This is a genomic window from Arthrobacter sp. N1 (assembly GCF_048288285.1).
Taxonomy (GTDB): domain Bacteria; phylum Actinomycetota; class Actinomycetes; order Actinomycetales; family Micrococcaceae; genus Arthrobacter_D.
On record NZ_CP102608.1, the window covers coordinates 2,277,733 to 2,334,425 of the forward strand.

Consider the following 56,693-nt stretch of genomic DNA (forward strand, 5'->3'; position numbering starts at 1 on the left):
CGAACGCGCCCTCACGGACAGTGCAGACACCTCGGACGCGGTGATCCGCTGCTGGCTCGCCTTCGAGGACCTGTGCGCGGCAGCGGGCGTGGGCCGGACTCCCGCGCAGACCACCTCCGACTTCGCCGCCGCCGCCGCGTCCGCCCTCGATCTACCGCCCCGGCCGCTCACCGCCCTGAACCGTCTCTACCAGCGGGCGAGATTCAGCGCGTCGGGTCCGCACCCCGACGCCACCGACCCCGGGATGACCGCACCCGGCGCGGCGGGTGCGCACCTCGACGCCGCGGACCGCGAGCTGGCGCTGGCCTGCGTCCGGGCACTGTCCGCCGCCGTCGCAGCCCGCACCGGTCCTGCGCGGTGAAGCGCTCGGCCTGGGCGGTCACGGCTGTCCTCGTGGTCCTCGCGGGCGTCTCCGCCTGGTTCTTCGGGCTCGATCCCCGGCACGCCGTGGTGCTGGTCGGCGCGGCCTTCGCGGCAGGCATCGCCAACGGCCTCCTCGACGCGGTCGACGTCCCCCGGGCCCGGCTGACGCCACTGCCCGTCCCCGTCCGTGGCCTCGCGGAGATCCAGGCGCTGGAGTTCTCGCTCTCCTCGGCGGACCCCGGGATGCGTGCCGTCCTCGAGGTCCACGGGCTGGCCGCCGACGCCGCCCGTGCCCGTCCCGACGTGCCGAGGAGCCCGTCCTTCGACGCCTTCGTCGCACAGTCCCAGCCCGCACCCCTCGACCACCGCACCCTGCGCTCCCTCGCCGACGAGCTGGAGCGGATCGTCCTCTCGCCGCGTGCCACGGATGCCGCGCCGTCGCCCTCGAACAACTCCCAGGAGACCCGATGACCGCAGCAGACACCGCCCGCAGTTCCGGCGACCACGGACGCCGCATCGGCGCCGACGAGGCAGCCCGCATCGGCGCGCAGGTCATCGAGCGCACCGCCACCGTCGTCGTCGGCGCCGGGGGCGCCCTGCGCCTGGCCCTCGCGGCCGTCCTCGCGGGGGGACACGTCCTCTTCGAGGACCTGCCCGGACTCGGCAAGACCCTCGCGGCCAAGACGCTCGCGCAGGCGCTCGGCCTCGACTTCCGGCGCCTCCAGTTCACGCCTGACCTGCTGCCCTCGGACGTCACCGGTTCGTCGATCTTCAACCCGGCCACGCGCGAGTTCGAGTTCCGGGCGGGGCCCATCTTCGCCGGGCTGTTCCTCGCCGACGAGATCAACCGGACCTCGCCGAAGACGCAGTCGGCGCTGCTGGAGGCCATGGCGGAGGCACAGGTCTCGGCCGAGGGCACCACCCTCCCGCTGCGGCGCCCGTTCCATGTCTTCGCGACGTCCAACCCCATCGAGTTCGAGGGCACCTACCCGCTGCCCGAGGCACAGCTGGACCGCTTCATGGTCCGGCTGCGCTTCGGCTATCCCGGTGGGGGCGGCGAACAGGACATCATCGCGCGTCGCCTGGCACGCCGGCGCGACGAGACCCTCGTGGAGAGCGTGACCACCGCGGACGGACTGCTGGACCTCCAGGCCGCCGTCGAGTCGGTGCTGGTGGACGACGACGTCATCGACTACGCCGTGCGCCTCACCGCCGCGACGCGCACCCACCCGGCCGTCGAGGTCGGGGCATCGCCCCGCGGCTCACAGGCGCTCGTGCTGCTCGGCAGGGCTCTGGCCGTGCTCGACGGCCGCGCCTTCGTGCTCCCCGAGGACGTGAAGGAAGGCGCCGTGGCCGTGCTCGCGCACCGGCTCACGCTCACGCCGTCGGCCTGGGCGCAGGGTTTGGCGACGGAGAAGGTGGTGCAGGACGTCCTCGCCGAGGTCCCGACACCTCCGACCGTGCACCGTGGGACCGCGGACGAGAGCGTGATCGAGGGCGGGATCGAGGGCGGGCGGGGCGCGCACCGTGGCTGACACTCCGGGCGGCCACTCCCCCGGGTCGGCCCTCGCCGTGATCCTCGCCCTGGTGTGCGTGGTCTCCGGACTGGTATCCGGACGGCCGGACACCGTGGCACTGGGTGCGCCGCTCGCGCTCCTCGCCCTCGCCGGACGCAGGGCCCAGGTGCGCAGGACGGTGCATCCGTCCTTCTCCCTCGATCGACGCGGGCAGCAGCAGGGCGGTCGCCTGCGGCTGCTGCTGGCACCACCCGGCACCGACTCCGGGACGCCGCGCACCAGCCTGGTCGCAGCCGTCCTCGCAGCGCCCGGCTGCGCCCCCGACGTCCTGGTGCTCAGGGAGGGCGAGGAATGCCCGGTGCTCGCGGACGGACCGCTGTCGGGCGAGGTCGAGATCCTGTCCTACGGGACCCTCGGTCTCAGCCCGGATCTCACGCACGCGTCCGCCTTCCACCCGGCGCCACCCGTCCGCGTCAGCATCCTCCCTCCCATCGGGTCCCTGCTCGCGCGGCCCGTCTCGCGTCGACTCGTCGGCCTGGCCGGCACGCACGGCTCGAGGCGTCCCGGGGAGGGAGCGGAGCTGAGGACCATCGCGCCCCTCGAGCCCGGTGACCAGCTCCGGCGGATCGACTGGCGCTCCACCGCGCGCCGCTCGACCGACCAGGACCGCCTGATGGTCCGCCGATCCTTCGCCGACGCCGAGGCCTCGGTCCTGCTCGTGATCGACCAGGGACACGACCTGCCCGCGTCGACCTCCGACTGGTTCGCGGCGGGATCACCCCGGCTGGTGACGGGATCGCTGCACGGTGCCAGGACGGCGGCGGCGACGATCGCGGCCTCGTACCTGGCGGCCGGCGACCGCGTGGGACTGGACGATCTCGGCGGGACGCGCCGCGCGCTGCGCACGGCCTCGGGCGCCCGGCACCTCGAGCAGATCCGCGCCCGCCTGGCGGCCACCGGGGTGGTTCCCCGCCGACGGCGACGGCGCGATCCCGTGCCGCCGCAGGGCGCCGTCGTCGTGGTGCTGTCCGCGTTCCTGGACCCCGAACCGGGACGCCTGCTGAAGCTCTGGCACGCCCGGGGGCACGTGGTGATCGGCGTCGACTGCGTCCCCGTGCTGGAACGGACCGAGGCCACGCCGGCGCAGGAGAGGAGCGTGCGGCTGACCCTGCTGCGACGTCGCCTCCTCCTCGAGGACCTGCGCCGGGACGGCATCGCCGTGGTGGATGGCTCCGTGGTGGAGGGACTCCTGGCCGACCGGGACCGGATGGCAGCACGCCCTGCGGCGTCCGGCACGACAGCTCCGTCCGGTCGGGACCGACCGGCGCGCCAGGCCGATCTTGCGGTCGGTCCCGACCTGTCCCTCCCGACCGGCTTCCGCCTCCTCGCCCGCCGTGGCCGCCCTCCGGGGGTGCGGCCGTGAGGTGGCCCCTGGCCGGGGCACGCCGGGCGACGCACGTCGGCACCCCCGCGGTGCCGGATCGCCGCGGGCTCGTGCCCCTGTGGACCGTGCGCTGCGCCGCAGCTCTCATCGCCGTCCTCCTCGGCGCCCTCGTCTGGAACGGGAGCGGCTGGATCGTCCTGCCCGTCGTGGTGGCCGCGGGCGCAGCGATCCTCCCGTCGATCGGGCTCACGGTGCTCACCCTGCTCCTGCTCATCGTGGCGTACGCCGTGAACATCCCGGCCGGCTCACCGTGGCTCCTGGTCTTCGCCGCCGGCCTGCACGCGGTCTTCGTCCTGGACCTCCTGCTGGTGCACCTGCCGCTGCGCGGCTGGATCAGCCTGTCCGCCCTCCGCCTCCTCGGGGTGTCCTTCCTGCGCGTGCAGGCGGTCGCGCAGCCGCTGGCCGTCCTCGCGCTGCTCGTCGACGACGCCGGGTCCAGCCTCCCGCTCGTCCTCGTCGGCGTCGCCGCGCTGGTCGCCTGGTGCTGCTGGCTCATCGGACGGCGGCCACCGCAGCGGTCCCGTCGGTAGGTCGCGGGCAGCAGGCGGCCCGGGGGCGGCTGCCCGTGGGGCACCGCCGGATAATGCGGACAGGTGCTGACCGCACGTCGCCGTACCCTTGGAGCATGATCGAGACCTCGGCCCGGTTGCTGCAGCTCCTCTCGCTCCTTCAGCTGCGGCGCGAGTGGACCGGACCGGCGCTCGCCCAGCGCATGGACGTCACGGAGCGGACCGTCCGCCGGGACATCGGGAAGCTGCGCACGCTCGGCTATCCGATCAACGCCTCCCCCGGTGTCGCGGGCGGCTACCAGCTGGGTGCCGGCGCGCAGCTGCCTCCCCTCCTGCTCGACGACGACGAGGCGCTCGCCGTCGCGATCGGTCTGACCGCCGTGACGGCGAGCCCTGTCTCCGGGGTCGGGGAGGCGTCCGTCCGTGCGCTCACGAAACTCGAGCAGGTCCTCCCGCCGCGCCTCCGCCCGCGGTTCTCGGGTCTCCGCTCAGCCGTCACGCGCATGGCCGCCGCGAGCACGCCGGTGAATCCCGAGGTGCTGACGTCTCTCTCCGCGGCGATCACGGAGCGGCGCTGCGTGGCCTTCCGCTACGACCGGCACGACGGCGAGTCGTCCCGCCGCGTCGTCGAGCCCTACCGGCTCGTCGACACCGGCCGTCGGTGGTATCTCGTCGCCTACGACCGCTCGCGCGAGGACTGGCGGACGTTCCGCGTGGACCGATGCCAGAGCGTGCCGGTGGCCCGCGATCGCTTCGTCCCGCGCCCGCTGCCGGCCGCCGACCTCGCCGCCTACGTCCAGCAGTCCATCACGCGCTCCCCCTACTCCTACGACGCCGTGATCCGCTTCAGCGCACCCCTCCACGAGCTCGAGGCCCGCGTGCCCTCGAGCACAGGGACCCTCGAGGCCGACGGCGAGGACCACACCCTGCTGAGGGCCGGCTTCGACTCGCTGGATTTCCCGCTGGCCTACCTCGCGAGCTGGGACATCGACTTCGTGGTGCTCGAACCCCCGGAGATGCGCGAGCGCGTGGCCGTTGTCGCGGACCGGCTGCGGCGGTCCGCCGGGGCTGCCACGGAGTCCTGACGCGGAGGGTGGGAGCCGCAGCCCTCGGTGAACGCCCGACACCGGGTGGACGCGAGGAACTAGACTGGCAGGCAACTATGGCACTGACACTCTCCTACCCCGCGGACCTCCCCGTCTCGGACCGCCGGGCAGACATCATGGCCGCCATCGCGGCCAACCAGGTCACCATCATCGCCGGCGAGACCGGTTCCGGGAAGACGACGCAGATCCCGAAGATGTGCCTCGAGCTCGGCCTCGCCGAGAACGGGCTGATCGGCCACACCCAGCCGCGGCGCCTCGCAGCCCGCACCGTCGCCGAACGCATCGCGGAGGAACTGCAGGTGCCGCTCGGCGAGGAGGTCGGGTACCAGGTCCGCTTCACCGGTTCCGTGGGCCGGAAGACGAAGATCAAGCTGATGACGGACGGCATCCTGCTCGCCGAGATCCAGCACGACCGCATGCTGCGCAAGTACAGCACGATCATCATCGACGAGGCCCATGAGCGCAGCCTCAACATCGACTTCATCCTCGGCTACCTCAGGCGCATCCTGCCGGAGCGCCCGGACCTCAAGGTCATCATCACCTCGGCGACCATCGACCCGGAGCGCTTCGCCGCGCACTTCGCCGCCGACGCCGCCGTGGAGAACACCTCGCCCGCCCCGATCATCGAGGTCTCCGGACGCACCTATCCCGTCGAGATCCGGTACAGGCCGCTCGACCAGCCGCCGGGCGGGCTCGACGACGGGGACGGCGGCGCGGACAGCGAGCTCGAGGAGGAGCGCGATCCGCTCGACGCGGTCTGCGACGCCGTCGACGAGCTCTCCCTCGAGGCTCCCGGCGACATCCTCGTGTTCTTCTCCGGCGAGCGCGAGATCCGCGATGCCGCCGATGCTCTCCGCGCCCGGATCCAGGCGACGCAGCGACTCCGCGGGACCGAGGTCCTCCCCCTGTTCGCGCGGCTCTCCCTCGAGGAGCAGCACCGCGTCTTCCGCCCGACGGGCAGCCACCGGAGGATCGTCCTCGCGACGAACGTCGCCGAGACCTCCTTGACGGTGCCCGGCATCAAGTACGTCATCGACACCGGGACCGCGCGCATCTCCCGCTACTCCCACCGCACGAAGGTGCAGAGACTGCCGATCGAGCGCGTCTCGCAGGCGTCGGCGAACCAGCGATCGGGGCGCAGCGGCCGCGTCTCGGACGGTATCGCCATCCGCCTCTACTCGGAGGAGGACTACGCCTCCCGCCGGCCCTTCACCGAGCCGGAGATCCTGCGCACGAGCCTCGCCGCCGTCATCCTGCAGATGGCCGCCATGGGGGTCACGCGGAGTCCGAAGGACATCGCGGAGTTCCCGTTCGTGGAGCCGCCCGAAACGAAGGCGATCAATGACGGCGTCGCGCTCCTGCGTGAGCTCGGCGCGCTGAAGGACGACGGCAGTCTGTCCGCCGTCGGCCGCAAGCTCGCCCAGCTCCCCGTGGACCCGCGACTGGGCCGGATGATCGTGGAGGCCGGTGCCCGCGGCGCCGTCAAGGAGGTCATGGTGCTCGCCGCGGCCCTGACCATCCAGGACCCCCGCGAGCGGCCGTCCGCGGACCAGCCCGCCAAGCAGCAGCAGGCCGCCGAGAAGCACAAGCGCTTCGTGGACGAGAACTCGGACTTCACGGCGTACCTCAACCTCTGGCGGTACCTGCAGGAGAAGCAGGACGAGCTGTCCTCGACGCAGTTCCGCAAGCTGTGCCGCGCCGAGTTCATCAACTACCTCCGCGTCCGGGAGTGGCAGGACCTGTTCCAGCAGCTGCGCCAGCTGGCCAAACCCCTCGGCATCACCCTGCCCGCGGGACCCGTGGACCCGGTGGGCCTGCACGAGCAGATCCACGTCAGCCTGCTGTCGGGACTGCTGAGCAACATCGGTCTCTACGACCAGCGCAAGCGCGAGTACGCGGGCGCCCGCGGGACACGCTTCGCCGTCTTCCCGGGGTCCGCCCTGTTCAAGAAGTCGCCGGACTGGGTGATGGCCGCCGAACTCGTCGAGACCTCCCGGCTCTGGGCGCGGGTCGTCGCCCGGATCGATCCCCTGTGGGCCGAGCAGGTGGCCCCGCACCTCGTGAAGCGCACCTACAGCGAGCCGCACTGGTCCCGGAAGATGGGCTCGGTCATGGCCTACGAGAAGGTGACGCTGTACGGCGTGCCGATCGTGCCGCAGCGGCGCATCAACTACGGGCGGATCGACCGCGAGGTGGCCCGCGAGCTCTTCATCCGGCATGCCCTCGTCGAGGGCGACTGGAAGACGCACCACACGTTCTTCAGCCGCAACCAGGCCCGGCTGGCCGAGATCGAGGAGCTGGAGAACCGCCTGCGGCGGCGGGACCTGCGGGTCGACGACGAGACGCTCTTCGAGTTCTACGACCAGCGCATCGGCGCCGACGTCGTATCGGAGCGCCACTTCGACGCATGGTGGAAGAAGGCACGCCACGAGTCCCCGGACCTGCTCGACTTCGATCCGGAGCAGCTGCTCGCCGACGACGCCACAGAGCTCGACGAGACGGCCTTCCCGACCGTCTGGCACCAGGCGGGGTTCGAGCTTCCGCTCACCTACGAGTTCTCGCCCCTCACCCCGGGCGCGCACGACGGCGTCACCGTGACCATCCCTGTGCTGTTCCTCAACCAGCTCGATCCGAAGCCCTTCCGCTGGCAGATCCCCGGACAGCGCGTCGAGCTCGTCACGGCCCTCATCAAGTCCCTGCCGAAGCAGGTGCGGAAGAACTTCGTGCCGGCCCCGGACGTCGCCCGGTCCACCGTCGCCGCCCTGGCGTCCGACTTCGACCCGGCCGGGGACGATCTCGAGACGTCGCTCGAGCTCGCGCTGCGCCGCCTGCGCGGACACATCATCCCGCCGGGCTCGTGGAACTGGTCGACCATCCCGGCGCACCTGCTGATGATGTTCCGCATCGTCGACGCCGACGGCCGGGTCCTCGACGAGTCCCGCGATCTCGAGGCCCTGAGGGAGTCCCTGGCCCCGGCGGTCAGCCGCGCCATCGCGCAGTCGCTCGGTGCCACACCGGGCAGCACGCGGCGGGAGGGAACCTCCCGCGGCCCCGGACGCGGTGGCAGGGGTGCCGGCGGCACGGCGGACGACGGGCGGGGCACCGGGAGCACCGGTCCGCTGGGGCGCGACGACGCCCGCCACGGACCGGCGCGCACCGACGGCCGGGACGCCCGGACACCCGCATCGCGGGACGTCCCCGACGTCGCCGCGGGAGCCGTGAGGGGCGGGGTCGCCGTCGCGGAGGCCCCGGCGGTGGCGGAGCGCACCGGGGAGAAGGCCTGGGTCTTCGGCAGCATCGAGCGCGAGGTCTCGCGAACGGTTGCCGGCCACCGCATCACGGGCTTCCCGGCGCTCGTGGACGAGGGTGCCACCGTGGGTCTCCGGGTCTTCCCCACGCCGGGCGAGCAGGCCACGGTGATGCGCGCCGGGATCATCCGGCTCCTGTCCCTGCGCATCCCGAGTCCGGCGAAGTACGTGCTGGAGCACCTCAGCAACACGGAGAAGCTCACGTTCAGCCAGAACCCGCACGGGAGTGTCGCGGAACTCATCCGTGACTGCTCGCTGGCCGCGATCGACAAGCTCGTCCCCGAGGACCTGCCCTGGACCGACGAGGCGTTCGACCGACTGTACGAGGAGGTGCGGGCCGAGCTGATCGACACGGTCTTCACCGTCACGGCCACCGTGGAGAAGATCCTCGCCAGTACGCGACGGATCCAGAAGCAGCTCAGGGGCACCACGAGCCTCGCGCTGATCACGGCCCTGAACGACATCCGCAGCCAGCTGGAGCACCTCGTGTATCCGGGGTTCGTCGCGGCGACGGGGTACGCGCAGCTCGCGCACCTGCCGCGCTACCTCCGGGCCATCGAGGTCCGTCTGGAGAAGCTGCCCACGAACGTCCAGCGCGACGGCCTCGGCCTGGCGACGGTGCAGCGGTTGGAGGACGAGTACGACGACGCCGTGGCGTCCCTCGCGGCCGGGCGGCACCGGCCCGAGAGCCTCCGCCGCGTGCGCTGGATGACCGAGGAGCTACGCGTCAGCCTGTTCGCGCAGGACCTCGGTACCGCGTACTCCGTGTCCGAGAAGCGGATCAGGACCGCCCTCAACGAGGCGATGGCTGCCGCGCGGTAGGCCCGTCACACGGGGACCGATTCCCCGTGACCGGCGTCGCGCAGCGCCTGGCGCAGGGTCTCGGCGTGCTGGTCCATCGCCTCCGGCTTCACGGCGAGGTCCACCTTCTTCACGTCGAAGTCCGCCGGTGACTGCGTGGGCCACACGTGGACGTGCAGGTGCGGCACCTCGTAGCCCTCGAGGAGGACGCCGACACGCTGCGCACCGAAGGCCGACTGCTGCGCCTTCCCGATCGTCTGGGCGACCGTCATGACCTTCGCGAGCGTGTCGGTGTCGGCTTCCAGCCAGTGCTCGATCTCCTGGCGGGGCACGACCAGCGTGTGGCCCGGTGTGATGGGCGCGATCGTCAGGAAGGCGACGACGTCGTCGTCCTGCCAGACGAAGCGGCCGGGGATCTCGCCGTCGATGATCTTCGTGAAGAGCGTGGTCATGGGGACTCCTGGTGGTGCGGCGGTCGGAGCACTGCCCTGGCGCTCCGGCAGGCGGACGGGACCGCGCAGTGGCGGTGGAGCGGGGCGTCCCGGGTTCATACGGAGGACGCTACCGCGCGGTGCAGCTGCGATCCACCACGCGGGACGCGGCACGGCCGGGGTCGACCGTGCCGCGGCGACTGTGCAGCGGAGAACGTGCAGCGACGACCGTGCCGCGGCGACTGCGCTGCGGCGTCGTGTGCTGTGCGCCTCCACGACACAGGAGTGGACGGGCGGGACGAGTGTCGCCGTCGGCACCCGCCCCGCCCGGTCCGCCCGCGGTCAGGCGCCCGTGGCGACCGGAAGCCCCTCCGTGGTCGACCACTGCGACCACGAGCCGGGGAACAGTGCGGCGTCGATGCCCGCGATCTCGAGCGCGGCGATCTGGTGGGCGGCGGTGATCCCCGATCCGCAGTAGACGGCGACCCTCCCCCGGTCGGCGCCCAGGGCGTCGAAACGGCGGCGGAGCTCCGCTGCCGGCCGGAAGCGCCGGTCCTCCCCGAGGTTCTCGGTGGTCGGAGCGCTGATGGCACCCGGGATGTGGCCCGCCCGGGGATCGACCGGTTCCAGCTCGCCCCGGAAGCGTTCCGCGGCGCGGGCATCGAGGAGCACGTCGACCAGCGCCGCATCCACGAGGTCCGGCACGTCGACCACCGGCATCCGCCCGGTGGAGAGGTGCACGTTCCCCACGCAGTGGCGCTCCTCCCCGCCCTCGACGTCGAACCCGGCGGCACGCCAGGCGGTCAGACCGCCGTCGAGCAGGCTGACGGAGGTGAAGCCCGCGTCCCGCAGGAGCCACCACAGCCGGGCCGCCGCGAGGTTCCCGGACGCGTCGTAGGCGACCACGGTGTCGCCGTCGTTGAGTCCCCACTGGCGTGCAGCTTCCTGGAGCGCGTCGGCATCCGGGAGCGGATGGCGGCCGAGGCCGGGCCCGCCGGGTGCGCACAGCTGCGTCTCCAGGTCCACGAACACGGCACCGGGTATGTGGGCTGCGCGGTAGTGCTCGTGTCCGTGGGGGTCACCCAGGGACCAGCGCACATCGAGCAGGATCGTCTGCGCACCGGAGGTCATCCGGGCCTGCAGGTCCTGCACACCCATCAGAGTCTTCATCGAGATCTCCTGTCGGGACGGGCGACCGGACCTGCGGTGGTCACCGCGGCCGGTCCTGATGCAGGCCAGTCCACCACACTGCCGTCCCCGCTCCAAGAAGCCCACGCCGGACCTGCAGGACGGCCCTGGCACGGCTTGTAGGCTGGCATCATGCCCAGGTTCAGCGCCGCCGACAGATCGTGGTCCGACGACGCCGTGCGCCGCATCGAGGCGGACGGCAACCGCTCCGCGGACACGCACCTGTTCGCCGTCCCCCTCCCCGAGGAATGGGGCGTCCAGGTCTACCTCAAGGACGAGTCGACGCACCGCACGGGCAGCCTCAAGCACCGCCTCGCCCGGTCCTTGTTCCTGTTCGGCCTGGTCAACGGCTGGATCACGGAGGGGACCACCATCGTGGAGGCTTCCAGCGGCTCCACCGCCGTCTCCGAGGCCTACTTCGCGCAGCTCCTCGGCCTCCCGTTCGTCGCCGTGATGACGGCGACCACGAGCCGCGAGAAGATCGCCCTGATCGAGCAGTACGGCGGCACCTGCCGGTTCGTCGAGCACGCCTCCGACGTCTACGCCGTCGCCGAGACGGTCGCCCGCGAGACGGGCGGACACTACATGGACCAGTTCACCTATGCGGAGCGTGCCACCGACTGGCGGGGGAACAACAACATCGCCGAGTCCATCTTCGACCAGCTCTCCCTCGAACCGCACCCGCTGCCCGCGTGGATCGTGGTGGGAGCGGGCACGGGCGGAACGAGCGCCACGATCGGGCGATACCTGCGCTACCATCGCCACCCCACGCGGCTGGCCGTCGTCGATCCCGAGGGGTCGGCCTTCTACCCGGCGTGGGCGCACCCGGGATCGACGCCCGGCGGCCGTCCGTCACGCATCGAGGGGATCGGCAGGCCCCGTCCGGAACCGAGCTTCGTCCCCTCCGTGATCGACGCGATGATCCAGGTACCGGATGCGGCCTCCGTCGCCGCGGCCCGCCACCTGCGGGCGCTCACCGGCCTGCACGCCGGACCGTCCACCGGGACGAATCTCTGGGGAGTCTGGCAACTCGTGGCCGACCTCGTGGCCGACGGACGGACCGGGAGCATCGTGTCCCTGATGTGCGACTCCGGCGACCGGTACACGGCGACGTACGACGACGACGCCTGGCTCAGGCGCAAGGGCCTGGACCCCGCGGAACCAGCGGCCGTGCTGGAATCGTTCTTCGCCACCGGCCGGTGGCCACACGACGCGTCCTGAGGGACACGCAGCGGCCTGCGTCCGTCAGACCTCGACGCTCTCCCGCACGTCGAGGTGGCGGAACTCGGTGCCGTAGGGCGCCCCCAGCCGGGTGACCTGGCCCTCGACCATGCCGAGGCCGGCCTCGTTGAGGAGCCCGTCATGGATCTGGTAGGCACGCGCCGCCCGCACGGAGGTCACGAAGTCCACCACCTCGGACAGCTTCGACCAGGGCGCATGCACCGGGACCAGGAGCGTCTGCACCCCGATGCCGTCGGGGACGATCAGCGAGTCGCCCGGATGGTAGACGGATCCGCCGATCAGGTAGCCGACATTGGCGATCATCGGGATGACGGGGTGGATCAGCGCGTGCTGCCCCCCGTAGGTCCTGATGGGGACGCCGGCCGCAGTGAACTCCTCGCCACCGCCCACGGCGTGGACGCGCTCCTCCGAGCCCTCCCCCAGTGCCGCGACCACAGCGTCCGCCGCCGACTGCGGCGCCCAGAGCTCGATCCCCTGGTCGGCCTGGAGGACCGCCACCACGCGGTCCAGCGCGATGTGGTCGGGATGCTCGTGGGTGATCAGCACAGCGGTGGCACCCTGCAGGGCCTCCTCGACCTCCGAGAAGGTGCCGGGGTCGACGACGAGGACGGCGCCGTCCTGCTCGAACCGGACGCACGAGTGGGAGTACTTGGTGAGCTTCATGGCCTCAGACTACTCGCGCCCACGCTGATAATCTTGACTCTGGTCCAGGGCACCCGAGTGCCCGCGGGAAAGGGAGGACATGACGCCCGAGGCGACATCCGCGGCAGCGCGGAAGGCTGCTCACGAGCAGGGACCGCGCACGGCGCGGAACACCGGGACGGGCACGGGACCGGATGCCGAAGCTGCTCCGACCGGCCGCAAGGCCCCCGAGCAACGGGTGACGCGCCAGCGGCGCGCCGTGAGCGCTGCACTGGACGAGCTCGACGACTTCCTGAGCACGCAGGAGCTCCACCGGCTCCTGCACGACCGCGGCGAGTCGGTCTCCCTGGCCACCACCTACCGGATCCTCCAGTCCATGGCCGACGACGGCGTGGTGGACGTCCTGCGGAACGGTGACAACGAAGCGGTGTACCGGCGCTGCGCCGTCGAGCACCACCACCACCACCTGCTCTGCAGGAACTGCGGTAGGACCGTCGAGATCGAAGCCCCTGCCGTCGAGCAGTGGGCCACACGGGTCGCGGCCGAGCACGGCTTCACCGATGCCGCCCACACGGTGGAGATCTACGGACTCTGCCCCGAGTGCACTGCTGCGGCAGCCGGCGTCCGATAGGCGTCGGGACGTCGGCGCGACCCGATGAGCCGCCCTGCTGCGTCCATCGCGGCGGAGATCTTCCCGCTGACCGTGTCGGCACCGTCGATTATCCTTGAACGGTGATGTCCTCCGGCAGCTCCGGCCCCAGCGGCGACCGCCCGCAGTCCCCCGCACCCGGCGATCCTGCCGACGCAGGTGCCCTCGCGGACCTGATCGAGGCGGTCCGCCGATACCGCGACGCCGAGGAGTCCATGCGCGGAACGAGCAGGGATTCGATGCATCTCGGGAAGACGGACATGTCGGCCCTCCGCCTGATGCTCCGGGCCGGCCGGACCGGCACACCGCTCAGCGCAGCGGCGCTGGCCCGGCAGCTCGAGATCTCCTCGGCCGCCACCACGGTCCTCGTCGACCGGCTCGAGAAGAGCGGCCACGCCGAACGCCGGCGCAGCGCCACCGATCGGCGGGCCATCGAGATCTGGCCGACACCCACCACCGACGACGAGGTACGGTCCACGATGGGCGTCCTCCACGAACGGATGATGGGTGTCGCCGCTGCTCTCCCTCCCCGGGACTGCGCCACGATCCACCGGTTCCTCCTGCGGCTCGGCGCCGCCATGTCCGGCATGACCGCGGCGGACGGTGCCGCGCAGGCCCTCCCCCGTCAGAACGCCTGACCGTCGAACCGACCGCTGGTGGTCCCGGGACCTCCCTAGAGAGATTGACTACTAGATGGTCTAAACTGTCACCATGAAACCTTCGGACGCACGGCAGGGAGCAGGATACTGGTACCCGCCGTCAGGAGAAGGGAGCACCGCGGAGGCAGCCACGGGCGTCGACGTCCTGAACGCCCTGCGCGCCTACCGGAACGTGGAGAGCGGCCTCCGGCGACGCCTCAGCCAGCGGCTCAGCATCAACGAGACGGACCTCGGGGCCCTGCGCTACCTGCTCTCCGTCTGGCACCGGGACCAGGGTGCGAGCCCCAAGGATCTCGCTCTCGCGCTGGGGATCTCGAGTGCGTCCACCACGCTCGTGATCGACAGGCTCGAGAAGGCCGGTTTCATCCGTCGTCGCCGGCATCCGGTCGATCGACGTGCCGTGATCCTCGAGCCCGGTGAGCGTGCCACCGACGAGTTCCGCTCGGCGTTCGACATCGAGAAGCAGGGCGTGCTGGCAGCAGCGGACGGACTGACCAGCGAGGAGACCGAGACGGTCACCCGCTTCCTCCGCAACATGGAGCAGGCGATCGCGGACGCCGTCAGCCAGCCGGAGCGCTCGCAGGACGCCTGACACTTCGGCCCGGCTCCGGACCCGCCGTGCCCCGACGCGATCCCCGGCGCGACCTCCTCGACGAGATGACACGGCATGCGAGGTAGATGGCGAACGAGATCGTCGTGACGTACGGGCTGATGGGGATGCGTCCGCCCAGGGCGAGGAGGATTCCGCCCACCACCGAGACGCAGGCGAAGGTCACGCTGAGGAGCACCACCAGGCCGGGGGCCGAGGTGACCTTGAGGGCGGCGGCCGCAGGCGTGATGAGCAGGGCCAGCACCAGGAGCGCCCCGACCACCTGGATGGAGAGGGCCACCGAGACCCCGAGCAGCACCATGAAGAGGATCGACAGCCCGCGGACGGGTACACCGCGTGCCTCCGCGAGATCCGCGTCGGCACTGGCGAAGGTCAGGGGACGCCAGATCGCGGCCAGCGCGAGCATCACGACGACGGCGCATCCGACCAGGAGGTTCAGCTGCACGTCGTCGACGGAGACGATCTGCCCGGTCAGCAGTCCGAATTTGTTGGCCGCCCTCCCCTCGTAGAGCGCGAGGAAGAGGATGCCGAGCCCCAGACCGAACGGCATGACGACGCCGATGATCGAATTGCGGTCGCGCGCCCGGATGCCCATCAGTCCCAGGGTGAGGGCGGCGAGGACGGACCCGACGAGGGAACCCGCCACCACGTTCGCCCCGACCAGCAGGGCGAAGGCGGCGCCGGCGAAGGACAGTTCGGCGATCCCGTGCACGGCGAACGCGAGGTCGCGCATCATCACGAAGGTGCCGATGAGTCCGCCGAGCAGTCCCAGCACGGCTCCCGCGATCAGTGAGTTCCTGACGAGTGGGAGGAGCTGGGCGTAGTTGTCGAAGGTGAAGACGGCGCTGATGGCGTCCTGGAGATCCATGGTCTAGGCGCTTTCGTGGTGGTGCGTGGTGGCGTCCGGAAGGCCGACGACGATGATGCGGCCGTTGCTGTGCAGGACCTCCACGGGGCTGTTGTAGAGGTCCGACAGCACCTCGCCCGTCATAACCTCCTCGGGCGTGCCCACCCGGAACTCGCCGTCGGCCAGGTAGAGCACCCGGTCCACGTACTCGATGACGGGGTTGATCTCGTGGGTCACGAAGACCACGGCGCTGTTCTTCTCATGGCTCTGCCGGTTGATGAGCGAGCTGACCGCCTGCTGATGGTGCAGGTCGAGCGAGAGCAACGGCTCGTCGCACAGGAGGACGGCCGGATCCGAGGCCAGCGCCTGCGCTGCGCGGAGTCGCTGCTGCTCGCCGCCGGACAGCAGTCCGACCGGCGCGTCCGCGTACGTCTCGGCCCCGACGTCGCGCAGGAGCCGGTCGACCCGCGCGTTGTAGGCGCTGCTGCGCAGCCGGACACCCCAGCGGTGCCCGTCCACGCCGAGGCCCACGAGGTCCCTGGCCCGCAGCGGCGTGTCCGGCGGGAAGGATTTCTGCTGCGGGATGTACCCGAGGGTCCGGCTGCCGCGGGCGATGGGCCGGCCCTCGATCAGCGCGGTCCCGGTGTCGAGCTGCTGCAGACCGAGAAGCACCTTGAGGAAGCTGGTCTTGCCCGAGCCGTTCGGACCGAGGACGGCGAAGAACTCCCCCGGCATAATGTCGAGGTCCAGTCCCTTCCACAGGGTGCGGCCGCCGAACGAGAGCGCTGCCCCGCGCAGGCTGATGGCCGGCTGATCCCCACCCTGGGAGGAGGGGCTCTGCCGGGGCAACGTCGAGGTCATGCGGGGCGGCTTCCAGTCTGTCGTGGAGGTGGCGGTGGAGGGTTCCGACCGTTCACTCCGGTTTCTCGGTCTGACGGCCTCAGCCCTCGAGGGCGACCTCGACGGTGTCCGTGTTGGCCGTCATCCAGGACACGTAGTCCTCGCCGTCGGGCAGTGTCTCGGTGAAGTCGAGCACCGGGAGGCCGGCGCCGTCAGCGGCCGAGCGGACCGCTTCCGTCTGCGATCCCTCGGTCTGGTCATTGTAGGCAAGGAAGGCCAGCCGGCCACCGCTGACGAGGTCCTTCATCTCGTTCAGGGCAGCCACCGGGACGTCGGACTCCTCCTCGACCGCTTCGCTGAACCCCTCCGGAGTGACGTTCTCGAGGCCCGCCGCCTCCAGCAGGTACACGGGAACGGGTTCCGTGACCGCGACCTCCCTGCCGGCCCCCTCGGCGGCCAGCGCGGCCAGGCGGTCCTGAACGGGCTGCACCTCCGCCGCGAAGGCGTCGGCGCGCTCCTGGTAGGCGTCGGCGTTGACCTCGTCGAGTCGTCCGAGCTCGTCCGCGATCGCACCGGCCAGGGTGACCATGGCCGGCAGGTCGTACCAGACGTGCTCGTTGAACGCGCCGTGGCCGTGGTCCTCCCCGTCGGCGTGGTCGTCCTCCGCCTCGTCGGCGTGCTCCCCGGTCCCGGCGGCCTCGTCGAGTCCCGACAGGTCGACGGCGTTCAGCACCGTCCCCACCCCGGTCTCCTCCGCGAGGCGGCCGAGGAAGGCGTCGTACCCTCCCCCATTCTCGATCACGAGGTCCGCCTCGGAGACGGACAGCTTGTCCTGCACCGTCGCCTCGTACGAGTGCGGATCCTGGCTGAGGCTGTCGACGATCGAGGTGACCTCGACGTCGTCGCCCCCGACCACCGCGGCGATGTCCCCGTAGACGTTCGTCGACGTCACGATCGAGAGACCCCCCTCGGCCCCGGAGGACCCGGCGTCCGGGGTCCCGGCTCCACAGGCGGTGAGGCCGAGGGCCGACACCGCGAGCAGGGCCGTCACGGCGAGAGGACGGGCAGCAGGCATGGAGGACCTCGATCGGGCTATTGAGAATTGTTTACGTTAGCGAATCGAGTCTAGCCGACACGCGAACCGTTCGCATGTCGCACTCAGCCACCCCTCCGTCAGGCGACTGTCGCCTCGGTCCCGTTGACGCCCTCTCCCGATCGCCGCGCGCCATGGTTCTGCGTCGCATCGCGGATCTCGCCGATCAACTGCTCGATCACGTCCTCGAGGAACAGCACGCCACGGGTCGCGCCGTCGGACCCGAGCACGCGCGCCACGTGGGAGCCCGTGCGCTGCATCACGGCCAGCGCATCCTCGATCTCGTCGCTGAGAGCGAGATTGGCGAGGGTGCGGACCTTGTTCTCGGTGATCGGTCTGCGGTACATCGCCTGCGGCATGGACATGATGTCCTTCAGGTGCATGTATCCCGTCAGGTTGCCGTGCTCGTCCACCATCACGAACCGCGAGAAACCGGTGCGGCCCACGGCCCGCTCGAAGTCCTCGGGCGTCGCGTCGGTCCGGATCGTCACCAGCTCGGTGAGGGGAATCATGGTGGTCTCGGCCGTCTGCCCGGAGAACTCGAGCGCGCTGGTGATCAGTCCGGACTCGTCGTCGACCAGGCCGCTCTTCGTCGACTCCTCGACGATCGACTGCACCTCCTCGAGCGTGTAGGTCGAGGACACCTCGTCCTTCGGTTCCACCTTCATGGCTCGCAGGATATGGTTCGCAGCCCAGTTGAGGGAGGAGATCACCGGGTTGACGATCCGGGCGATCATGACGAGCGGTGGCGCCAGCAGCAGCGCCGCCTTGTCGGCGACGGACACCGAGATGTTCTTCGGCACCATCTCCCCGAACGTGACGTGCAGGAACGTGACGAGCAGCAGGGCCAGCGCGAACGCCACACCGTCGGCCAGTCCCTCGGGAACACCGACGGCTTCGAACGGCACCACGAACAGGTGGTGGATGGCCGGCTCCGCGACCTGGAGGATGAGCAGCGAGCACACCGTGATGCCGAGCTGGGAACAGGCCAGCATGAGGGACACGTGCTCCATCGCCCAGATGGTGGTGCGCGCCCGCTTCGAGCCTGCATCGGCCAGAGGCTCGATCTGGCTGCGGCGTGCCGACATCACCGCGAACTCGGCGCCGACGAAGAAGGCGTTGCCCATCAGGAGGACGACGAGCCAGACGATCCCTGCCCAGTCGCTCATCGGTGGTCCTTCCCGTCGGAGGTGCTCCCCGCGAGGGCGGGAGTCCCGGTGCGTGGCGGTCGCGTCTCGTCGGTGACCGGCCGGTGTTCGGGGACGACGGCGCGGTCCGGGGCATCGTCAGCGGCGCTGTCGGATCCGTCCGGCTCGGGCGGTCCCTGGACCGGCGTCGGCCGGAACTGGACGCGGTCGATCCGCCGTCCGTCCATGCGCTCGACCGTGAGCGTCCCGGCCGGGACGCTGACGACGTCGCCCGCCTCGGCGACGCGGCCGAGTTCGGCGAGGATGAACCCGGCGACCGTCTCGTACCCTGCCTCGTCCGGCACCACGAGGTCGGGGATCTGCAGGGTGACCTCGTCAGGTCGCATGAGACCGGGGAAGAACCAGTCGCCGGCCGCGCTCTGGAGCACACCGGGCTTGAGCTTGTCGTGCTCGTCCTTCACCTCGCCCACGATCTCCTCGACGAGATCCTCGAGCGTCGCGACTCCCGCCGTCCCGCCGTATTCGTCCAGCACGACGGCGAGTTGCAGGTTGGCCTCCCGGAGTTCGCTGAGCAACGAGTCCAGGTGGACGGTCTCCGGCACGCGCAGCACGTCGGTCATGATGGTCCCTGCTGGTAGGTCGGCCCGCTTGTGACGGGGGACGGAGACGGCCTTCTTCACGTGGACCACGCCACGGATGTCATCGGCGGACTCACCGATGAGTGGGAACCGCGAGTAGCCCGTGCGCCGGGCGGCCTCGACGACATCGGCGACCGTCTGGTCGGAGTCGATGACCTCCATGCGGATCCGCGGCGTCATGACGTCCGCGGCCGTGCGCTCGGAGAAGCTGAAGGTGCGTGCCAGGAAGGTGGCGGTGGACTGGTCGAGCGTTCCCATCTCGGCGGAACGACGGACCAGGGACGAGAGTTCGGACGGCGTGCGCGCGCCCGAGATCTCCTCCTTCGCCTCGAGTCCGAACACGTTGAGGACCCGGTTCGAGAACCCGTTGAGCACGACGATGGCCGGCTTGAAGACCGCCGTGAACAGCAGCTGCGGCCGCGCGAGGGCCTTGCCCACCCGGAACGGCAGGGCGATGGAGAGGTTCTTGGGGACGAGCTCGCCGATCAGCATCGAGAGCAGGGTGGCGAGCACCATCGCGATGACGATCGAGGAGGACGCCACGAGCGCCTCCGAGAGCCCGAGGGACGTCAGCGGACCCTCGAGGAGCCGCCCGACGGACGGCTCCATCACGTAACCGGTCAGCAGGGTGGTCATCGTGATGCCCAGCTGGCAGCTCGAGAGCTGCGTGGAGAGGGACTTCAGGCAACGGAGCAGCGGTTCGGCCCTGGTGTCGCCGTCGTCGACCGCCCGCTGGACGTAGGTCTGGTCGAGCGCGACGAGTGCGAACTCCACCGCCACGAAGAATCCCGTCCCGAGGACGAGGAGTACGCCGGCGGCGAGATAGATCCATTCCACCGCTGCTACCCCTTCCCGGTCGGGCGGGACAGGGATCGCAGCGGTCCCTGTCTGAGGGGGTCCGCGGCGTCCGTCGGCAGTGGCACCGGGCCGTGGTCCACGTCGGCGGGAGGTCCGACCTGCGGGCCGGACAGCGCATGGGCAAGGAGAGAGGGGATGCCGGCGTCGAGCCGGCCCCTAGAAGGACTGTCCATAAGACGGCCAGTTTACCGGCTCCGCCCTTCTCCGCCACACGCGATTCCGCTGACCGCGATCGCACCGATCCGTGCCGGCCACCGGCCCCGCGCGCCCTACCAGCTCTGCTGGAGCGGACGGCCCTCCTCGTAGCCGGCAGCCGACTGCACGCCGACGACGGCGCGCTCACGGAACTCGGCCAGGGACGCGGCGCCCGCATAGGTCATGGAGCTGCGCACGCCGGCGGTGATCATGTCCAGCAGGTCCTCCACCCCGGGCCGGGCGGGGTCGAGGTACATCTTGGACGTCGAGATGCCTTCCTCGAACAGACCCTTGCGGGCACGGGCGAAGACGTCGTCGCGCCGTGTCCGGTTCTGGACCGCCCGCGCCGAGGCCATGCCGAAACTCTCCTTGTAGCGCCGGCCGTTGCTGTCGGTCTGCAGGTCGCCGGGGCTCTCGTACGTGCCGGCGAACCAGGAACCGATCATCACCTGGCTGGCTCCCGCGGCGAGCGCGAGGGCGACGTCGCGGGGGTGGCGCACCCCGCCGTCGGCCCATACGTGGGCGCCGAGGTCGGCGGCGGCACGGGCGCACTCGTACACCGCGGAGAACTGGGGACGGCCGACGGCCGTCATCATGCGGGTGGTGCACATGGCACCGGGGCCCACGCCGACCTTGACGATCGACGCGCCGGCCGCGACGAGGTCGCGTACTCCCTCGGCGCTGACCACGTTGCCCGCGACGATCGGCACCGTGGGATGCAGTCCCCGCACGACCGCGAGCGCGTCCAGCATCTTCCGCTGGTGGCCGTGGGCGGTGTCGACGACGAGCACGTCGACACCCGCATCCAGCAGGGCGGCCGTCTTCGCCTCGACGTCCCCGTTGATGCCCACCGCCGCGGCCACCCGCAACCTCCCCGCTCCATCGAGCGCGGGATCGTAGATGGTGGAGCGGAGTGCGCCGGTGCGGGTGACGACGCCCTGCAGGACGCCGTCGCGCACCACCGGCGCGAGCGAGCTGCGCGCACCGTCGAGGTCCTCGAACGCCTTCTGCAGCGCGGCCGCGGGGTCGGCGTCGAACAGGGCCGCATCGAACGCCGCCGGGGCGGGTCGCATCACGGACTCGAGGGAGGCGAACCGGTCCACCTCCTCGCAGTCGGCCGCGTTGACCACCCCCACGCAGGTCCCGCCGTCGTCGACGACGAGCACCGCTCCGTGCGCGCGCTTGTACATGAGGTGCAGCGCGTCGATCACGGTGCTGCCCGGACGGAGCTTCAGCGGCGTCTCGAAGACGGGATGCCGTTCCTTGACCCAGGACGTGACCTCCGCGATCACCTCGGCCGGCACGTCCTGCGGAAGTACCCCGAGACCTCCGCGGCGCGCGACCGTCTCGACCATGCGGCGCCCCGTGACCGCGGTCATGTTCGCGACGACGAGGGGGATGGTGGTGCCCGTCCCGTCGTCGGAGGAGAGATCGACGTCGAACCGGGAGACGACCTCGGACGCGGACGGGACGAGGAAGACGTCCGAGTAGGTGAGATCGGTGGTGGGCGGGGTGATGAAGCGCATGGTGTCCCTGTCTCGACGGCGGGGTGAGCGGCGGGCTGAGCGACCGCATGGACGGCCGCAAGGAGTCTAGTGCGTCGACCGCACCGCTCCCACTCCGGCCGCCGCCCACGGGCCGTTCGCGGCACCCGCCCGGGAGGGTACCCGGGCGACGCGCCTGATTGGATTGTTCGTCAGTCCTGTCACTACACTTGGACAGGGTCCGGACACGGCTTCGCGCCGATCCTGCCGACCGCTCCGCGCTCAGGGCAACTTACGGAAGAGGCGTTTACACGTGCCAGAACAGACCAGCCACCGGTTACCTGAAGAATTCGGCGGGAACGAGTGGCTTGTTGACGAACTCTACGAGCAGTTCCAGAAGGACCGCCACTCGGTCGACCGGAAGTGGTGGGAGCTCTTCGATTCGTTCGATGCGGAATCGGCGCCTGCGGAGAACGGACGCCCCTCGGCGTCGAAGCCCGCCGATCCCGCGACCGCACCCGCGTCGACCAGGCCCCAGACCCCTGCTGCCGGAAGCCCCACATCGTCGGTGACGGCCCATCCGCCGACCAAGGAACTCCCCGTCGTCACGGCGGAGGCACCCGCACCCAAGGCGTCGGGCGAGAGCCCGGCCAGTACGCAGGAGAGCGGCAAGCCTCCGGTGGCGAAGGAACCGGCCAGAAAGCCCGAGACCTCCCGCGAGGAGAAGTCCGCCGTCAAGCCCATCCCCGCGCAACTCCCGGCCTCGGACCGGAATGCCGAGATGGACGAGAACAAGGTCAGTGTGCTGCGTGGACCCGCCAAGGCGATCGCCACGAACATGGAGGCCAGCCTCACCGTCCCGACCGCGACCAGCGTCCGCGCCATCCCCGCGAAGCTGCTGATCGACAACCGCGTGGTCATCAACAGCAACCTCGCGCGCGCCCGGGGCGGCAAGGTCTCGTTCACGCACCTCATCGGCTACGCGATCATCCGGGCGCTGGCCCAGTTCCCCTCGCAGAACGTCTACTACGACGTGATCGACGGCAAGCCGTCCGCCGTGCAGCCCGCGCACGTGAACTTCGGTCTCGCCATCGACATGCCGAAGCCGGACGGCACGCGCTCGCTCGTGGTGCCGAACATCAAGAAGGCCGAGACCATGAACTTCTCGGAGTTCTGGCACGCCTACGAGGCCCTCGTGAGGAAGGCCCGCGCGGGCAAGCTCGGTGCCGACGACTACGCCGGCACCACGGTGTCCCTTACCAATCCCGGCGGGATCGGGACGGTGCACTCCGTGCCCCGGCTCTCCAAGGGACAGGCCTGCATCATCGGAGCGGGCGCCCTCGAGTACCCCGCCGAGTTCCAGGGTTCGAGCGAGAAGACCCTGGCCAAGCACGCCATCAGCAAGACGATCACGCTGACCTCGACCTACGACCACCGCGTCATCCAGGGCGCGGGCAGTGGCGAGTTCCTGCGGATCATCCACCAGCTCCTGCTGGGCGAGCAGGGCTTCTACGACGAGATCTTCGAGTCGCTGCGGATCCCCTACGAGCCGGTGCGCTGGAGTGCCGACATCCAGGTGGATCCGATGGACCAGATCAACAAGGTCGCCCGGATCCAGCAGCTCATCCACGCCTACCGCGTGCGTGGCCACCTCATGGCGGACACGAACCCCCTCGAGTACGTGCAGCGCAAGCACGCCGATCTCGACATCCGCACGCACGGCCTGACGTTGTGGGACCTCGACCGCGAGTGGCCGACCGGCGGCTTCGGCGGCCAGCCGATGCTCAAGTTCCGCGACATGCTCGGCGTCCTCCGCGATGCCTACTGCCGCACCACGGGCATCGAGTACATGCACCTGCAGGACCCCACCGAGCGGCAGTGGTTCCAGGACGAGCTGGAGCACCCCTACTCCAAGCCGAGCCGCGAGGAGCAGCTGCGCATCCTGCACAAGCTGAATTCCGCGGAGGCCTTCGAGACCTTCCTGCAGACGAAGTTCGTCGGGCAGAAGCGCTTCTCCCTCGAGGGCGGCGAGTCGCTGATCCCACTGCTCGACGCCGTCATCTCCGGAGCAGCGGACGACGGCCTCGACGAGGTCGCGATCGGCATGGCCCACCGCGGCCGCCTGAACGTGCTGACGAACATCGCCGGCAAGACCTACGCGCAGGTCTTCCGCGAGTTCGAGGGCACCCAGGACCCGCGCTCCGTCCAGGGGTCCGGCGACGTGAAGTACCACCTCGGCACCGAGGGGACCTTCACCTCCGATGCCGGCAACGAGACGAAGGTCTACCTGGCTGCGAACCCCTCGCACCTCGAGGCCGTCGACCCCGTGCTCGAGGGCATCGTCCGCGCCAAGCAGGACCTGCTCGACCAGGGCGAGACCTTCCCCGTGCTGCCGATCCTCATCCACGGCGACGCGGCCTTCGCGGGCCAGGGCGTCGTCGCGGAGACCCTGAACCTCTCGCAGCTGCGCGGCTACCGCACGGGCGGCACCATCCATGTGATCGTCAACAACCAGGTCGGCTTCACCACGAGCCCGACGTCGTCGCGCTCGTCCGTGTACTCGACGGACGTCGCGAAGATGGTGCAGGCGCCGATCTTCCACGTGAACGGGGACGATCCCGAGGCCGTGGTGCGCGTGGCGCAGATGGCCTACCAGTTCCGTCAGCGCTTCAACAAGGACGTCGTCATCGACATGGTGTGCTACCGCCGCCGCGGGCACAACGAGGGTGACGACCCCTCGATGACGCAGCCGATGATGTACAACCTCATCGAGGCGAAGCGCTCGGTCCGCAAGCTCTACACCGAGGCGCTGATCGGCCGCGGGGACATCACGCAGGAGGAGGCGGAGCAGGCGCTCCGTGACTACCAGGAACGCCTCGAGCGCGTGTTCGCGGAGACACACGCGGCACAGACCTCGCCGATCCCCGTGGTCACGAAGGATCCCCAGGCCGTGTCCGACCTCGAGCGTCCCTACGCCCAGCAGGCCGACGGCGCCACGGGCGATGCTCCGCAGACGGCGATCAGCGCGGAGACGCTGGCTCACATCGGCGCCGCGCACACCTCGATCCCCGACGGCTTCACCGTCCACCCCAAGCTGAAGGCCCTCCTGGAGAAGCGTGAGCAGATGTCGCGCGAGGGTGGCATCGACTGGGGCTTCGGCGAGATCGCGGCCTTCGGCTCGCTGCTCATGGAAGGCGTTCCCGTGCGGCTCGCCGGCCAGGACTCCCGACGCGGCACCTTCGTGCAGCGCCACGCGGTCTTCCACGACCGCGCGACGGGCCACGAGTGGCTGCCCCTGGACGACCTCGCCCAGGACCAGGCGAAGTTCTGGGTCTACGATTCGCTGCTCAGCGAGTACGCGGCGATGGGCTTCGAGTACGGCTACTCCGTGGAGCGGCCCGATGCACTCGTGATTTGGGAGGCGCAGTTCGGCGACTTCGTGAACGGTGCGCAGACGATCATCGACGAGTTCATCAGCTCGGCGGAGCAGAAGTGGGGCCAGCGGTCCTCGCTGGTCCTCATGCTCCCGCACGGTTACGAGGGGCAGGGGCCGGACCACTCGTCCGCCCGGATCGAACGGTTCCTCCAGATGTGCGCCGAGCAGAACATGGTGGTCGCCAACCCCAGCAGTGCGGCGTCCCACTTCCACCTGCTGCGCCGCCACGCGTACACCCGGCCGCGGAAGCCCCTGGTGATCTTCACGCCGAAGCAGCTGCTCCGCCTCAAGGGCGCCGCGAGCTCGGTCGACGACTTCACGCAGGGCACGTTCCGCCCGGTCATCCCCGACACGCTCGGAACCGCGGGCAGGGACGTCGAGCGCGTGATCATGGTGTCCGGCAGGCTGTACTACGACCTGCTGGCCTCACGGCAGAAGCTCGACGACGACCGGACGGCCATCGTCCGCGTCGAGCAGCTCTACCCGCTCCCCGTCGAGGAGATCCGGGCCGCCGTCGGCGCGTACCCCGATGCCGAGCTCGTGTGGGCACAGGACGAGCCGGCGAACCAGGGGCCGTGGCCGTTCATCGGCCTGAACCTGCCGCAGGAGCTGGACCGGCCCCTCAGGCTCGCCAGCCGACCGGCCTCGGCCTCGACCGCCACAGGATCGGCCAAGAACCACGCGATCGAGCAGGAGTTGCTCATCAAGAAGGCGTTCGGCCGGCAGAAGTAAGCGATCAGTATGATGTCAGGTGGGGCTCACGGCCCCACCTGATGTCTTTAAGGGATCGAGGCCGGCAGGCAGCGCCGCCGGACCCACCCGTACACCGACGACCAGCACACCGAGGGACCAGTGGAACAACGCAGAATCCGGCTAGCAGCAGTGGGCGACGAACTCCTCGCGGGCATCGGTGATCCCCGCGCCCTCGGCTGGCTCGGTCGCGTCATGGCCCGCACGCGCCCCGACAATGCCGTGGTCGAGGCGTTCAGCCTCCCCGCCCCCGCGGAGGGCACGGAAGCGCTGGCGAACCGCTGGTTGCAGGAGGCCGGCCGCCGCTTCGCGGACGGACACGATAACCGTCTGGTCATCGGTCTGTCGGACCGCGACCTCGATCTCGACCTCTCCACCGCCCGCAGTCGGCTCAACCTCGCGAACATCCTCGACGGCGCGTCCCAGACGAGCGTGAAGGTCCTGGTGGTCGGGCCGCCCCCCGGCCTCGACGCCGAGCGGAACAGACGCCTGGCCGACCTGTCCGCAGCCTTCGGGGATGTCACCACGCGACGCAAGCACGTCTTCGTCGACACGTTCACCCCGCTGCTGGCACACGAGCAGTGGCGGCACGACCTCGCCGCCAACTGCGGCACCCCGGGACAGGCCGGATACGGCCTCATGGCGTGGCTGGTGCTGCACCGGGGCTGGTTCCAATGGCTCGAGGTGCCCGCGCCAGAGTAGACCCGCATCGCGCGGAAAGGCCCCGATGACACGCCGTCGTCGGGGCTTTCGCGTTCCTCAGAGGCCTTATATTTCACAGAGGTAACGAATGGGTTATCAATGGTTCACTGAGTGTCTAGAGGCAACGATCGTTCGCTATGCTGGCCCAGTGTGATTGCCGTCACTGCCGCAATCCGCCTCGGGGGACATGACTGCGTCCCTCGCGCCTAGCACAGTAAGGACTATCGAATGCGTAATAAGCGCACCTTGACGCTCGCCGCACTGTCCATCGGAGCGCTCATGCTGAGTGCCTGTGGATCGGCGGGCGGAACCGCTGAGACCCCGGCATCGGAAGGCGCCTCGGAAGACCTGGCGACCACCATCAACATCGCGATCAGCCAGGCCCCCACGGGCTACAACGGCAACACCGCCAGCACCAACTCGGTCTACAACACCTACGTGGACAACCTGACGTCGGCAGGCTTCGCAGCCTTCACTGCAGCGGGCGAGCTGGAACCGAACACCGAGTTCGGCACGTACGAGAAGACCAGCGACGATCCGCTGACCGTCAAATACACCATCAACGAAGATGCTGTGTGGTCCGACGGCACGCCGATCGACTTCGACGACGTGCTGCTGACCTGGGCGGCCCTGTCCGGCACCCACCCGAGCGGCGAGACCGACCCCGAGACGGGCGAGGAAGCCGACATCTTCCAGGCTGCGTCGACCAACGGCTTCGCGCTCATGGAGAAGATCGAGGGCGAGCCCGGCGCGAAGGAGTTCGAGACCGTCTTCTCCGAGCCCTACGCGGACTGGGAAGCGCTGCTCACCCCGGGCACACTGATGCCCGCGCACGTCGCCGCTGAACAGGGCGGCATGTCCCCAGAGGGCGACGGCGCCGAACTGGTCGAAGCCATCCAGGCGGACGACATCGAGGCCCTCAAGCCGGTCGCCGAGTTCTGGAACGCGGGCTGGAACTACGAGGTGGACCTCCCGACCCTGCCCGACACCGCGCTGCTGCCCTCGTCCGGCCCCTACAAGCTGGACAACGCGGTCAACGGCACCCTGACCCTGGTCAAGAACGACCAGTACTGGGGCGAGGAGCGCGCAGGCAAGACCGACACCATGGTCTTCAAGACCATCGTCGACGAGGAAGCGGTGCAGGCACTGCAGAACGGTGACGTCGACGTCATCGATCCCTCGAGCCCCACGGTCGACACCAAGGCTGCGCTCGAGCAGATCGGCGAGAACGTCACGGTCGACACCGGGACATCGCTCACCTTCTCGCACATCGACCTGGACCAGCGTCCCGGAGCGGTCTTCGAGGACGTCAAGGTGCGCCAGGCCTTCCAGGCCTGCGTGCCCCGCGCGGACATGGTCGACAAGTTCGTCACCCCGATCGACCCCGAGGGTACGGTCATGAACCTCCGCGAGTACCAGCCGGGACAGCCCGACTACGACACGGTCCTCGATGGTGCCCCTGCCGCCCAGAGCGACGGGACCGCCGACATCGAAGGCGCCAAGGCCCTCCTTGCCGAAGCAGGCAAGACCGAGCCCGTCAAGGTGTCCCTCATGTTCGCCTCGACCAGCCAGCTCCGCGCCGACATGGTCGCCCTCGTCAAGGACTCCTGCGACAAGGCCGGCTTCGAGATCATCCCGCAGCCCGAGGCCGAGTGGAGCGCGAAGCTCTCGCAGCCCGGGTCCTGGGACGCCGTCATCTTCGGCTGGTCCGGTTCGGGTCTCGTGGCCTCGGGTGAGTCCATCTACATCTCCGAGGGCGAGCAGAACTTCGGCGGCTACGCCGACGAAGAGGTCGACCGCCTGTGGAGCGAGATCGTCACCAACACCGACGAGGAGCAGGTCGTCCCGCTCAAGACCGAGATGGAACAGCGCCTCGCGGAGACCCAGTACAACGTGGTGCTCTACGCGAACGCAGACATCATCGGGTACTCCTCCAAGCTCCAGGGCGTGGAACTGAACCCGACGCAGACCGGCATCACCTGGAATGCCTACAGCTGGACGAAGCAGAACTGATCGCTCATTCCGGCTGACGCATGAGGACGGGCAGGCTCCCACGGGCCTGCCCGTCCCTGTGCCCGGCCGCCGCGCCAGCCTGCACCGTTCCCTAGGAGCCCCCACGTGTTCTACTTCATCGCCAAGCGGACGATCATCTCGTTCTTCATCATGCTCGCAGCGACCACGCTGATGTACTTCCTCACCATCTCGTCGGGCGATCCGTTCGAGGACCTGGGTGAGACGAGCGGCCCCGAGAAGGCCGCGACGATCGCGGCACGGACTGCAGCCATGAACCTGGACGTCCCGCCCATCCCCCGCTACTTCCTCTGGCTCCAGGACGTCGGCCACTGCCTCGTCCCGGGCGGCATCAGCTGCACGCTCGGCCAGGACCGCACCGGAGCGGCGGTCCTCCCGCAGCTCGAGAACGCCATCGGTTCGACGCTACGACTCGTCGTCGTCGCCACCGTGCTGGCGCTGATCCTCGGCGTCGTCGTCGGGATCGTCACGGCGATCCGCCAGTACAGCACCTTCGACTACTCGGTCACCTTCATCTCCTTCCTGCTGTTCTCCCTGCCCCTGTTCTGGCTCTCCACCCTGCTGAAGCAGTACCTGGCGATCGACCTGAACACCTGGCTGGCGAATCCGCAGTTCTCCTATCTCACGATCGCCCTGATAGGGGTGGTCGCCGGCGTGGTCTGGGCGATCGTCGTCGGCGGTGACCGACGGCGTCGCCTCATGGTGTTCGGCATCGCCGCCGTCGCCACCGCACTGGCGCTCTATCTGCTCCTCGTCACCGGCTGGTTCGTCGCTCCGGGCTTCGGCGTCGTCGGTATGCTCATCTCGGCGGCGGGCATCGCCGTCCTGTGGACCGCCCTGCTCGCCGGATTCCGCCGTCGTCGCGTCCTGAACGCCGCCCTCGCCGCTGCGGGCGTGAGCTACATCGGCTACCTCGTGTCGATCCCGCTCCTGACGGATCCCAGCTGGTTCCTCGTGGTCGCGCTCGTCGTGGCCCTCGCGGTCGTGTCCTACGTCGTCGCAGGAGTGGTCGGCGGTCCGTTCCGTGCCCAGGCAGCGAAGATCGGCGCGGTGATCGCCGTCTCGGTGAGCCTGCTGATCGTGCTCGACCGCCTCCTGCAGGCCTACCCCACCCTGTCCGCCAAGGCGGGCGGACGCCCGATCCCCACCACCGGCTCGCAGTCCGCCAACCTCGAGGGCACGTTCTGGGAGATCAACCTCGACTACGCGCTGCACCTCATCCTGCCCACGATCGCCCTCACGCTGATCTCCTTCGCCACCTACACCCGCTACACCCGTGCGAGCCAGCTCGACGTGATGAACCAGGACTACATCCGCACCGCTCGGGCCAAGGGCCTCAGCGAACGGACCGTCCTGGTGAAGCACGCATTCCGCAACGCGATGATCCCCATCACCACGCTGATGGCGTTCGACTTCGCCGGCGTCCTCGGCGGCGCCGTCATCACCGAGCAGGTCTTCGGCTGGAACGGCATGGGCAAGATGTTCGTCGACGGCATCGCGAACGTGGATCCGGGGCCGGTCATGGCCTTCTTCCTCGTCGTCGGGACAGCCGCCGTGCTGTTCAACATGCTCGCCGACATCGCCTACGCGTTCCTCGACCCGCGCATCACCCTGAGCTAGGACCCACCATGACTCCACACGACAAGAACCGGGACGACTCCCGCGCATCCGTCGAGCTGTCCGAGCTGACCCTGCAGAGCCAGGACACGGACATCTCGACGGCCCGGCCCACCAGGGAGCAGACGGATCGCATCCGCACCACGGAGGCCAAGAGCCAGGGCAAGCTGATCCGCGAGCGGTTCTTCCGGCACAAGGGCGCCCTCGCCGGGATAGCCCTGCTGGTCCTCATCTTCATCCTCGCCTTCAGCTCCATCGGTTTCGCCGGCCTGCCGGGCTGGTGGAACAAGGAATACGACGTCCTCGCTCCCCGGTTCAACGAAGGCCGGCCCACGCTCACGCTGTGGCCCTTCAGCCTCGGGGAACATCCGTTCGGGCAGGACGTCCTCGGACGCGACTATTTCGCGCTCACGATGCGCGGCACCCAGACCTCGCTGATCATCGCCTTCATCGTCGGGCTCGTCGCCATGGTGATCGGCACCACGGTCGGCGCGCTGGCCGGATACTTCCGCGGCTGGACCGAAGCGTTCCTCATGCGGATCACCGACGTGGTCATCACCATCCCCACCGTCGTGATCGCCGCCGCAGTGGCGGGGATCGTCGCGAAGGCCGGCATCATCCCCTTCGCCGTGTTCCTCGGTGTCGTCACCTGGACGGGCCTCGCGCGGCTCGTGCGCGGCGAGTTCCTGTCGTTGCGGGAGAAGGAGTTCGTCGAATCGGCGAAATCCGTGGGCGCCAGTTCGTTCCGCATCATCTTCCGCCACATCCTGCCGAACACGGTCGGGGTGATCATCGTCTCGACGACGCTCGCCATCTCCGGAGCCATCCTCCTCGAGACCGCGCTGAGCTACCTCGGCCTCGGCGTCGTCGCGCCGGACACCTCGCTCGGCAAGGCCATCAACGACAACCGCTCCGCGCTGACGGTCCGGCCGTGGCTGTTCCTCTGGCCGGGCGCCTTCATCATCGGCATCGCCCTCGCCGTCAACTTCATCGGCGACGGCCTGCGCGACGCGTTCGACCCCAAGCAGACAAGGGTGAAGCAGTAATGGCAGCACACAGTTCCGTCGTCATCTCCGACGAGCAGGTCCCCCTCGGGGACGGCCCCATCCTCGCCGTGAAGGGACTCGGCGTCGACTTCAACGTGGACAACGAGTGGGTCATGGCCGCCGAGGACGTCTCCTACGAGATCCACCCCGGTGAGATCCTCGCGATCGTCGGCGAGTCCGGCTCGGGCAAGAGCATGTCCTCCATGGCACTCCTCGGGCTCCTGCCCCGCAACGGGCGCTCGCACGGCAGTGCGAGGATGCTCGGCAAGGAGCTCATCGGCGCCCCGCAGGGGACGCTGCGCCGCGTACGGGGCAACGAGATCGCGATGATCTTCCAGGAGCCCATGACGGCGCTCAACCCGGTCCTCACCGTCGGTGAGCAGATCCGCGAAGCCGTCGAGCAGCACACCGAGCTCTCCCCCGCCCAGGCGAAGAAGCGCGCCATCGAGCTGCTGCGCATGGTGGAGATCCCCGAAGCCGAACGCCGCTACGACTCCTTCCCGCACCAGTTCTCCGGCGGCCAGCGCCAGCGGGCCATGATCGCCATCGCCCTCGCCAACGACCCGATGCTCCTGATCGCGGACGAACCGACGACGGCGCTCGACGTCACGGTGCAGGCCGAGGTGCTGGACCTGCTGCGCAAGCTGAACAAGCGGCTCAACAGCGCCGTCCTGCTCATCACCCATGACATGGGCGTGGTCGCCGATCTCGCGGACCACGTCGTGGTCATGGAGAAGGGCAGGATCGTCGAGGCCGCCCCCACGGCCCGGCTGTTCGCCGCCCCGACGGAGGCGTACACCCAGCAGCTCCTCGGGGCGGTCCCCCACCTGGGCTCGAAGGTCGGCGGGGTGCTCGCCGACGTCGAGGTGGTGGACGGGCAACTCAGCATCCACGAGGAGTACGCCGAGGCTGCCCTCCGGGCCCGGGAGACGCGGACCGCCTCGGGAGTCGTCCCAGCCCTCGAACTCACCGATGTGGACATCGAGTACCCGGGGCGCTTCCGTCAGCCGCCCTTCAAGGCGGTCAGCGGCGTCTCCCTGACCATCAATCCCGGTGAGGTCATGGGTCTGGTGGGCGAGTCGGGCTCCGGCAAGTCGACGATCGCGCGCGCGGTCACGGGCCTCATCAAGACCTCCGGCGGCAGGGTGAGGATCGGCGGCACCGACATCACGGAGCTGACGGCACGGCAGCTCCTGCCGCTGCGCAAGAAGTTCGCGATCGTGTTCCAGGATCCGGCGGCGTCACTGAATCCGAGGCTGTCGATCGGTGACAGCATCGGCGAGCCGCTGCTCCTCCACGAGAAGCTGGGCCGCGGCGAGCTGGACAAGCGCGTCGCCTCCCTGCTGGAGGACGTGCAGCTGCCCGTGGCCTTCCGCAACAGGTACCCGCACGAGCTCTCCGGTGGCCAGCGCCAGCGCGTCGGGATCGCCCGGGCCCTGTCGCTGCAGCCGGACCTCCTGGTGGCCGACGAACCCACCTCGGCCCTCGATGTGTCCGTGCAGGCGAAGGTCCTCGAGCTCCTGCAGGAGCTGCAGCGGGAGCGGGGCTTCGCCTGCCTGTTCGTCAGCCACGACCTCGCCGTCGTCGAGCTCCTGGCCAGCCACATCGCGGTACTGAACAAGGGCAACCTCGTGGAGCAGGGCAGCACGGAGCAGGTGCTGAAGTACCCCCGCGACGCCTATACCCGGCGGCTCCTCGCCGCCGCTCCGGTCCCGGACCCGGCGGTGCAGGCCCTGCGGCGGGAGCAGCGCACCGCCATCCTCGCCGCCGGAGCCACCGACCAGGGCTGACGCAGGACGCGCAAGGGACCCGCCATGCTGGAGGGTCCCTTTCGTGTTCCTGCAGGTCCTTCCGGACAGAGCGGGAGCGGCTAGTGGCGGAAGACGATCTTCCCGAACACCTCGCCGTCCAGCATGCGCCGGAAGCCCTGGACGGCATCCTCGAGCGGCAGCACGCTGTCGATCACGGGCCTGACCCCGGTCGTCACGAGGAAACGCGTCAGCCGGATCAGCTCCTCCCGCGTGCCCATGGTGGAACCGAGCACCCGCAGCTGGAGGAAGAACACCCGGTTGAGGTCTGCCGACGGTGCAGGACCGCTGGTCGCACCGCAGGTCACGATCGTCCCACCCGGCACGAGGGACTTCAGGGAGTGGCCCCAGGTCGCCTCCCCCACCGAGTCGAAGACCACGTCGACGCGCTCGGGAAGGCGCGCGCCGTCGTCGAACACGCGATCCGCGCCCAGGTCGAGGGCACGCCGGCGTTTCTCCTCGCTCCGGCTGGTGGCCCAGACGCGGAACCCGGCGGCAGCGGCCAGCGCGATGACCGCGGACGCGACCCCGCCACCCGCGCCCTGCACCAGGACCGTGGACCCCGGAGCGGCCGGTGACACGGTGAACAGCATCCGGTAGGCGGTGAGCCAGGCCGTCGGCAGGCAGGCCGCCTCCTCGAAGGTGAGCTCGGGAGGCTTGGGCACGAGGTTGCGCTCGGGCACCCAGACCTCGTCGGCCATGGTGCCGGGGTGCTGCTCCGACAGCAGCGACCGCTTCGGGTCCAGCGTCTCGTCGCCCCGCCAGCCCGCGGAGGACACGACGCCGTGCACGATGACCTCGTTGCCGTCGTCGTCGACCCCGGCCGCGTCGCAGCCGAGCACCATCGGGAGCCGCTCCCCGGGCAGGCCCACACCCCGCAGGGACCAGAGGTCATGGTGGTTGAGGCTCGAGGCGACGACCCTGACACGGCGGAAGCCGGAGGGCGGCTCGGGAAGCTCGAGCTCCCCGACGGTCAGGCCGGCGAGGGGATCGCCCGCCGACTGGGTGGCTACATAGGCAGCACGCATGCACACGCTCCTTCGCTCATGGCTGGTCCGTCCATCCTAGGGGTGCCTCCCCGGCGGGCAGGGGACGGTGCGCCGCTGTTTAGGTGACGCCCGTCGCCGTATGGGAGACTGGGGTGCAGTTCTGCACGACTACAGTGCCTGAAGAAGAAGGAGGCAGCCCATGAGCAAGCGAGCACGCAAGCGTCGCGACCGCAAGCGCGGAGGCGCGAACCACGGTAAGCGCCCCAACACCTGAGTCCAGGCGTGAGAAGCACGACGACAGAACCTCCGGCCCCGAAGGGTCCGGAGGTTCTGTCGTTCTACGGCCGGCTGACGTACGCCGTCGGCAGGGTCAGTGGTCCACCGTCTTCAGGTGGCTGATGCGATCGAGGATGCTGGCCTTCAGCGTGGACGGCGCCACCTCGGTGCAGGACCGCTTCACCACGGAGCGGATCACGCACTCGAGATCGTGCTCCTCCGCGCACTGCGGGCACCCGTCCAGGTGGTCCTTGATGTCCACCAGGTCCTGGTGCGACAGCGCACCGTCCAGGTACTCGTACAGCCGTTCGATCCTCGAGTCGGCGCAGTCGCCCATGCTCCCGCAATCGCTCATTTCTCCATCTCCTGTTCTGTGCCCGCTGCCTTCGCGCCGCCGGTCGTTACCCGGACCCTGGCGCCTGTGCCGTCCCCGAGGCCCCGCTCGTAGGCGTATTCCGCGAGAAGCTCGCGCAGCAGCTTGCGGCCGCGGTGCAGCCGGGACATGACCGTCCCGATGGGCGTATTCATGATTTCCGAGATCTCCTTGTACGCGAAGCCCTCGACGTCCGAGAAGTAGACGGCAAGCCTGAACTCCTCGGGAATGGCCTGCAGGGCGCTCTTGACGTCGGAGTCGGGCAGGTGGTCGAGCGCCTCGGCCTCGGCGGACCGCAGCCCCATCGAGGTGTGTTCGGCGGCCTTCGCGAGCTGCCAGTCCTCGATCGTGTCCGAGTGCGACTGCAGGGGCTCGCGCTGCCTCTTGCGGTACAGGTTGATGTAGGTGTTCGTGAGGATGCGGTACAGCCACGCCTTGAGGTTGGTCCCCGGCTTGTACTGGTGGAAGGCCGAGAACGCCTTGGTGTACGCCTCCTGCACCAGGTCCTCTGCATCACTGGGGTTGCGGGCCATGCGCATGGCGGCCGAGTACAGCTGGTCGACGTACTGCATCGCGTCACGCTCGAAGCGCGCCTTGCGATCAGCCTCCGACTCCGTCGAGACGTCCAGCTGTGCGTCTTCGGCCTGGTTACTGCCTGCGGGGGCTGTTGTATTCATCGAGTCGAAGTCTACGCGTCCGCCCCCTCGCGACGCCGGGGCACCGGCACGCCGCACCGTTGTCGACAGCTGGAAATCCGGCCTGCCGATCGTCGCCGTCTGGAGAACCGTCATCGGTGCATCCCCTTCCGTTCGGGTTCCTGTACACCTCCTCCAACCCCGGGCCGGGACCTTCTATTCCTGTACATCCGCCCGCAGCCGGTCGGTTGACGGGCTGCGGGCAACCCCGGCACCCGTCGCGGTCACTGATCGCACGGCCCGGCGCGGCATGTAAAACTAGACTCAGCGTGCTTCGTATCCGTCCAAGCAATGCCCGGCAGCAGCCGCCGGGCCACCAGGAGGCAGTTGTGACCCTTGTCCGCGTTATCGCCCGTCCCATGATCGCCAGCAGCTTCGTGTTCTCCGGCGTCGACCGGCTCCGCACCGCCGGAGCCACCGCACCGCAGCTGAAGCCCGTCCTCGCAGGAGTCACGAAGGTGGTCCCCTCGGCCGCCGCCATCACGGGGAACGAGAAGCTCGTGGGCCAGGTGCTCGGCGCGACGCAGGTCGGTGCCGCACTGCTGCTGGGCATCGGCCGGTTCTCCCGTGTCGCGGCACTGCTGCTCACGGTCACTGCGACGGTCAACGCCCTCGTCGACTACCGCTCCGCCGATTCAGCCACGAAGGAGGGCAAGAAGGCCCGCCGCACCCAGCTGCTGAAGAACCTCTCCCTGATCGGCGCCGTCCTGCTCGCCGCCGTGGACACCAACGGTCGCCCGGGCCTCGCCTGGCGGGCCGAGCACCTCGCCATGGACGCGAAGAAGAACGCGACCGGCCTCGGCAAGGACGCGCGCAAGCAGCTGAAGAAGGCCGACAAGGCCGTGCGCAAGACCGCCGCAGACGTCGTCGGTTCCTAGACTCCGTGACGACCTCCCCAGGCGGGGTGCCCGGCCAGACCATGTGGCGGGCGCCCCGCCTGACGCATGCCGTGGACGCAGCCATCTCGGTTCCGGGCTCCAAGTCCCTCACCAATCGCTACCTGGTGCTCGCGGCCCTGGCCGACGGTCCGTGCGTCCTCCGCCGCCCCCTGCACTCCCGTGACTCCGCCCTGATGATCACCGCGCTGCGCTCGCTCGGTGCCGTGATCGACGACATACCGGGCGACGGCGGCTTCGGGCCCGACCTGCGTGTCACCCCCCTTCCCACGGGTGCGCACGAGCCGTCCGCACGGACCGTCGACTGCGGCCTCGCGGGGACGGTCATGCGCTTCGTCCCGGCACTGGCGGGCCTGGTCACCGGGACCACGGCCTTCGACGGCGATCCCCACGCGCGCCGCCGGCCGATGGGAGCGATCATCGATGCGCTGCGCGGCCTCGGCATCAGCATCGACGACGGCGGTGCGGGTTCGTTGCCCTTCACCATCGAGGGCCGGGGCGGGGTGCGGGGCGGCCGACTCGTCATCGACGCGTCCGCCTCCTCGCAGTTCGTGTCCGCCCTGCTGCTCGTCGGCGCGCGATTCGACGAGGGACTGCACCTCGAACACGTCGGCAAGCCCGTGCCGAGCCTCGACCACGTCCGCATGACCGTCGAGACCCTGCGCTCCCTCGGCGTCGCGGTGGACGACTCCGTCCCGGACCACTGGCACGTGCCCCCCGGCCCCATCCCCGCGTTCGACGTCGCGATCGAGCCGGACCTCTCCAACGCGGGGCCGTTCCTGGCGGCGGCCGTCGTCACGGGCGGCACCGTCCGCATCCGCAACTGGCCGTCCGGCACCACGCAGGTCGGCGACGCGTGGCGCCGCATCCTGCCTTTGATGGGTGCGACGGCGACGCTCGACGACGGCACCCTCACCGTGACCGGCGGGCCGTCGATCACCGGCGGCGTCTTCGCGGACACCTCCGAGCTGGCCCCGACCGTGGCAGCGCTGTGTGCCCTGGCGACGACGCCGTCGACCCTCACCGGGATCGCGCACCTCCGCGGCCACGAGACCGATCGGCTGGCGGCCCTCGCCGCAGAGATCACCGGACTCGGCGGGAGGGTCGAGGAGACGGCCGACGGCCTCGTGATCGAGCCCGCCCCGCTGCACGGCGGCGTCTTCCACACCTACGAGGACCACCGCATGGCGACCGCCGGGGCGATCCTCGGCCTCGCCGTCGACGGCGTGCAGGTCGAGAACATCGGGACGACGGCGAAGACCATGCCGGAGTTCCCCGAGCTCTGGGCGGCCGTCGTGTCCCCCGCCACGCCGTCCACCACGATCGAGTCGGGTGCACGGGCATGAGCGAGGCCGGCAACCGCAGGGGTTCGCGCGCCTGGGACGAGTCGGACGTCCGGATCCGCCCCAACAAGAAGGGCACGCGCCCGCGGACCAAGACACGTCCCGCCTACGACGACGCGGTGATCGGTCGCGTGGTGACCGTGGACCGCGGCCGCTATACCGCGGTGGTCGAGGAGGACACGCCGGGCGAGCGGATCGTCGTGGCCGCCCGGGCCCGGGAGCTGCGGCGCAACGCCGTCGTCGCCGGTGACCTCGTGGCCCTGGTCGGGGACCTGTCCGGCGGGCCGGACTCCCTCGCGCGGCTCGTGCGCATCGAGGAGCGGCGCACCGTGCTGCGGCGCAGCGCCGACGACACCGACCCGGTGGAGCGCGTCGTCGTCGCCAATGCCGACCAGCTGGTCATCGTCGTCGCGGCGGCCAATCCCGAGCCGAGGACCGGCTTCATCGACCGCGCGCTCGTGGCCGCCTACGACGCCGGGATCGAGCCGCTGCTGTGCATCACCAAGGCTGACCTCCGCGATCCCGCGGACCTGCTCGCCAACTACGAGCACCTCGACCTGCGCGTCATCATCAGCCGGACGGACGAGGGCGTGGGCATCGAGGCCACCTCCGACGACGGCGAGTCCGCGCGGCTCTCGCACGGAGCCGTGGACGCCCTGCGGGACGAGCTCGACGGACAGGTCAGCGTGCTGCTGGGACACTCGGGGGTGGGCAAGTCCACCATGGTGAATGCCCTCACCGGGTCCACCCGCGCGACGGGCGGAGTCAACGCCGTCACCGGGCGCGGGCGCCACACGTCGTCGTCCGCCCTCGCCCTGAAGGCCGCGGACGCGTCGCCGGGTACGTGGATCATCGACACCCCCGGCATCCGCTCCTTCGGGCTGGCGCACGTGGATGCGGACCGCATCCTCCAGGCATTCCCCGACCTCGAGCCCGGGACCGAGCGCTGCGAGCGCGGCTGCCGCCATGACGACAACGCGGTGGACTGCGGCCTGGACGGCTTCGTCGCCGAGGGGCTCGCGGGCGAATCGGGTCCGGTCCGGCTCGCCAGCCTCCGCAGGTTGCTGACGGCCGGGATCGCGGATCCCCGGGGCAATGCGCATGATGCGAAGGAGCTGGGCCAGCAGTAGGCGAGGAACTGCTAGACTGGCATCTGTTGTTGTTTGCGCATTAAATTTCAAGCCTTGACCCTCCACCTGGAGTTCGACAGCTTTTGACGTAAAGCGGGTAACGAACACCACGATGAGCCCCGATCGTCGGGACGCTCTCCCAGGTAAGGATGTACAACATGGCTACTGGCACAGTGAAATGGTTCAACGCCGAAAAGGGCTTCGGCTTCATCGCTCCCGAGGACGGCGGCGCTGACGTGTTCGCCCACTTCTCCGCGATCAACTCGAACGGCTACCGTTCCCTCGAGGAGAACCAGAAGGTCAACTTCGAGACCACCCAGGGCCCCAAGGGTCCCCAGGCCGAGAACATCACCGTTCTCTGATCCTGCTCGGCACCGCTGACGCGGCGCCGGATCGAAAGCCACCGCGCGGCGAGAGCCCGCGGTGGCTTTTCGCTGTAGTGACCCGCCCGGCCGCGCCCCGGCATGCGCGGGCCCGCCGGGACGATAGGTTGATCGGTATGAGTTTCATGCAGGGCTACAACGACGACCTCCGGCTCGCGCACATCATGGCCGACTCCGTCGACGACCAGACGATGTCCCGCTTCAAGGCCCTCGACCTCCGGATCGAGACCAAGCCGGACCTCACGCCCGTGACGGACGCCGACAAAGGCGCCGAGGAGGCGATCCGCGGGCAGCTCTCGAGGGCACGGCCCCGCGACGCCGTGCTCGGCGAGGAGTTCGGCAGCACCGGCTCCGGCTCACGCCGCTGGGTGATCGACCCCATCGACGGCACGAAGAACTTCGTCCGCGGCGTCCCCGTGTGGGCAACGCTCATCTCGCTGGTCGACGACGGCAAGCCCGTCGTCGGTGTCGTCAGCGCTCCCGCCCTGGGCAAGCGCTGGTGGGCCGCCGAGGGGACCGGCGCCTACACCGGTAAGTCCCTCGCCGCGGCGCAGCGCCTCAGGGTCTCCAACGTCTCCCGCCTCGAGGATGCCTCCCTCTCCTACTCCAGCCTGTCCGGCTGGCGCGAGCGCGGGGCGCTCGCCGAATTCGTCAACCTGACGGACCGCGTGTGGCGGACGCGCGCCTACGGCGACTTCTGGTCCTACTGCCTGGTGGCCGAGGGCGCCGTCGACATCGCCTGCGAACCCGCCTTGAATCTGTACGACATGGCGGCCCTGGTCCCGATCGTGACCGAGGCCGGTGGCCGCTTCACCTCGCTCGACGGCGAGGACGGACCCCACGGCGGCAATGCGCTCGCCACCAACGGGACGCTCCACAGCGAGGTCCTCCGCACGTTGAATCCCGATGTGGACGATCTCCTCTAGCAGCCGACCGGCACCTGGACACACGGCATGAACATCGGCCCCCGGCTCGACGACGACCGCCGGCGCGAACTGGCGGGCGCCTACCTCTCGGGAGCCGGGCGCTACGACCGCGTACGGCCCGGCTACCCCTCTGCCGTCGCCGACTGGGTCGTCCCGGCGGACGCGCGCCAGGCGGTCGACGTCGGCGCCGGTACGGGACTGTTCACCCGCGACCTCGTGGAGCGCGGGCTCGAGGCCACGGCGATCGATCCCTCCGAGGACATGCTGGCCGTCCTCGCCACGCACCTGCCCGAGGTTCCCGCGGTGGTCGGCACAGCCGAGCAGACGGGTCTCCCCCGGTCCTCCGCCGATCTGCTGGTGCTCGCGCAGACCTGGCACTGGTGCGACCACGCAGCCACCGTCGACGAGGCCGCCCGCGTGCTGCGGCCCGGCGGCAGACTCGCCGTGGTGTGGAACCAGCTCGATGTCTCCCTCCCCTGGGTCCACCGGCTCTCGAGGATCATGCACGCCGGAGACGTGTTCTCCCCCGAGGACCGCCCGTCCTTCGGCCCGGCCTTCGGCGCGTCCGAGGAGCTGCTCGTGCACTGGACCCAGGAACTCGCCGTCGAGGACGTCGTCGACCTGGCCCGGTCGCGGAGCTACTACCGCCGGGCGGGCCCGGCGCTGCGCTCGCGGGTGGAGACCAACCTCTCGTGGTACCTGACGGACTACCTCGCCTTCCGGCCGGAAGCGGTGCTCCGCCTGCCCTACTACACCCATGCGTGGCGCGCGGACCTCCCCCTGCCCTAGATTTCGGCCTGCCTCGACGTTAGATTTAGGCATGCCTCAAAATCGATCCGCACCGGTGACGGCGACGATCGCCCTCGCCGCCTCCCTCCTGCTCGCCGGTTGTGCGGCGTCGGCCGGGGCAGCACCGGGCGAGGGCCGGGAGGACGACCGCGCGCTAGTCCTCACGACCTTCTCCGTCCTGGCGGATCTCGCCGACACGGTGGGCGGGGGCCACGTCCGCGTGGAGTCGATCACGAAGGTCGGCGCGGAGATCCACGGGTACGAACCGACACCCTCGGACCTGGTCCGCGCCCAGGAGGCGGACCTCATCCTCGACAACGGGCTCGGGCTGGAGCGCTGGTTCGAGCGGTTCCTGAACTCGGTCGACGCTCCCCACGTGGTCCTCTCCGACGGCGTTGAACGGGTCGACATCCGGTCCGGCGACTACACGGGCCGGGCGAATCCGCACGCGTGGATGTCGCCGGTCGCCGCACAGACCTATGTGGACAACACCGTCTCGGCCCTCTCGCGCCTCGAACCCGGCCACGCCGCCGACTTCGAGGAGAACGGGCGCGCGCTGAAGGCCGAACTGGAGGACATCCTCGCCGACTTCAGGGCGGACATCGCCGGGATCGACGAGCCGGCGCTGGTCAGCTGCGAAGGTGCGTTCTCCTACCTGGCGCGGGACACGGGACTGCAGGAAGCCTTCCTCTGGCCCGTCAATGCCGACGCGGAGGGCACCCCACGCCAGATCCGCGGCGTCATCGATTTCGTCGAGGAGAACGACGTCCCGACGCTCTTCTGCGAATCCACGGTCAATCCGTCCGCCCAGGAACAGGTGGCTCTCACCACGGGCGCCCGGCTCGGCGGGACCCTCTACGTCGATTCGCTCTCCACCGAGGACGGCCCGGTGCCCACGTTCGTCGACCTCATCCGCTACGACCTGCGGACCATCGCGGAAGGACTCGCCCGATGAGCAGCATGCCCACCGACCACGTGCCGACGGGCGACGCCCCGGAGGACGGTGCCCCGGTCCTCGATGTCCGCGGGGTCGGTGTGACCTACGACGACGTGCAGGCGCTCGACGACGTCTCGGTGTCGCTGCGGGCCGGCAGCATCTGCGGCCTAATCGGCGTCAACGGTTCGGGTAAGTCGACGCTCTTCAAGGCACTGATGGGGCTCGTGGCCCCGCAGCAGGGCACGGTGGAGCTCTTCGGCCGGACGACGGCGGCGGCGCGGAAGGCAGGCCTCGTCGCGTACATGCCGCAGGCCGAGGAGGTGGACTGGACCTTCCCGGTGTCGGTGTCCGACGTCGTCGGGATGGGCGTGTACGGGCGTCTCGGAGCTGCACGCCGGCTCCGTCCGGCGGATCGTGCCGCCGTCGGCGAGGCGCTCGAGCGGGTGGGCCTGACCGACCTCGCGAGGCGCCAGATCGGCCGGCTCTCCGGCGGACAGCGCAAGCGCGTGTTCATCGCCCGCAGCATCGCGCAGGACGCACGCCTGCTGCTGCTCGACGAGCCCTTCGCGGGGGTCGACCAGGCGAGCGAGCGCACCATGACCGCACTCCTGAGGGACCTGCGCGAGGAAGGCCGGACGGTGCTCGTCTCGACGCACGATCTCGCGGGGGTACCGGAGTTCTGCGACGAGGCCGTCCTGCTGCACCGGCGGGTCCTCGCCCACGGGCACCCGGCCGCGGTACTGACACAGGGCAACCTGGCTCGCGCCTTCGGAGCCGCCCCGTCCGACGCCGTTCCCCGGCCCCTCCTTCCCGCCCCGATCGGAGAATCCTGACATGGACGTGCTCGCCTTCCTTGTCGAACCCCTGCAGTACGGTTTCCTCACCCGGGCACTGGCCGTGACCGTCGCCGCCGCCGTCGTCGCCGCGGTACTCTCCTGCTGGCTGATCCTCATGGGCTGGTCGCTCATGGGCGACGCCGTGTCCCACGCGGTCCTCCCCGGAGTGGCGCTGGCCTACATCATCGGCATCCCGTTCTCGATCGGTGCCTTCATCTTCGGCGCGGGTGCGGTGGCGCTCATCGGGATCGTCCGGTCGACGACGAAGCTCAAGGCCGACACGGTGATCGGTGTGGTGTTCACGGCGCTGTTCGCGGCGGGGCTCGCGATCGTCTCCGCCACCCCGTCGCAGATCGACCTGATGCACATCCTCTTCGGCAACGTGCTCGGCGTCTCGGCGGGCGATGTCTGGCAGGTCCTCATCCTGGGGGCCGTCACGCTCGCGATCCTGCTGTTCAAGCGCCGGGACCTCACCCTGCTGGCCTTCGACCGCACGCACGCCCACGTGATCGGCCTCAACACCCGCTTCCTCTCGGCGCTCCTGCTGGGGCTCCTCGCCCTCACGGTGGTCGTCGGCCTGCAGGCCGTCGGGATCATCCTCGTCGTGGCGATGCTGATCACGCCCGGCGCCACGGCTTTCCTGCTCTCGCGCAGCTTCGACCGCATGCTGGTGATCGCCGTCGTCCTCACCGTCGCCGCGTCCGTCACCGGCATCTACGCCAGCTACTACCTCGACATCTCCACGGGGGCCGCCGTGGTGCTGAGCCAGGCGATCGTCTTCGCCGTCGTCTACCTCGTCGGTCGACCGGACGGCGTGCTGTGGCAGGCACGTCGCCGACGCCCGGGGTCGTCCGTCGATGGACGGCGGCAGTCCGCGGATGCCGTCGCTGCTGCGGCCGTCGCCCCGCGACGCAGTGCCGACGACGCCGCGACGAGCGGCGCCTGATGGCCGGCCGGAAGGGTTCGGTGCTCAGCATCGAGTCCTCCAGCGTGCAGGACTACGTCAAGGCGATCTACGCGTCCACCGAATGGCAGGGGGGCGACGTCACGGCGTCGCACCTTGCCGGGCGCCTCTCCGTCGCCAACTCCTCCGTCACAGGGATGGTCACCAAACTGGTGGATCTGGGTCTCGCCGAGCACCGGAAGTACGGGCCCGTGGGCCTCACGCCGTCGGGCCGGGCCCTCGCCCTCGCCATGGTGCGGCGCCACCGCCTGATCGAGACCTTCCTCGTCACGGAGCTCGGTTACGGGTGGGACGAGGTGCACGACGAAGCCGAGCTGCTCGAGCACACGGTCTCGGACGCCTTCATCGAGCGAGTCGACGCGAAGCTCGGACGGCCCCGGCGGGACCCGCACGGGGACCCCATCCCGGCCGCGGACGGGACCGTCGTCTATCCGGTGGCGCACCGCCTCGACGGCCTGGACGACGGGCACACCGGCCGCCTCGTGCGCGTCAGCGACGACGATCCCGAGGTGCTGCGGTATCTGGACAGCGAGGGGATCCCGCTCGACGCGGACCTCCGGCTCGGGCGTCGCGGAGGGCAATCGCTGCTCGACCTGCACGTCGGGGTGGACGGCGCGCGGGCGCTCACCGTCGACGCGGTGCTCGCACGCGCCCTGTGGATCGAGAGCACCACGCCCCATCAGGGGTGCACGCTCGCCGAATCCTCGTCGACGCAGCGGTGACGCCCGTCGGGCAGCGCAGGGGACCACGCAGCAGTGCCGACGCAGCAGTGACGACGCAGCCGTGACGCGCGTGTGACGCGGGGCATGCAGCGATGACGGTCCGGCCGCAGCCCCCTCATAGACTGGGCAGGAAACCGGCTCGTGCACGGCCCCGATGCTCCTGGAGGGAGACCACCGATGACCACTCTCGGACTCGAGGAGGAATACCTCCTGCTCGAACCGCAGTCGGGTCTGCCGGCGGACCGCGCGCCCGAGGTGCAGGATCTGCTCGAGGCCAGTCCGGAGGTCGGTCGTGACGAGATCCAGCGCGAGCTGCTGTCCTGCCAGATCGAGACGGCGACGCCCGTGTGCGACACACTCACGCAGGCGGAGGAGTCGCTGCTGAACTTCCGCCGGAAGTTCGCCGAGGCCGCACGCCGCACCGGCAGCATCGGCGCCGCGACCGGTACGGCCCCGTGGATCCGGCAGGCGTACCCGGAGCTGACGGACAAGCAACGCTACGAGGACCTGAAGGCCACCGCCCCCGGAATCGTCGGCGACCAGTTCGTCAACGGCCTGCACGTCCACGTCGGGATCCCCGACCAGGAACGCGGGGTCCAGGCCCTCAATCGCATCCGGCCGTGGATCCCCCTCCTGACTGCCGTCAGCGTCAACTCACCGTACTGGCTCGGACGCGACAGCGGCTTCGGCAGCTGGCGCGTCATCCACTACCGCCGCTGGGCAGTTCAGGGAGTGGCCCCCTACTTCGCCGACGCCGAGGACTACGAGCGACGCATCAGCAGGCTCGGCGCGTCGGGGGCGATCCTCGACCGCGGTGTCCTGACCTGGGTGGCCCGCCTCTCCGACCACTACCCCACGCTCGAGCTGCGTGCCTGCGACGTCCAGCTCGAGGCCCAGGACTCGGTCCTCCTCGGGGCGCTCACGCGGGCGCTCGTCGTGACGGCCCTCGGGGACGCCGAGGCCGACACCCCTCCGCTCATCCCCGATCCCGAGCTGCTCGACGCAGCACTCTGGCAGGGTGCCCGCGACGGCCTGGCACACCATCTGGTCGACCTGGCGACGGCCGAGCCGGTGCCGGCCGGTCAGCATCTCGCCAGCTTCCTGGAATACGTGGGCCCGGCCCTCGAGGCGGAGGGCGACACCGACTGGGTCCGCGCCGGGCTCGCGCGACTGGCCGCCCGCGGGACGGGAGCCCAGCGTCAGCGGGAGGCCATGGGCGACGGCGGCATGCAGGCCCTCCTCGCGCTGTACGACGACACCCTGACGGCCGAACCCTAGGTCGCACGCGGCCGCTCCACCTCGTCCCTTCTCGTCCACGCGCACTCGGTCCTCTGCCGGGCGCAGTGGTGCCTCACCGTGCCCGCCGCCCGACCGCGGCCCGCGCCGGACCGAATGCCGGAGCGGCGTGCGGGACGGACGCAGAAGGGATGTCCCGTCCGTCCCCCGCCTCAGTCCTCCTGCCGCAGCTCGATCAGCAGCGTCTGCTCGGGCAGCAGCACCGGTGCCTGCACCCCCGCCCGGGCCAGTGCCCGCCCCGAGAGTCGGAGGGGCGCGCCGTCGAGCGCTGCCTGCAGCCACGCGAGCGGCGACTGTCCGTTCCCGGGATGCCCCTCCTCCGGTACGGCGAGATCGACGAGGTAGTGTGCGTCGGCCGCCAGGCCGGGGAAGGTCAGCGCACCCGGCGGGTAGCTGGCGCTCGACGCCGTCAGGGAGTAGCCGAAGAGGGCGCGACGACGGTCGGCGGACACGATCCCGCGCAGGTCCATGGCATGGTCCGCCAGGTCGGCGTGCACGACCTGCCCGCGGTGCAGGTCCCCGCGCCAGGAGGTGTGGAGGCGGACATAGCGGCCGAGCACGGAGTACTCCGCCTCGGACAGGTCCGAGATGTCCCACTCGATGCCGTAGTGGCCGAAGATCGCGGTGGCAGCGCGGAACGGCAGCGTGTGTGCGCGGCCGGTCGAGTGCGACACCGGACCGCCCACATGCATACCCATCAGTTCGGGTGGCACCACGAGCCCCGTGTACTTCTGGTTGACGAGGCGTTCGATCGGGTCGATGCAGTCACTGGTCCAGATGCGGTCGGTCCGCTGCAGGATCCCGAGGTCCACTCGGGCACCACCGGAGGCGCAGCTCTCGATCTCCAGGGCGGGATGGCGGCGCCGCAGTTCGTCGAGCAGGGCGTAGAGCGCCTGGACGTGCCGGTGCCCGGCGGCCCTGCCCGTGCGGGCGTCGGCTGCTTCGAGCAGGTCCCTGTTGTGGTCCCACTTCACGTAGGCGATCTCGTACTCGGACAGGATGGCGTCGAGCCGTCCGAGGATGTAGGCGTAGGCCTCGGGGTTCCCGAGGTCGAGCACCTGCTGCTGCCGACCGGGCAGGGGAAGCCGTCCCTCGGGCTGCAGGATCCACTCGGGGTGGACCCGGGCGAGATCCGAGTCCGGGTTGACCATCTCGGGCTCGAACCAGAGGCCGAACTCCATGCCCAGTGCCCGCACGTGGTCGACGATCGGCGAGAGCCCCTCGGGCCACACCGTCCCGTCGACGTACCAGTCCCCGAGGCTCGAGGTGTCGTCGCGACGCCCGCGGAACCAGCCGTCGTCGAGCACGAAGCGCTCGACGCCGAGGGACGCCGCTCGGTTGGCGAGAGCCTTCAGGCGCTCCAGGTCCATGCTGAAATAGACGGCCTCCCAGGTGTTCAGGGTGACGGGACGCGGTCGTCGCGGGTGCGTGTCGCGGGAGCGCAGGTCACGGTGGAAGCGCGCGGAGAGCTCGTTCAGTCCGTCTCCCCAGGAGCCGACGGCCACCGGCGTGGAGTAGCTCTGGCCGGGCGCCAGGACGACCTCCCGGGGTGCGAGGACCTCGGATGCCGCCAGGAACGCCGCGCCGGCCGGCGTCTTCTCGGCCAGGACCTGCTGATTCCCGCTCCAGGCGAGGTGCACGCCCTGTACGGTCCCGCGTTCGAAGCCGAATCCGGGCGCTCCGGCGGCGAGCAGTACCGTGGCGTCGGCGCCGGGCCTCCCCCGCCGGCTCGTCCGCGCGTAGGTCCCCGCCGTCAGGGCGTGCCGCTGCGGCGACCTCTCGCGGAGGTGGCGGCCGGTCGTGTCCAGGACCTCGACAGCAGTGGGGTGCAGCGGGAAGAACAGGGCGAGCGAGCGCACCTCGTAGTCGTCGTCGCCCGTGTTCGTCAGCGTGAGGCGTTGCGTGAACAGGCCCGAGTCGGTCAGGTGGAGGGTCGCGGTCAATCCGAGCCCGGCGTCGTCGTCGCTGGCCTCCACCACCGCGGTGGCGCCGTCGTCGTGCAGGGACGTGGCGGTGACGGTGAAGCGCGGATAGAGGTGGGTGCCGGCGCGGTCCCCGACCAGTCCGGGCGTGCCCTGCCAGCCCGCCGACTCCAGGGGGAGAAGGGTGAGCCGGGCAGGCACGTCGATGCCGCCCGACACGCGCTGGGGCTGCTGCGCCGCAGCGATCGCCTCGAGCTCCCCCCGGTCCACGGGACCGAGGTCCGCCCCCCAGTAGGCGAGGACGGGCAGCCCGAGGGGATGGGGCTCGAGCACGACGCTGGTGCCACCGCGCGAGAGATGGAGGGGTGTGGGGGTCATGCTTTATTTTTATCGGGAAACTAACCCGTGGGCAACACGCCTACCGCTCGCGGCTGTCCCTGCGCAGCAGACCGATGATGAGGCAGAGGAGACCGAGGAGAAGCGGCACGAGGGTCAGGAGCGTATGCGTCCCGCCGAGGTAGCTCATGATGAAGATGTAGACGAACGTGCCACCGACGAGGATCCAGCCGAGCACGATCAGAGCACGCCCCTTGTTGGGCGGCGGCAGTGGCGGGAGCCACGACGGCGGCCGGTCAGTCCAGCTCATCCTCCCAGTGTAGTTCGCGGGGCGCCGCCCGCTGCGGGCTGCCGGCCTCCGGCCGGCGGCTGCGGGAAGGAGAGGCCCCATCATCCACATCGTTCGGAGATCCCGCGCTGATGCCGAGCCCGTGATCGAGTCCGTGATCGAGTCCGCGAACGGGTCCGCGAACGAGTTCGCGAACGAGTTCGCGAACGACGAAGCGCCCCGCCGGGTACCGGCGGAGCGCTTCGAGGATGGTGGAGATGGCGGGAATTGAACCCGCGTCCGATGCAGTGTAGTCAGGGCTTCTCCGGGCGCAGTCTGCGTCGGTTTTTCTCGGCTCCAGCCATCGTGCAGACGAGTGGCTGCCAAGCCCAGTTGTATAAGAGTCCCCCCGATCCCTACAACGAGGATCGGGAGCAGTGGCCCTCTAAATGACGCCAGGATCCGGGGCGAGAGCAAACCCGGGCTGACGGACTAGCTAGGCTGCTTAGGCAGCGAGAGCGAAGTCAGTGCGCTTTTGTTCGGCACTTATTGTTTTACAAGGAGCGTTTACGAGATAACCCTGTATCCTCGGCCCGCTTCCCCTGTCGCGACTAACATCGTCGAAACCTGTCATCCCCATGTTCAGTTATCAAATGATTCCTGCGTCGTCCGTCCCACCGGCCGGGCGACTCCTCGAGTCTACCCCACCGCTCCGGGACCGCTGGGGACCTTCGCTCAGGGAGAACGACGGCGGTCACCCGCCGACCGTCAGGCCGAGGATCACGATCGGGGCCTGCCACAACCGGACGACGACGAAGGCGAGGGTCACGAAGGCGATGCCGAGTGCCGCGAGCGCCGTCGTTGCGGCCTGCTTGCGCCGGAAGCTCCACCAGAAGATGAGGGCGTTCAGGATGAGCAGGACCGGCGAGATCCATACCAGCACCTGCGCGAAGAAGACGTAGACGAGGAAGACGAACGGAATGAGGGACAGGATCCCGACCGGTACGACGACCAGCAGCAGCACGAGGTCGACGACGGCTCCCAGGGTCACCCACCAGGGACGCCGGTAGGCCAGCTCGGACGGCTCCGGCTCCTCCTCGTCCTGGGCATCCCAGAAGACATCGCTCACGCGCCCAGGTTCTTCTCGCGCATCGCGCGGAGGGCCTCGCGGTTGTCCTGCTTCTCCCGCAGGGTCTGGCGCTTGTCGTAGTCGCGCTTACCCCTCGCAACCGCGATCTCGACCTTCGCCCGGCCATTGAGGAAATACAGCTGGAGAGGGACGAGCGTGAAGCCGGACTCCCGGATCTTCTGCGAGATCTTCGTCAGTTCCTCACGGTGGAGCAGCAGTTTGCGCCGTCGTCGTGCGGCGTGGTTGGTCCAGCTGCCCTGCGAGTACTCGGAGATGTGGATCCCTTCGAGCCAGAGCTCGTCGTTGTAGAAGACCGCGTAACCGTCCACGAGCGAGGCCCTGCCGGCGCGCAGGGACTTCACCTCCGTCCCCATCAGGGCGAGGCCCGCCTCATACGTATCGAGGACGGCGTAGTCGTGGAAGGCCTTCCGATTGGTGGCCACCACTTTCCGGCCACTTTCCTTCGGCACGGCACAACTCCTTCGAACGACACTGCGGCAGGCGGAGGCCCGCGGATGAACAGTGTCTTCCATCCTACGACCTAGAACAAACCGATCGGATCGACGAGCGTGCCGTTCAGCATGGTCTCGAAGTGGAGGTGGCATCCGTTGGAGTTGCCCGTGGTGCCCGTATAGCCGATGAGTTGCCCTGCGCTCACGCGCTGTCCCACCGAGACGACGTAGCTGGTCAGGTGGTAGTAGTTGGTCGCGAGGGCGTTGCCGCCGATCACTCCGTGGTCCAGGACGATCCTGTTCCCCGCACCCGGCAGGACGTTCGAGTCCGCGTACCAGACCTCACCCGCGGCCGGAGCGTACAGGGGCGTCCCGCAGCCCACGCCGTAGTCGATCCCGGTGTGCATGTAGCCCCCGGTCCCGTTGAAGTCGATCGTGCCGACCGGCGTGGGACGCCAGCCGAAACCGGAACTGATCGGGCCGGCGACCGGGGCCCTCAGGCCGAAGGCGCCGGGGCCCGACGGAGCCTGGACCGGAGCCTCGGGGATGACCGGCACCACGGGGGCGACCGGGGCGACGGGCGCGGCGACCTGAGGCACCACGGGCGCAGGGGCAGGCCTGTTGGCCGCCTCCGCTTCCGCCGCGCGCCGCGCGGTCTCCTCGGCTGCGCGACGATCGGCCTCCCGCTGTGCCTCGGCCTGGGACTCGGCCTGCAACCGGGCCTGTTCGGCCGCGGCTGCGGCCTCCGCCGCCTTCTGCGCCTCCGCTGCCTTCCGGGCCTCCTCGGCTTTACGGGCCTCCTCGGCCTTCCGGGCTTCCTCCAGCTGACGGCGCTGGCGCTCGGCGAGGTCGGCGTTGTTCTGCTGCTGTGCCTTCTCGACGCCCGCGAGCTTGGCCTCGATGACGGGCTTCTGCGCCTGCAGCTTGGCGGACAGCGACGAGGTGTCCGCCACGAGCTTGTCGACCTTGGCCTTCTCGCCCGCCGCGGTGTCCCGTGCCGCCTGCTCGGCGGCGAGTGCGGCGTCGGCCTTCTCCTTGAGGCGCGTGATCTCGGCCTCCACGGCGACGAGCCTCGCCTGACTGTTCGCGTTGGTGGCGTTCTGCTCGGACAAGCGCTCCATCGCTGCATTCTGCCCGCGGAGCGCCTGGTCCACCATGTCCATGGACTGCGTGAAGTCCTCCACGCCCTCGGCCCCGAGCAACAGCGAGACGTTGGTCGGGACGCCTCCGTTCTTGTACGCCTCCGTGGCGATCTGGCCGATCACCTCGCGCGTCTCATCCATCTCCTGCCGGTCCGCGCGCAGCTCCTCGGTGATCTTGTTCCGGGTCTCCTGCGCCAGGTCGACCCGGACGGCGAGCGCCTCGACCTCCCCGGCCGACGACTCGACCCTGCTCTGCGCGTCGGCGAGGGACTGCTGTGCGGCCGGCAGTCGTCCCTGATAGGTCTTGAGCGTGCCGATGGTCTCCGCGATGTCCGAATCCAGGTACTCCATCGACTGCTGCACCTCGGCGATCTCGTTCTCGAGGGCGCTCTTCCGGTCGTCGAGTTCGTCGGCGACGACCGGCGTGCTGAAGCCGAGCGCGAGGGCGACGACGAGGGCGATCGACGTACCCGCCGTCGTGCGGACCACGAAGGACTGTGTATCGTTCCGGGCCCACCAGGATCTGGGTGAGCGCACGTGTCCCCTGGCGCTGAACGGCATGGTGCTAGACCTTTACGTATCGTCGGAGGGTGAGCAGGGATGAGAGTCCCGCGAGGATGGCTCCGAGCAGTATAAGCGCGGGAACCAGGATCAGGACCTGCTGGGAGGAGATGAACGCCGTCTGCGGGAAGGTGTTCACCAGCCAGCCGTCGATGACGAAGCGCGATGCACCGTACAGCGTGGCCGAAGCGAGCACCGCGCCGATGACCGCGGCAATGACGCCTTCGAGGACGAAGGGCAGCTGGATCACGGCCTTGGACGCTCCGACCAGGCGCATGATGCCGGTCTCCCGGCGGCGGCTGAACGCGGACAGACGGATCGTGGTGGCGATGAGCAGGATGGCGCAGAACGTCATGATACCGGCGATCACGAGGGCGACGACGGACGCCCAGTTCATGTAGCGGAAGATCGCCTCGAGGAAGTCCCGCTGGTCGCTGACGGCCTCCACCCCGGGTTCGGACGAGAACGCCTCGTCGATGACCTCGTACTTCTCGGCGTCGACGAGGCTCACGCGGAACGACTCGGGCAACTGGTCAGCGGTGACGGAATCGACGATCGGCGAATTGGCGAACTGGTCGCGGAAGTGACCGAGCGCCTCCTCCTGCGATTCGTAGGAGACCGTGTCGACGTAGGGGGCGAACTGCTCGGACTCGAGCTTCCCCTCGATCGCCGCGCGCTGGTCCTCCGTCACGGGCCCCGCGGCGCAGCTGGTCTCGGAGGAGTTCTCGACGCAGAGGTAGACGGTCACCTGGACGCGGTCGTACCAGTAGCCCTTCATCTGGCTGATCTGCAGCTGGAACAGCCCGGCGGCTCCCACGAAGGTCAGCGAGATGAAGGTCACGAGGATCACGGAGGTGACCATGGACAGGTTGCGACGAATGCCCGACCCGATCTCGGACAGGATGAAGGCAAGCCTCACTCGACCACGACCCCGGTCTCACCGATGTAGATGCCCTGGGCGTCGTCGCGCACCACGGACCCGTGGTGCAGTTCGACGACGCGCTTGCGCATCGTGTTGACGATGTCGTCGTCGTGCGTGGCCATGACCACCGTGGTGCCGTTCTGGTTGATCCGATCGAGGACCTTCATGATGCCCATCGACGTGGTGGGGTCGAGGTTTCCGGTGGGCTCGTCGGCGAGCAGGATCCCGGGTCGGTTCACGATGGCGCGGGCGATCGCGACGCGCTGCTGCTCGCCGCCCGAGAGCTCGTGCGGCATGCGGTTGTTCTTGCCCTCGAGGCCCACCGTCGCCAGGACGTCCGGCACGGTTTCGCGGATGACGGCGCGACTCCTGCCGATGACCTGCATCGCGAAAGCGACATTGGAGAAGACCGTCTTGTTCGGCAGGAGCCGGAAATCCTGGAAGACCACGCCGATACCGCGGCGGAGGCGAGGCACACGCCAGCTGGGGATGTTCGCCACGTTCTGGCCGGCGACGTAGACGGCGCCGCGCGAGGCCCGGTCCTCCTTGAGCACCAGGCGGATGAACGTCGACTTGCCGGAACCGGATGCACCGACGAGGAAGACGAACTCGCCACGGTCGATGTCGAGGGAGACGCCGTCGAGGGCGGGCCGCGACTTGTGGTCGTAGGTCTTCGTGACGCTGTCGAATCTGATCATGACCACTCTGCGCCCATGAGGTGCGCCGGGCACGGGCATTTGATGGGGGAAGGAAGCTCCGGCTCCTCGACTATAACGACGGCGTCACGAAGCGCCCGCTACCCCGGCGGTGTGTCGCAGTCAAGGGGCGGCTCGGAAACCCAGACCCGTACCCGAGAGCCGCGGGTCTCTCATTCCGGAATTCGGGAGATGATAGGGAAATGCGCGGAATAATACTTGCCGGTGGCACAGGCTCACGACTTCACCCGATCACGCTCGGCATCAGTAAGCAACTTGTGCCGGTCTATGACAAACCGATGATCTACTATCCTCTCTCGACCCTCCTGCTCGCAGGAATCACGGACATCCTCATCATCACCACTCCCCAGGACGCGGCACAATTCCAAAGCCTGCTGGGTGACGGTGCGTGGTGCGGAGCGAATCTCACCTACGCGATCCAGCCGGAGCCCGACGGTCTCGCCCAGGCATTCATCATCGGCGAAGGGCATATCGGCAGCGACGACGTGGCGCTGGTTCTCGGGGACAACATCTTCTACGGCCCTGGGATGGGCGCAACGCTCAGCCGATTCTCGGGCATCGACGGGGGTGCGATCTTCGGCTACCACGTCCAGGATCCGCGCCAGTACGGCGTCGTCGAGTTCGACCAGCACTTCAAGGCCCTGTCCCTGGAGGAGAAGCCGGAGCATCCGCGCAGCAATTACGCGGTCCCGGGTCTGTACTTCTACGACAACGACGTCATCTCCATCGCTCAATCATTGAAGCCGTCCGCACGCGGTGAACTCGAGATCACCGATATCAATCGGCGCTACCTGGAAGCGGGGCGACTGAGGGTAGAGGTCCTGCCACGAGGGACGGCGTGGCTCGACACCGGTACCTTCGATTCGCTCAACGACGCCTCCACCTTCGTCCGGACCATCGAACATCGGCAGGGTCTGAAGATCGGCGTGCCGGAGGAGATCGCCTGGCGTCGGGGGCTCCTGACCGACGATCAACTGCTCGAGCGGGCGAACGGGCTGCTCAAGAGCGGGTACGGGACGTATCTGCAGGATCTCATCGAGCGCGAACGGGACACAGCACTCACGAGTACGGGCTCCTGACGTGAGTGACGCCTGCAGGCGGTGATGTCGAGGAGGTGCGGCGGGACCTCCCGTCGCCGCCACGCACCCGCAGGCTGAGCCGCGGGAGGTCTAGGCGGCGTCATTGCGGTTGTTGGTCCGCCAGCGGATGCCCGCGTCGATGAAGTCGTCGATCTCGCCGTCGAACACGGAGGACGTGTTGCCCACCTCGTGGTTGGTGCGCAGATCCTTGACCATCTGGTACGGATTGAGCACGTAGGAACGCATCTGGTCACCCCAGGACGCCTTCACGTCACCGGCGAACGCCTTCTTCTCGGCGTCCTCCTCCTGCTTCTTGAGCAGCAGGAGCCTGGACTGGAGGACCCTCATGGCGGCTGCCCGGTTCTGGATCTGGGACTTCTCGTTCTGCATGGACACGACGGTGCCGGTGGGGAGGTGGGTCAGGCGAACAGCGGAGTCGGTGGTGTTGACCGACTGGCCGCCCGGACCCGACGAGCGGAAGACATCGACGCGGATCTCGTTGTCCGGTACCTCGATGACATCCGTCTGCTCGATGAGCGGGATCACCTCGACGGCGGCGAAGGAGGTCTGCCGGCGGCCCTGGTTGTCGAAGGGACTGATGCGCACCAGACGATGCGTCCCCGCCTCGACGGACAGGGTTCCGAAGGCGTAGGGCGCCTTGACCTCGAAAGTCGCGGACTTGAGCCCGGCCTCCTCGGCGTAGGAGGTGTCGAGGACCTGCGTGGGATAGCCGTGACGCTCCGCCCAGCGAAGGTACATCCGGAGCAGCATCTCGGCGAAGTCCGCGGCGTCCACTCCCCCGGCGCCGGAACGGATCGTGACCACGGCTTCGCGCTCGTCCCACTCACCGGCGAGCAGTGTCACTATCTCGAGGTCGTCGAGGGACTTCCCGAGTGAGACGAGTTCCTTCTCGGCCTCGGCGAGCGAGTCCTCGTCCCCTTCGTCCTCGGCGAGTTCGACCAGCACCTCGAGGTCGTCGATGCGGCTGTTCAGGGTCTCGAGGCGCTCGAGCGCGGACTGCCGGTGGGAGAGCTTCGACGTCACCTTCTGCGCCGCCGCGGGGTCGTCCCAGAGATCGGGCGCACCGGCTTCCTCGCTCAGTTCCTCGATGTCCTTGCGCATCCCCTCGACGTCGGAGACCTGCTCGATGGACTGGTACTTGGCGCGCAGGGCGCGGATCTCAGCGGGAAAATCAGTGGTTGCCATGGTCGTTCCAGCCTACGTCATGGGCTCGCACGGGCCGGCGTGTGCGCGCCGCCCGACGTCGTCGTCACCGGCCGTCCGCCGTCCTGGTGTGCGCGTCGTTCCTCCTTCACCGCACGAGTTGTGCGCGGGCATCCGCCTGCACGACGATCGGGATCCCGTCGGGCACCAAAAAATTGACGATGGGCGGCCGGACGACGGCGGTGAGCACCACGCGTGCGGTCCGGCCGTCCGCGGCGCCCGTCGCAGGATCGACCGTCAGCTGATCTAACCGCGCTGCTGCGCCCGTGGCGACGAGGTAGCCGGACGCGGACTCCTCCACCCGCGCGTCCTGCAGGGACGGGAGCGGCGTGGTCGTCCCACCGCTATCCACGTCGATGCTGTAGGTGTCCGCGGCCGCGAGTGCCGCACCGTCGGCGACCGAGAGCAGCTTCTTGTGCCCGATGTAGACGGAGGACACGGCGAGGACGACCGTGACCACCAGCAGCGAAACCAGCACGTACCCGATGATCAGGACTCCGACCTGTCCGTCCTCGCAGGTCTGACCCGGGTGGTCGTGGTCCTGCCCGTCGGACGTCGCACGCGTGCTCATCCGAATCGCTCGACGATCTGGGCCGAGGTCGAGTCGACCGTCGCGGCGGACGGATACGCACCCGCGACGGAGGGGACCAGGGGCAGGGGGACCTCGAGCCGCACCACCACGGTGACGGTGGAGCCCGGAGCGAGGCACTCGTCGCTGCAGGCGATGTCCACGACTGCCTGCTCGGGGGCGAACCCGAAGTCCGCGAGGGCAAGACGGGCAGCCTCCCGGGCACGGGCGTCGGCCTCCTGGGGTGTCCGGGCGTCGACGAACACCTTCGCGGCCTGATCGGCAGCCCCGACCACCGCGAACGAACCGCCCTGCACCTGCCCCACGGTCAGCACGAGGTACACCACCGGCACCAGGAGCAGGACGCTCAGGAAGACGAACTCGACGACCGCGCTTCCGCGCTCCTGCCGGAGGAGACCTCCCGCCGCCCGTTCGCGATGCAGCTGCTGTTCCCATCCGCCAGCATCGGGAAGCGCTGCTCGAGCGGGCACGATTCTTCGGGCGGAGGTGTCGACCGTCGGATCACGACGGAAGGGCGGCATGACCGCGCACCTCCATGACGCCGGCCGGACCGATCAGGCCGATCACCGGCAGGGGCGCACGGACGACGACCTCGAGCGTCCGCACGCCCCCGACCGTGCTCTCGCCCACCGTCACATCCGAGCCGTAGGAGTCGGCCAGCGACCCCCTGATCAGCTCCTCCGCCCGTCCGACGGCGTCCTGCGGGCTGCGATCCGCGAGGGTGCCGTACCGGGCTCCCGAGGACGCGGCGTCGATCAGGGTGTTGCGGACGTGCAGGACCAGCGTGAGCTGGATGATCGCGACGAAGATCACCGTCAGGAGTCCGCCGATCAGCG

Annotated in this window: 54 protein-coding genes and 1 other RNA gene (2 of these 55 only partly in view); 31 read left to right on the plus strand and 24 right to left on the minus strand. The window is 69.6% G+C overall.

Annotated elements, in window-relative coordinates; genetic code table 11:
* From NVV32_RS10380 to hrpA, 7 genes are all read left to right on the plus strand, one after another.
* Nucleotides 1-361, plus strand: the 3' portion of a protein-coding gene (locus NVV32_RS10380; protein ID WP_422390084.1) for a DUF4129 domain-containing protein. 380 nt of this gene lie to the left of the window's left edge; only the last 361 of its 741 coding nucleotides appear in the window; its start codon lies off the left edge, out of view; its stop codon occupies nt 359-361.
* Complete coding sequence (locus tag NVV32_RS10385; protein ID WP_422390085.1) at nt 358-834, plus strand: hypothetical protein; 477 nt, start codon at nt 358-360, stop codon at nt 832-834. The genes NVV32_RS10380 and NVV32_RS10385 overlap by 4 nt, the downstream gene beginning before the upstream one ends.
* Nucleotides 831-1,898 (plus strand): AAA family ATPase, encoded by a 1,068-nt coding sequence (locus NVV32_RS10390; protein ID WP_422390086.1) that lies wholly within the window; start codon nt 831-833, stop codon nt 1,896-1,898. Before NVV32_RS10385 ends, NVV32_RS10390 begins: the two co-directional genes overlap by 4 nt.
* The gene (locus NVV32_RS10395; protein ID WP_422390087.1) at nt 1,891-3,303 is read left to right on the plus strand and encodes a DUF58 domain-containing protein; all 1,413 of its coding nucleotides are present in this window, start codon (nt 1,891-1,893) and stop codon (nt 3,301-3,303) included. The genes NVV32_RS10390 and NVV32_RS10395 overlap by 8 nt, the downstream gene beginning before the upstream one ends.
* Nucleotides 3,300-3,854: a hypothetical protein gene (locus tag NVV32_RS10400; protein WP_422390088.1), complete on the plus strand. Its 555-nt coding sequence runs from the start codon at nt 3,300-3,302 to the stop codon at nt 3,852-3,854. The genes NVV32_RS10395 and NVV32_RS10400 overlap by 4 nt, the downstream gene beginning before the upstream one ends.
* Nucleotides 3,855-3,949: 95 nt before the next feature.
* The gene (locus NVV32_RS10405; protein WP_055773049.1) at nt 3,950-4,918 is read left to right on the plus strand and encodes a helix-turn-helix transcriptional regulator; all 969 of its coding nucleotides are present in this window, start codon (nt 3,950-3,952) and stop codon (nt 4,916-4,918) included.
* 77 nt (nt 4,919-4,995) lie between these two features.
* Nucleotides 4,996-9,069, plus strand: a complete 4,074-nt coding sequence (gene hrpA, locus NVV32_RS10410; RefSeq protein ID WP_422390089.1) for an ATP-dependent RNA helicase HrpA — start codon at nt 4,996-4,998, stop codon at nt 9,067-9,069.
* A gap of 5 nt (nt 9,070-9,074) precedes the next feature.
* On the opposite strand, the gene NVV32_RS10415 is transcribed toward hrpA, so the two are convergent.
* Both NVV32_RS10415 and NVV32_RS10420 read right to left on the minus strand, forming a co-directional pair.
* Nucleotides 9,075-9,500 carry an HIT family protein gene (locus NVV32_RS10415; protein ID WP_422390090.1) on the minus strand — a complete coding sequence of 142 codons (426 nt, stop codon included), beginning with the start codon at nt 9,498-9,500 and terminating at the stop codon, nt 9,075-9,077.
* A 321-nt stretch (nt 9,501-9,821) separates the two neighbouring features.
* On the minus strand, nt 9,822-10,649 hold the full coding sequence (locus NVV32_RS10420; RefSeq protein ID WP_422390091.1) for a sulfurtransferase: 828 nt from the start codon (nt 10,647-10,649) through the stop codon (nt 9,822-9,824).
* A gap of 150 nt (nt 10,650-10,799) precedes the next feature.
* Here NVV32_RS10420 and NVV32_RS10425 point away from each other — a divergent pair, with 150 nt between their 5' ends.
* Nucleotides 10,800-11,888 carry a PLP-dependent cysteine synthase family protein gene (locus NVV32_RS10425; RefSeq protein WP_422390092.1) on the plus strand — a complete coding sequence of 363 codons (1,089 nt, stop codon included), beginning with the start codon at nt 10,800-10,802 and terminating at the stop codon, nt 11,886-11,888.
* Between the two features lie 24 nt (nt 11,889-11,912).
* Here the strand turns inward: NVV32_RS10425 and NVV32_RS10430 are convergent, their stop codons facing one another.
* The gene (locus NVV32_RS10430; RefSeq protein WP_422390093.1) at nt 11,913-12,572 is read right to left on the minus strand and encodes an MBL fold metallo-hydrolase; all 660 of its coding nucleotides are present in this window, start codon (nt 12,570-12,572) and stop codon (nt 11,913-11,915) included.
* Between the two features lie 79 nt (nt 12,573-12,651).
* Here NVV32_RS10430 and NVV32_RS10435 point away from each other — a divergent pair, with 79 nt between their 5' ends.
* The 3 genes from NVV32_RS10435 to NVV32_RS10445 all read left to right on the plus strand — a co-directional run bounded on the left by NVV32_RS10435 (nt 12,652) and on the right by NVV32_RS10445 (nt 14,451).
* Nucleotides 12,652-13,182, plus strand: a complete 531-nt coding sequence (locus NVV32_RS10435; protein ID WP_422390094.1) for a Fur family transcriptional regulator — start codon at nt 12,652-12,654, stop codon at nt 13,180-13,182.
* Between the two features lie 104 nt (nt 13,183-13,286).
* Nucleotides 13,287-13,838, plus strand: coding sequence for a MarR family winged helix-turn-helix transcriptional regulator (locus NVV32_RS10440; protein ID WP_422390095.1), 552 nt, complete (start codon nt 13,287-13,289; stop codon nt 13,836-13,838).
* Nucleotides 13,839-13,911: 73 nt separating this feature from the next.
* Nucleotides 13,912-14,451, plus strand: a complete 540-nt coding sequence (locus tag NVV32_RS10445; RefSeq protein ID WP_422390096.1) for a MarR family winged helix-turn-helix transcriptional regulator — start codon at nt 13,912-13,914, stop codon at nt 14,449-14,451.
* Here NVV32_RS10445 and NVV32_RS10450 read toward each other — a convergent pair.
* The 6 genes from NVV32_RS10450 to NVV32_RS10475 all read right to left on the minus strand — a co-directional run bounded on the left by NVV32_RS10450 (nt 14,420) and on the right by NVV32_RS10475 (nt 21,614).
* A complete protein-coding gene (locus tag NVV32_RS10450; protein WP_422390097.1) occupies nt 14,420-15,337 on the minus strand; it encodes a metal ABC transporter permease in 918 nt (305 codons plus the stop codon). The two genes, NVV32_RS10445 and NVV32_RS10450, sit on opposite strands and share 32 nt — an antisense overlap.
* A 3-nt stretch (nt 15,338-15,340) precedes the next feature.
* Nucleotides 15,341-16,177, minus strand: a complete 837-nt coding sequence (locus tag NVV32_RS10455) for a metal ABC transporter ATP-binding protein (protein ID WP_422390098.1) — start codon at nt 16,175-16,177, stop codon at nt 15,341-15,343.
* A gap of 79 nt (nt 16,178-16,256) precedes the next feature.
* Complete coding sequence (locus tag NVV32_RS10460; protein ID WP_422390099.1) at nt 16,257-17,231, minus strand: metal ABC transporter solute-binding protein, Zn/Mn family; 975 nt, start codon at nt 17,229-17,231, stop codon at nt 16,257-16,259.
* A gap of 98 nt (nt 17,232-17,329) precedes the next feature.
* Nucleotides 17,330-18,418, minus strand: coding sequence for a hemolysin family protein (locus NVV32_RS10465; protein ID WP_422390100.1), 1,089 nt, complete (start codon nt 18,416-18,418; stop codon nt 17,330-17,332).
* A complete protein-coding gene (locus NVV32_RS10470; protein WP_082471625.1) occupies nt 18,415-19,872 on the minus strand; it encodes a hemolysin family protein in 1,458 nt (485 codons plus the stop codon). Before NVV32_RS10470 ends, NVV32_RS10465 begins: the two co-directional genes overlap by 4 nt.
* Nucleotides 19,873-20,162: 290 nt before the next feature.
* A complete protein-coding gene (locus tag NVV32_RS10475) occupies nt 20,163-21,614 on the minus strand; it encodes a GuaB1 family IMP dehydrogenase-related protein (RefSeq protein WP_422390101.1) in 1,452 nt (483 codons plus the stop codon).
* A gap of 271 nt (nt 21,615-21,885) precedes the next feature.
* Between NVV32_RS10475 and NVV32_RS10480 the strand changes: the two genes are divergently transcribed.
* The 6 genes from NVV32_RS10480 to NVV32_RS10505 all read left to right on the plus strand — a co-directional run bounded on the left by NVV32_RS10480 (nt 21,886) and on the right by NVV32_RS10505 (nt 32,944).
* A complete protein-coding gene (locus NVV32_RS10480; protein WP_422390102.1) occupies nt 21,886-25,740 on the plus strand; it encodes a multifunctional oxoglutarate decarboxylase/oxoglutarate dehydrogenase thiamine pyrophosphate-binding subunit/dihydrolipoyllysine-residue succinyltransferase subunit in 3,855 nt (1,284 codons plus the stop codon).
* A 120-nt stretch (nt 25,741-25,860) separates the two neighbouring features.
* Nucleotides 25,861-26,460: a GDSL-type esterase/lipase family protein gene (locus NVV32_RS10485; RefSeq protein WP_422390103.1), complete on the plus strand. Its 600-nt coding sequence runs from the start codon at nt 25,861-25,863 to the stop codon at nt 26,458-26,460.
* 228 nt (nt 26,461-26,688) lie between these two features.
* Nucleotides 26,689-28,473, plus strand: a complete 1,785-nt coding sequence (locus tag NVV32_RS10490; RefSeq protein ID WP_055773096.1) for an ABC transporter family substrate-binding protein — start codon at nt 26,689-26,691, stop codon at nt 28,471-28,473.
* Between the two features lie 105 nt (nt 28,474-28,578).
* Nucleotides 28,579-30,111: an ABC transporter permease gene (locus NVV32_RS10495; protein ID WP_157365938.1), complete on the plus strand. Its 1,533-nt coding sequence runs from the start codon at nt 28,579-28,581 to the stop codon at nt 30,109-30,111.
* Nucleotides 30,112-30,119: 8 nt separating this feature from the next.
* The gene (locus NVV32_RS10500; RefSeq protein ID WP_422390104.1) at nt 30,120-31,154 is read left to right on the plus strand and encodes an ABC transporter permease; all 1,035 of its coding nucleotides are present in this window, start codon (nt 30,120-30,122) and stop codon (nt 31,152-31,154) included.
* A complete protein-coding gene (locus NVV32_RS10505; RefSeq protein WP_422390105.1) occupies nt 31,154-32,944 on the plus strand; it encodes an ABC transporter ATP-binding protein in 1,791 nt (596 codons plus the stop codon). Before NVV32_RS10500 ends, NVV32_RS10505 begins: the two co-directional genes overlap by 1 nt.
* An 80-nt stretch (nt 32,945-33,024) precedes the next feature.
* Here the strand turns inward: NVV32_RS10505 and NVV32_RS10510 are convergent, their stop codons facing one another.
* Nucleotides 33,025-33,990, minus strand: a complete 966-nt coding sequence (locus NVV32_RS10510) for a zinc-binding dehydrogenase (RefSeq protein ID WP_422390106.1) — start codon at nt 33,988-33,990, stop codon at nt 33,025-33,027.
* Between the two features lie 160 nt (nt 33,991-34,150).
* Between NVV32_RS10510 and NVV32_RS10515 the strand changes: the two genes are divergently transcribed.
* A complete protein-coding gene (locus NVV32_RS10515) occupies nt 34,151-34,225 on the plus strand; it encodes a 50S ribosomal protein bL37 (protein WP_369299106.1) in 75 nt (24 codons plus the stop codon).
* Between the two features lie 96 nt (nt 34,226-34,321).
* Here NVV32_RS10515 and rsrA read toward each other — a convergent pair whose 3' ends face one another.
* Both rsrA and NVV32_RS10525 read right to left on the minus strand, forming a co-directional pair.
* Entirely contained in the window at nt 34,322-34,582 is a 261-nt protein-coding gene (gene rsrA, locus NVV32_RS10520) for a mycothiol system anti-sigma-R factor (protein WP_055773106.1), read from the minus strand.
* Complete coding sequence (locus tag NVV32_RS10525) at nt 34,579-35,277, minus strand: sigma-70 family RNA polymerase sigma factor (RefSeq protein WP_422390107.1); 699 nt, start codon at nt 35,275-35,277, stop codon at nt 34,579-34,581. Before NVV32_RS10525 ends, rsrA begins: the two co-directional genes overlap by 4 nt.
* A 347-nt stretch (nt 35,278-35,624) precedes the next feature.
* Here NVV32_RS10525 and NVV32_RS10530 point away from each other — a divergent pair, with 347 nt between their 5' ends.
* The 11 genes from NVV32_RS10530 (at nt 35,625) to NVV32_RS10580 (ending at nt 45,499) form a co-directional block, all read left to right on the plus strand.
* The gene (locus NVV32_RS10530; protein WP_422390108.1) at nt 35,625-36,173 is read left to right on the plus strand and encodes a DoxX family protein; all 549 of its coding nucleotides are present in this window, start codon (nt 35,625-35,627) and stop codon (nt 36,171-36,173) included.
* Nucleotides 36,174-36,214: 41 nt separating this feature from the next.
* Complete coding sequence (aroA, locus tag NVV32_RS10535) at nt 36,215-37,537, plus strand: 3-phosphoshikimate 1-carboxyvinyltransferase (RefSeq protein WP_422392033.1); 1,323 nt, start codon at nt 36,215-36,217, stop codon at nt 37,535-37,537.
* Nucleotides 37,534-38,664 carry a ribosome small subunit-dependent GTPase A gene (rsgA, locus tag NVV32_RS10540; RefSeq protein WP_055773112.1) on the plus strand — a complete coding sequence of 377 codons (1,131 nt, stop codon included), beginning with the start codon at nt 37,534-37,536 and terminating at the stop codon, nt 38,662-38,664. Before aroA ends, rsgA begins: the two co-directional genes overlap by 4 nt.
* A gap of 158 nt (nt 38,665-38,822) precedes the next feature.
* On the plus strand, nt 38,823-39,026 hold the full coding sequence (locus NVV32_RS10545) for a cold-shock protein (protein WP_043446208.1): 204 nt from the start codon (nt 38,823-38,825) through the stop codon (nt 39,024-39,026).
* Between the two features lie 137 nt (nt 39,027-39,163).
* Nucleotides 39,164-39,973: a histidinol-phosphatase gene (gene hisN, locus NVV32_RS10550; RefSeq protein ID WP_055773117.1), complete on the plus strand. Its 810-nt coding sequence runs from the start codon at nt 39,164-39,166 to the stop codon at nt 39,971-39,973.
* A gap of 27 nt (nt 39,974-40,000) precedes the next feature.
* Nucleotides 40,001-40,762, plus strand: coding sequence for a class I SAM-dependent methyltransferase (locus NVV32_RS10555; RefSeq protein ID WP_055773120.1), 762 nt, complete (start codon nt 40,001-40,003; stop codon nt 40,760-40,762).
* 31 nt (nt 40,763-40,793) lie between these two features.
* A complete protein-coding gene (locus NVV32_RS10560; RefSeq protein ID WP_422390109.1) occupies nt 40,794-41,717 on the plus strand; it encodes a metal ABC transporter substrate-binding protein in 924 nt (307 codons plus the stop codon).
* Nucleotides 41,714-42,532, plus strand: coding sequence for a metal ABC transporter ATP-binding protein (locus tag NVV32_RS10565; protein WP_422390110.1), 819 nt, complete (start codon nt 41,714-41,716; stop codon nt 42,530-42,532). Before NVV32_RS10560 ends, NVV32_RS10565 begins: the two co-directional genes overlap by 4 nt.
* 1 nt (nt 42,533) lies before the next feature.
* On the plus strand, nt 42,534-43,481 hold the full coding sequence (locus NVV32_RS10570) for a metal ABC transporter permease (RefSeq protein WP_422390111.1): 948 nt from the start codon (nt 42,534-42,536) through the stop codon (nt 43,479-43,481).
* Complete coding sequence (locus NVV32_RS10575) at nt 43,481-44,221, plus strand: metal-dependent transcriptional regulator (protein ID WP_422390112.1); 741 nt, start codon at nt 43,481-43,483, stop codon at nt 44,219-44,221. The genes NVV32_RS10570 and NVV32_RS10575 overlap by 1 nt, the downstream gene beginning before the upstream one ends.
* Nucleotides 44,222-44,398: 177 nt before the next feature.
* The gene (locus NVV32_RS10580; RefSeq protein ID WP_055773133.1) at nt 44,399-45,499 is read left to right on the plus strand and encodes a carboxylate-amine ligase; all 1,101 of its coding nucleotides are present in this window, start codon (nt 44,399-44,401) and stop codon (nt 45,497-45,499) included.
* Between the two features lie 170 nt (nt 45,500-45,669).
* Here NVV32_RS10580 and NVV32_RS10585 read toward each other — a convergent pair whose 3' ends face one another.
* Nucleotides 45,670-47,817, minus strand: coding sequence for an alpha-galactosidase (locus tag NVV32_RS10585; RefSeq protein ID WP_422390113.1), 2,148 nt, complete (start codon nt 47,815-47,817; stop codon nt 45,670-45,672).
* A gap of 40 nt (nt 47,818-47,857) precedes the next feature.
* Nucleotides 47,858-48,085 carry a hypothetical protein gene (locus tag NVV32_RS10590; RefSeq protein ID WP_055773138.1) on the minus strand — a complete coding sequence of 76 codons (228 nt, stop codon included), beginning with the start codon at nt 48,083-48,085 and terminating at the stop codon, nt 47,858-47,860.
* A gap of 121 nt (nt 48,086-48,206) precedes the next feature.
* Between NVV32_RS10590 and NVV32_RS10595 the strand changes: the two genes are divergently transcribed.
* Entirely contained in the window at nt 48,207-48,335 is a 129-nt protein-coding gene (locus tag NVV32_RS10595; RefSeq protein ID WP_422390114.1) for a hypothetical protein, read from the plus strand.
* Here NVV32_RS10595 and ssrA read toward each other — a convergent pair.
* The 6 genes from ssrA to ftsE all read right to left on the minus strand — a co-directional run bounded on the left by ssrA (nt 48,314) and on the right by ftsE (nt 52,947).
* Nucleotides 48,314-48,681: a transfer-messenger RNA gene (gene ssrA, locus NVV32_RS10600) on the minus strand. The two genes, NVV32_RS10595 and ssrA, sit on opposite strands and share 22 nt — an antisense overlap.
* A 116-nt stretch (nt 48,682-48,797) precedes the next feature.
* Entirely contained in the window at nt 48,798-49,172 is a 375-nt protein-coding gene (locus NVV32_RS10605; protein WP_422390115.1) for a hypothetical protein, read from the minus strand.
* The gene (gene smpB / locus NVV32_RS10610) at nt 49,169-49,642 is read right to left on the minus strand and encodes an SsrA-binding protein SmpB (protein WP_043446231.1); all 474 of its coding nucleotides are present in this window, start codon (nt 49,640-49,642) and stop codon (nt 49,169-49,171) included. Before smpB ends, NVV32_RS10605 begins: the two co-directional genes overlap by 4 nt.
* 71 nt (nt 49,643-49,713) lie before the next feature.
* Nucleotides 49,714-51,255 (minus strand): peptidoglycan DD-metalloendopeptidase family protein, encoded by a 1,542-nt coding sequence (locus tag NVV32_RS10615; RefSeq protein ID WP_422390116.1) that lies wholly within the window; start codon nt 51,253-51,255, stop codon nt 49,714-49,716.
* A gap of 76 nt (nt 51,256-51,331) precedes the next feature.
* The gene (gene ftsX / locus NVV32_RS10620) at nt 51,332-52,246 is read right to left on the minus strand and encodes a permease-like cell division protein FtsX (RefSeq protein ID WP_422390117.1); all 915 of its coding nucleotides are present in this window, start codon (nt 52,244-52,246) and stop codon (nt 51,332-51,334) included.
* Nucleotides 52,243-52,947 carry a cell division ATP-binding protein FtsE gene (gene ftsE, locus NVV32_RS10625; RefSeq protein ID WP_422390118.1) on the minus strand — a complete coding sequence of 235 codons (705 nt, stop codon included), beginning with the start codon at nt 52,945-52,947 and terminating at the stop codon, nt 52,243-52,245. The genes ftsX and ftsE overlap by 4 nt, the downstream gene beginning before the upstream one ends.
* 200 nt (nt 52,948-53,147) lie before the next feature.
* Here ftsE and rfbA point away from each other — a divergent pair, with 200 nt between their 5' ends.
* Entirely contained in the window at nt 53,148-54,044 is an 897-nt protein-coding gene (gene rfbA, locus NVV32_RS10630) for a glucose-1-phosphate thymidylyltransferase RfbA (RefSeq protein ID WP_422390119.1), read from the plus strand.
* A gap of 90 nt (nt 54,045-54,134) precedes the next feature.
* On the opposite strand, the gene prfB is transcribed toward rfbA, so the two are convergent.
* The 4 genes from prfB to NVV32_RS10650 form a co-directional block, all read right to left on the minus strand.
* Nucleotides 54,135-55,250 (minus strand): peptide chain release factor 2, encoded by a 1,116-nt coding sequence (prfB, locus tag NVV32_RS10635; protein WP_055773158.1) that lies wholly within the window; start codon nt 55,248-55,250, stop codon nt 54,135-54,137.
* A gap of 106 nt (nt 55,251-55,356) precedes the next feature.
* A complete protein-coding gene (locus tag NVV32_RS10640; protein WP_422390120.1) occupies nt 55,357-55,839 on the minus strand; it encodes a pilus assembly protein TadG-related protein in 483 nt (160 codons plus the stop codon).
* Nucleotides 55,836-56,378, minus strand: a complete 543-nt coding sequence (locus NVV32_RS10645) for a hypothetical protein (RefSeq protein ID WP_422390121.1) — start codon at nt 56,376-56,378, stop codon at nt 55,836-55,838. The genes NVV32_RS10640 and NVV32_RS10645 overlap by 4 nt, the downstream gene beginning before the upstream one ends.
* On the minus strand, nt 56,359-56,693 hold the 3' portion of the coding sequence (locus NVV32_RS10650) for a TadE/TadG family type IV pilus assembly protein (RefSeq protein ID WP_422390122.1). The gene runs 79 nt beyond the window's last position; 335 of the gene's 414 nt are visible here — the last part of the coding sequence; its start codon lies beyond the right edge, outside the window; the stop codon is at nt 56,359-56,361. Before NVV32_RS10650 ends, NVV32_RS10645 begins: the two co-directional genes overlap by 20 nt.

Bases quoted from the DNA above. Each gene is read 5' to 3' on its own strand.
- NVV32_RS10585 (WP_422390113.1), bottom strand. From the start codon at position 47,817: ATGACCCCCACACCCCTCCATCTCTCGCGCGGTGGCACCAGCGTCGTG.
- NVV32_RS10645 (WP_422390121.1), bottom strand. From the start codon at position 56,378: ATGCCGCCCTTCCGTCGTGATCCGACGGTCGACACCTCCGCCCGAAGA.
- NVV32_RS10640 (WP_422390120.1), bottom strand. From the start codon at position 55,839: ATGAGCACGCGTGCGACGTCCGACGGGCAGGACCACGACCACCCGGGT.
- NVV32_RS10560 (WP_422390109.1), top strand. From the start codon at position 40,794: ATGCCTCAAAATCGATCCGCACCGGTGACGGCGACGATCGCCCTCGCC.
- NVV32_RS10505 (WP_422390105.1), top strand. From the start codon at position 31,154: ATGGCAGCACACAGTTCCGTCGTCATCTCCGACGAGCAGGTCCCCCTC.
- rfbA (WP_422390119.1), top strand. From the start codon at position 53,148: ATGCGCGGAATAATACTTGCCGGTGGCACAGGCTCACGACTTCACCCG.
- NVV32_RS10450 (WP_422390097.1), bottom strand. From the start codon at position 15,337: ATGGATCTCCAGGACGCCATCAGCGCCGTCTTCACCTTCGACAACTAC.
- aroA (WP_422392033.1), top strand. From the start codon at position 36,215: ATGTGGCGGGCGCCCCGCCTGACGCATGCCGTGGACGCAGCCATCTCG.
- ftsE (WP_422390118.1), bottom strand. From the start codon at position 52,947: ATGATCAGATTCGACAGCGTCACGAAGACCTACGACCACAAGTCGCGG.
- NVV32_RS10545 (WP_043446208.1), top strand. From the start codon at position 38,823: ATGGCTACTGGCACAGTGAAATGGTTCAACGCCGAAAAGGGCTTCGGC.
- NVV32_RS10525 (WP_422390107.1), bottom strand. From the start codon at position 35,277: ATGAATACAACAGCCCCCGCAGGCAGTAACCAGGCCGAAGACGCACAG.
- NVV32_RS10500 (WP_422390104.1), top strand. From the start codon at position 30,120: ATGACTCCACACGACAAGAACCGGGACGACTCCCGCGCATCCGTCGAG.
- NVV32_RS10440 (WP_422390095.1), top strand. From the start codon at position 13,287: ATGTCCTCCGGCAGCTCCGGCCCCAGCGGCGACCGCCCGCAGTCCCCC.
- rsrA (WP_055773106.1), bottom strand. From the start codon at position 34,582: ATGAGCGATTGCGGGAGCATGGGCGACTGCGCCGACTCGAGGATCGAA.
- rsgA (WP_055773112.1), top strand. From the start codon at position 37,534: ATGAGCGAGGCCGGCAACCGCAGGGGTTCGCGCGCCTGGGACGAGTCG.
- hrpA (WP_422390089.1), top strand. From the start codon at position 4,996: ATGGCACTGACACTCTCCTACCCCGCGGACCTCCCCGTCTCGGACCGC.
- NVV32_RS10435 (WP_422390094.1), top strand. From the start codon at position 12,652: ATGACGCCCGAGGCGACATCCGCGGCAGCGCGGAAGGCTGCTCACGAG.
- NVV32_RS10430 (WP_422390093.1), bottom strand. From the start codon at position 12,572: ATGAAGCTCACCAAGTACTCCCACTCGTGCGTCCGGTTCGAGCAGGAC.
- prfB (WP_055773158.1), bottom strand. From the start codon at position 55,250: ATGGCAACCACTGATTTTCCCGCTGAGATCCGCGCCCTGCGCGCCAAG.
- NVV32_RS10415 (WP_422390090.1), bottom strand. From the start codon at position 9,500: ATGACCACGCTCTTCACGAAGATCATCGACGGCGAGATCCCCGGCCGC.
- NVV32_RS10425 (WP_422390092.1), top strand. From the start codon at position 10,800: ATGCCCAGGTTCAGCGCCGCCGACAGATCGTGGTCCGACGACGCCGTG.
- NVV32_RS10590 (WP_055773138.1), bottom strand. From the start codon at position 48,085: ATGAGCTGGACTGACCGGCCGCCGTCGTGGCTCCCGCCACTGCCGCCG.
- NVV32_RS10580 (WP_055773133.1), top strand. From the start codon at position 44,399: ATGACCACTCTCGGACTCGAGGAGGAATACCTCCTGCTCGAACCGCAG.
- NVV32_RS10460 (WP_422390099.1), bottom strand. From the start codon at position 17,231: ATGCCTGCTGCCCGTCCTCTCGCCGTGACGGCCCTGCTCGCGGTGTCG.
- NVV32_RS10465 (WP_422390100.1), bottom strand. From the start codon at position 18,418: ATGAGCGACTGGGCAGGGATCGTCTGGCTCGTCGTCCTCCTGATGGGC.
- NVV32_RS10570 (WP_422390111.1), top strand. From the start codon at position 42,534: ATGGACGTGCTCGCCTTCCTTGTCGAACCCCTGCAGTACGGTTTCCTC.
- NVV32_RS10555 (WP_055773120.1), top strand. From the start codon at position 40,001: ATGAACATCGGCCCCCGGCTCGACGACGACCGCCGGCGCGAACTGGCG.
- NVV32_RS10565 (WP_422390110.1), top strand. From the start codon at position 41,714: ATGAGCAGCATGCCCACCGACCACGTGCCGACGGGCGACGCCCCGGAG.
- NVV32_RS10490 (WP_055773096.1), top strand. From the start codon at position 26,689: ATGCGTAATAAGCGCACCTTGACGCTCGCCGCACTGTCCATCGGAGCG.
- NVV32_RS10455 (WP_422390098.1), bottom strand. From the start codon at position 16,177: ATGACCTCGACGTTGCCCCGGCAGAGCCCCTCCTCCCAGGGTGGGGAT.
- NVV32_RS10420 (WP_422390091.1), bottom strand. From the start codon at position 10,649: ATGAAGACTCTGATGGGTGTGCAGGACCTGCAGGCCCGGATGACCTCC.
- hisN (WP_055773117.1), top strand. From the start codon at position 39,164: ATGAGTTTCATGCAGGGCTACAACGACGACCTCCGGCTCGCGCACATC.
- NVV32_RS10475 (WP_422390101.1), bottom strand. From the start codon at position 21,614: ATGCGCTTCATCACCCCGCCCACCACCGATCTCACCTACTCGGACGTC.
- NVV32_RS10510 (WP_422390106.1), bottom strand. From the start codon at position 33,990: ATGCGTGCTGCCTATGTAGCCACCCAGTCGGCGGGCGATCCCCTCGCC.
- NVV32_RS10445 (WP_422390096.1), top strand. From the start codon at position 13,912: ATGAAACCTTCGGACGCACGGCAGGGAGCAGGATACTGGTACCCGCCG.
- NVV32_RS10405 (WP_055773049.1), top strand. From the start codon at position 3,950: ATGATCGAGACCTCGGCCCGGTTGCTGCAGCTCCTCTCGCTCCTTCAG.
- NVV32_RS10390 (WP_422390086.1), top strand. From the start codon at position 831: ATGACCGCAGCAGACACCGCCCGCAGTTCCGGCGACCACGGACGCCGC.
- NVV32_RS10575 (WP_422390112.1), top strand. From the start codon at position 43,481: ATGGCCGGCCGGAAGGGTTCGGTGCTCAGCATCGAGTCCTCCAGCGTG.